The 57,671-nt window shown below is 65.0% G+C and carries 51 protein-coding genes, 1 tRNA gene and 1 pseudogene (2 of these 53 running past the window's edge); 36 read left to right on the forward strand and 17 right to left on the reverse strand.

Annotated elements, in window-relative coordinates; genetic code table 11:
* The 3 genes from QMA10_RS00720 to QMA10_RS00730 form a co-directional block, all read left to right on the forward strand.
* A protein-coding gene (locus QMA10_RS00720) for an ABC-F family ATP-binding cassette domain-containing protein (protein WP_290165158.1) crosses the window boundary here: on the forward strand, nt 1-322 show its end. The gene continues 1,277 nt to the left of window position 1, outside the view; 322 of the gene's 1,599 nt are visible here — the last part of the coding sequence; its start codon lies off the left edge, out of view; the stop codon is at nt 320-322.
* Nucleotides 323-886: 564 nt separating this feature from the next.
* Entirely contained in the window at nt 887-2,056 is a 1,170-nt protein-coding gene (locus QMA10_RS00725) for an ATP-binding protein (RefSeq protein WP_290165160.1), read from the forward strand.
* Nucleotides 2,057-2,066: 10 nt separating this feature from the next.
* Nucleotides 2,067-3,827 carry a hypothetical protein gene (locus QMA10_RS00730; RefSeq protein ID WP_290165162.1) on the forward strand — a complete coding sequence of 587 codons (1,761 nt, stop codon included), beginning with the start codon at nt 2,067-2,069 and terminating at the stop codon, nt 3,825-3,827.
* A 3-nt stretch (nt 3,828-3,830) separates the two neighbouring features.
* On the opposite strand, the gene QMA10_RS00735 is transcribed toward QMA10_RS00730, so the two are convergent.
* Genes QMA10_RS00735 through QMA10_RS00745 form a run of 3 tightly spaced genes read right to left on the reverse strand, consistent with a single transcriptional unit; the run spans nt 3,831 to nt 5,425 of the window.
* Entirely contained in the window at nt 3,831-4,703 is an 873-nt protein-coding gene (locus QMA10_RS00735) for an SURF1 family protein (protein WP_290165164.1), read from the reverse strand.
* Nucleotides 4,704-5,006, reverse strand: coding sequence for a hypothetical protein (locus tag QMA10_RS00740; RefSeq protein WP_290165166.1), 303 nt, complete (start codon nt 5,004-5,006; stop codon nt 4,704-4,706).
* A complete protein-coding gene (locus tag QMA10_RS00745; protein WP_290165168.1) occupies nt 5,003-5,425 on the reverse strand; it encodes a DUF3099 domain-containing protein in 423 nt (140 codons plus the stop codon). The genes QMA10_RS00740 and QMA10_RS00745 overlap by 4 nt, the downstream gene beginning before the upstream one ends.
* Before the next feature lie 115 nt (nt 5,426-5,540).
* Between QMA10_RS00745 and QMA10_RS00750 the strand changes: the two genes are divergently transcribed.
* On the forward strand, nt 5,541-6,269 hold the full coding sequence (locus QMA10_RS00750) for a beta-ketoacyl-ACP reductase (RefSeq protein ID WP_290165170.1): 729 nt from the start codon (nt 5,541-5,543) through the stop codon (nt 6,267-6,269).
* A 120-nt stretch (nt 6,270-6,389) separates the two neighbouring features.
* Nucleotides 6,390-7,157 (forward strand): SDR family oxidoreductase, encoded by a 768-nt coding sequence (locus QMA10_RS00755; protein ID WP_290165172.1) that lies wholly within the window; start codon nt 6,390-6,392, stop codon nt 7,155-7,157.
* 3 nt (nt 7,158-7,160) lie between these two features.
* On the opposite strand, the gene serB is transcribed toward QMA10_RS00755, so the two are convergent.
* The gene (serB, locus tag QMA10_RS00760) at nt 7,161-8,090 is read right to left on the reverse strand and encodes a phosphoserine phosphatase SerB (protein ID WP_290165174.1); all 930 of its coding nucleotides are present in this window, start codon (nt 8,088-8,090) and stop codon (nt 7,161-7,163) included.
* Nucleotides 8,091-8,175: 85 nt separating this feature from the next.
* Between serB and QMA10_RS00765 the strand changes: the two genes are divergently transcribed.
* The 10 genes from QMA10_RS00765 (at nt 8,176) to QMA10_RS00810 (ending at nt 15,790) form a co-directional block, all read left to right on the forward strand.
* Nucleotides 8,176-8,961: an ABC transporter ATP-binding protein gene (locus tag QMA10_RS00765; RefSeq protein WP_290165176.1), complete on the forward strand. Its 786-nt coding sequence runs from the start codon at nt 8,176-8,178 to the stop codon at nt 8,959-8,961.
* 24 nt (nt 8,962-8,985) lie between these two features.
* Nucleotides 8,986-9,759, forward strand: a complete 774-nt coding sequence (locus tag QMA10_RS00770; protein ID WP_290165178.1) for a sulfite exporter TauE/SafE family protein — start codon at nt 8,986-8,988, stop codon at nt 9,757-9,759.
* The gene (locus tag QMA10_RS00775) at nt 9,760-10,578 is read left to right on the forward strand and encodes an RNA methyltransferase (protein WP_290165180.1); all 819 of its coding nucleotides are present in this window, start codon (nt 9,760-9,762) and stop codon (nt 10,576-10,578) included.
* A 239-nt stretch (nt 10,579-10,817) separates the two neighbouring features.
* Complete coding sequence (locus tag QMA10_RS00780; RefSeq protein ID WP_290165183.1) at nt 10,818-11,243, forward strand: hypothetical protein; 426 nt, start codon at nt 10,818-10,820, stop codon at nt 11,241-11,243.
* Nucleotides 11,244-11,255: 12 nt separating this feature from the next.
* Nucleotides 11,256-11,858: a S24/S26 family peptidase gene (locus QMA10_RS00785; RefSeq protein WP_290165185.1), complete on the forward strand. Its 603-nt coding sequence runs from the start codon at nt 11,256-11,258 to the stop codon at nt 11,856-11,858.
* Complete coding sequence (locus tag QMA10_RS00790) at nt 11,855-12,709, forward strand: hypothetical protein (RefSeq protein ID WP_290165188.1); 855 nt, start codon at nt 11,855-11,857, stop codon at nt 12,707-12,709. The genes QMA10_RS00785 and QMA10_RS00790 overlap by 4 nt, the downstream gene beginning before the upstream one ends.
* 467 nt (nt 12,710-13,176) lie before the next feature.
* Complete coding sequence (locus QMA10_RS00795) at nt 13,177-13,785, forward strand: hypothetical protein (protein ID WP_290165190.1); 609 nt, start codon at nt 13,177-13,179, stop codon at nt 13,783-13,785.
* A 154-nt stretch (nt 13,786-13,939) separates the two neighbouring features.
* Complete coding sequence (locus QMA10_RS00800; protein ID WP_104054223.1) at nt 13,940-14,197, forward strand: type B 50S ribosomal protein L31; 258 nt, start codon at nt 13,940-13,942, stop codon at nt 14,195-14,197.
* 92 nt (nt 14,198-14,289) lie between these two features.
* Nucleotides 14,290-15,369, forward strand: coding sequence for a lipoate--protein ligase family protein (locus QMA10_RS00805; RefSeq protein ID WP_290165193.1), 1,080 nt, complete (start codon nt 14,290-14,292; stop codon nt 15,367-15,369).
* A gap of 85 nt (nt 15,370-15,454) precedes the next feature.
* Nucleotides 15,455-15,790, forward strand: coding sequence for a cupin domain-containing protein (locus QMA10_RS00810; RefSeq protein WP_290165195.1), 336 nt, complete (start codon nt 15,455-15,457; stop codon nt 15,788-15,790).
* A 24-nt stretch (nt 15,791-15,814) separates the two neighbouring features.
* Here QMA10_RS00810 and pepN read toward each other — a convergent pair whose 3' ends face one another.
* From pepN to QMA10_RS00825, 3 genes are all read right to left on the reverse strand, one after another.
* The gene (gene pepN / locus QMA10_RS00815) at nt 15,815-18,421 is read right to left on the reverse strand and encodes an aminopeptidase N (RefSeq protein ID WP_290165197.1); all 2,607 of its coding nucleotides are present in this window, start codon (nt 18,419-18,421) and stop codon (nt 15,815-15,817) included.
* A 12-nt stretch (nt 18,422-18,433) separates the two neighbouring features.
* A complete protein-coding gene (locus tag QMA10_RS00820) occupies nt 18,434-19,765 on the reverse strand; it encodes a hypothetical protein (RefSeq protein WP_290165199.1) in 1,332 nt (443 codons plus the stop codon).
* Between the two features lie 265 nt (nt 19,766-20,030).
* Nucleotides 20,031-21,065, reverse strand: a complete 1,035-nt coding sequence (locus QMA10_RS00825; RefSeq protein WP_290165202.1) for a putative sulfate exporter family transporter — start codon at nt 21,063-21,065, stop codon at nt 20,031-20,033.
* Nucleotides 21,066-21,215: 150 nt separating this feature from the next.
* On the opposite strand from QMA10_RS00825, the gene QMA10_RS00830 reads away from it, so the two are divergent.
* Nucleotides 21,216-23,969 carry a cation-translocating P-type ATPase gene (locus tag QMA10_RS00830; protein WP_290165205.1) on the forward strand — a complete coding sequence of 918 codons (2,754 nt, stop codon included), beginning with the start codon at nt 21,216-21,218 and terminating at the stop codon, nt 23,967-23,969.
* Between the two features lie 7 nt (nt 23,970-23,976).
* Here the strand turns inward: QMA10_RS00830 and QMA10_RS00835 are convergent, their stop codons facing one another.
* Together QMA10_RS00835 and glgC are read right to left on the reverse strand one after the other, a co-directional pair.
* Nucleotides 23,977-25,416: an SDR family oxidoreductase gene (locus QMA10_RS00835; protein ID WP_290165207.1), complete on the reverse strand. Its 1,440-nt coding sequence runs from the start codon at nt 25,414-25,416 to the stop codon at nt 23,977-23,979.
* 190 nt (nt 25,417-25,606) lie between these two features.
* Nucleotides 25,607-26,854, reverse strand: a pseudogene (glgC, locus tag QMA10_RS00840) (glucose-1-phosphate adenylyltransferase); the annotation flags it as partial.
* A gap of 136 nt (nt 26,855-26,990) precedes the next feature.
* Here glgC and glgA point away from each other — a divergent pair.
* On the forward strand, nt 26,991-28,205 hold the full coding sequence (glgA, locus tag QMA10_RS00845) for a glycogen synthase (protein WP_290165209.1): 1,215 nt from the start codon (nt 26,991-26,993) through the stop codon (nt 28,203-28,205).
* Between the two features lie 47 nt (nt 28,206-28,252).
* Here the strand turns inward: glgA and QMA10_RS00850 are convergent, their stop codons facing one another.
* Nucleotides 28,253-30,346, reverse strand: a complete 2,094-nt coding sequence (locus QMA10_RS00850; RefSeq protein ID WP_290165211.1) for an acyl-CoA dehydrogenase — start codon at nt 30,344-30,346, stop codon at nt 28,253-28,255.
* 61 nt (nt 30,347-30,407) lie between these two features.
* A complete protein-coding gene (locus QMA10_RS00855) occupies nt 30,408-31,115 on the reverse strand; it encodes a TetR/AcrR family transcriptional regulator (RefSeq protein WP_290165213.1) in 708 nt (235 codons plus the stop codon).
* A gap of 76 nt (nt 31,116-31,191) precedes the next feature.
* Between QMA10_RS00855 and QMA10_RS00860 the strand changes: the two genes are divergently transcribed.
* From QMA10_RS00860 to mmsB, 7 genes are all read left to right on the forward strand, one after another.
* Entirely contained in the window at nt 31,192-32,529 is a 1,338-nt protein-coding gene (locus tag QMA10_RS00860) for an acetyl-CoA C-acetyltransferase (RefSeq protein ID WP_290165216.1), read from the forward strand.
* A gap of 2 nt (nt 32,530-32,531) precedes the next feature.
* Nucleotides 32,532-33,872 carry a 3-oxoacyl-ACP reductase gene (locus tag QMA10_RS00865; RefSeq protein ID WP_290165218.1) on the forward strand — a complete coding sequence of 447 codons (1,341 nt, stop codon included), beginning with the start codon at nt 32,532-32,534 and terminating at the stop codon, nt 33,870-33,872.
* Nucleotides 33,869-34,795: a MaoC/PaaZ C-terminal domain-containing protein gene (locus QMA10_RS00870; protein WP_290165220.1), complete on the forward strand. Its 927-nt coding sequence runs from the start codon at nt 33,869-33,871 to the stop codon at nt 34,793-34,795. The genes QMA10_RS00865 and QMA10_RS00870 overlap by 4 nt, the downstream gene beginning before the upstream one ends.
* Before the next feature lie 17 nt (nt 34,796-34,812).
* Nucleotides 34,813-36,036 carry an aminotransferase class V-fold PLP-dependent enzyme gene (locus tag QMA10_RS00875; protein ID WP_290165222.1) on the forward strand — a complete coding sequence of 408 codons (1,224 nt, stop codon included), beginning with the start codon at nt 34,813-34,815 and terminating at the stop codon, nt 36,034-36,036.
* Between the two features lie 196 nt (nt 36,037-36,232).
* Nucleotides 36,233-37,336 carry a multiple monosaccharide ABC transporter substrate-binding protein gene (chvE, locus tag QMA10_RS00880; protein WP_290165224.1) on the forward strand — a complete coding sequence of 368 codons (1,104 nt, stop codon included), beginning with the start codon at nt 36,233-36,235 and terminating at the stop codon, nt 37,334-37,336.
* A 72-nt stretch (nt 37,337-37,408) separates the two neighbouring features.
* Nucleotides 37,409-38,971 (forward strand): multiple monosaccharide ABC transporter ATP-binding protein, encoded by a 1,563-nt coding sequence (mmsA, locus tag QMA10_RS00885; protein ID WP_290165226.1) that lies wholly within the window; start codon nt 37,409-37,411, stop codon nt 38,969-38,971.
* Nucleotides 38,968-40,215, forward strand: a complete 1,248-nt coding sequence (gene mmsB, locus QMA10_RS00890; protein ID WP_290165228.1) for a multiple monosaccharide ABC transporter permease — start codon at nt 38,968-38,970, stop codon at nt 40,213-40,215. Before mmsA ends, mmsB begins: the two co-directional genes overlap by 4 nt.
* A 115-nt stretch (nt 40,216-40,330) precedes the next feature.
* On the opposite strand, the gene QMA10_RS00895 is transcribed toward mmsB, so the two are convergent.
* From QMA10_RS00895 to QMA10_RS00910, 4 genes are all read right to left on the reverse strand, one after another.
* Nucleotides 40,331-40,735, reverse strand: coding sequence for a universal stress protein (locus tag QMA10_RS00895; RefSeq protein ID WP_290165230.1), 405 nt, complete (start codon nt 40,733-40,735; stop codon nt 40,331-40,333).
* A 39-nt stretch (nt 40,736-40,774) separates the two neighbouring features.
* Nucleotides 40,775-42,181 (reverse strand): APC family permease, encoded by a 1,407-nt coding sequence (locus QMA10_RS00900; RefSeq protein ID WP_290165232.1) that lies wholly within the window; start codon nt 42,179-42,181, stop codon nt 40,775-40,777.
* A 169-nt stretch (nt 42,182-42,350) separates the two neighbouring features.
* Complete coding sequence (locus QMA10_RS00905; RefSeq protein WP_290165234.1) at nt 42,351-43,658, reverse strand: hemolysin family protein; 1,308 nt, start codon at nt 43,656-43,658, stop codon at nt 42,351-42,353.
* A 160-nt stretch (nt 43,659-43,818) separates the two neighbouring features.
* Nucleotides 43,819-43,901 (reverse strand) — tRNA-Leu (locus tag QMA10_RS00910).
* 146 nt (nt 43,902-44,047) lie between these two features.
* Here QMA10_RS00910 and QMA10_RS00915 point away from each other — a divergent pair.
* Both QMA10_RS00915 and QMA10_RS00920 read left to right on the forward strand, forming a co-directional pair.
* On the forward strand, nt 44,048-45,382 hold the full coding sequence (locus tag QMA10_RS00915) for a M20/M25/M40 family metallo-hydrolase (RefSeq protein ID WP_290165236.1): 1,335 nt from the start codon (nt 44,048-44,050) through the stop codon (nt 45,380-45,382).
* 25 nt (nt 45,383-45,407) lie between these two features.
* Entirely contained in the window at nt 45,408-46,565 is a 1,158-nt protein-coding gene (locus tag QMA10_RS00920) for an acyl-CoA dehydrogenase family protein (RefSeq protein WP_290165238.1), read from the forward strand.
* 11 nt (nt 46,566-46,576) lie between these two features.
* Here QMA10_RS00920 and QMA10_RS00925 read toward each other — a convergent pair whose 3' ends face one another.
* Nucleotides 46,577-46,810 (reverse strand): DUF5703 family protein, encoded by a 234-nt coding sequence (locus QMA10_RS00925; protein ID WP_290165239.1) that lies wholly within the window; start codon nt 46,808-46,810, stop codon nt 46,577-46,579.
* A gap of 41 nt (nt 46,811-46,851) precedes the next feature.
* Here QMA10_RS00925 and QMA10_RS00930 point away from each other — a divergent pair, with 41 nt between their 5' ends.
* From QMA10_RS00930 to mshC, 3 genes are read left to right on the forward strand one after another with little or no spacing between them, the layout of a single operon-like run.
* Nucleotides 46,852-47,154 carry a hypothetical protein gene (locus QMA10_RS00930; protein WP_290165241.1) on the forward strand — a complete coding sequence of 101 codons (303 nt, stop codon included), beginning with the start codon at nt 46,852-46,854 and terminating at the stop codon, nt 47,152-47,154.
* A 43-nt stretch (nt 47,155-47,197) separates the two neighbouring features.
* Entirely contained in the window at nt 47,198-48,022 is an 825-nt protein-coding gene (locus tag QMA10_RS00935; RefSeq protein ID WP_290165243.1) for an undecaprenyl-diphosphate phosphatase, read from the forward strand.
* Nucleotides 48,023-48,045: 23 nt separating this feature from the next.
* Nucleotides 48,046-49,332 carry a cysteine--1-D-myo-inosityl 2-amino-2-deoxy-alpha-D-glucopyranoside ligase gene (gene mshC, locus QMA10_RS00940; protein WP_290165245.1) on the forward strand — a complete coding sequence of 429 codons (1,287 nt, stop codon included), beginning with the start codon at nt 48,046-48,048 and terminating at the stop codon, nt 49,330-49,332.
* 18 nt (nt 49,333-49,350) lie between these two features.
* Here mshC and QMA10_RS00945 read toward each other — a convergent pair whose 3' ends face one another.
* Nucleotides 49,351-50,202 (reverse strand): PAC2 family protein, encoded by an 852-nt coding sequence (locus QMA10_RS00945; protein WP_290165311.1) that lies wholly within the window; start codon nt 50,200-50,202, stop codon nt 49,351-49,353.
* Between the two features lie 129 nt (nt 50,203-50,331).
* On the opposite strand from QMA10_RS00945, the gene QMA10_RS00950 reads away from it, so the two are divergent.
* From QMA10_RS00950 to prcB, 7 genes are all read left to right on the forward strand, one after another.
* On the forward strand, nt 50,332-51,060 hold the full coding sequence (locus tag QMA10_RS00950; RefSeq protein WP_290165247.1) for an HAD family phosphatase: 729 nt from the start codon (nt 50,332-50,334) through the stop codon (nt 51,058-51,060).
* Entirely contained in the window at nt 51,057-52,235 is a 1,179-nt protein-coding gene (locus QMA10_RS00955; RefSeq protein ID WP_290165249.1) for a site-2 protease family protein, read from the forward strand. Before QMA10_RS00950 ends, QMA10_RS00955 begins: the two co-directional genes overlap by 4 nt.
* A gap of 54 nt (nt 52,236-52,289) precedes the next feature.
* Nucleotides 52,290-53,357, forward strand: a complete 1,068-nt coding sequence (locus QMA10_RS00960) for a tRNA (adenine-N1)-methyltransferase (RefSeq protein ID WP_290165252.1) — start codon at nt 52,290-52,292, stop codon at nt 53,355-53,357.
* Nucleotides 53,358-53,581: 224 nt separating this feature from the next.
* Nucleotides 53,582-55,246 carry a proteasome ATPase gene (arc, locus tag QMA10_RS00965; RefSeq protein WP_290165313.1) on the forward strand — a complete coding sequence of 555 codons (1,665 nt, stop codon included), beginning with the start codon at nt 53,582-53,584 and terminating at the stop codon, nt 55,244-55,246.
* On the forward strand, nt 55,243-56,853 hold the full coding sequence (dop, locus tag QMA10_RS00970; RefSeq protein ID WP_290165254.1) for a depupylase/deamidase Dop: 1,611 nt from the start codon (nt 55,243-55,245) through the stop codon (nt 56,851-56,853). Before arc ends, dop begins: the two co-directional genes overlap by 4 nt.
* Before the next feature lie 72 nt (nt 56,854-56,925).
* Nucleotides 56,926-57,129 (forward strand): ubiquitin-like protein Pup, encoded by a 204-nt coding sequence (locus tag QMA10_RS00975; protein ID WP_290165256.1) that lies wholly within the window; start codon nt 56,926-56,928, stop codon nt 57,127-57,129.
* A 3-nt stretch (nt 57,130-57,132) separates the two neighbouring features.
* On the forward strand, nt 57,133-57,671 hold the 5' portion of the coding sequence (prcB, locus tag QMA10_RS00980; RefSeq protein ID WP_290165258.1) for a proteasome subunit beta. It continues 286 nt past the right edge of the window; 539 of the gene's 825 nt are visible here — the first part of the coding sequence; its start codon is at nt 57,133-57,135; the stop codon falls past the right edge of the window.

Consider the following 57,671-nt stretch of genomic DNA (forward strand, 5'->3'; position numbering starts at 1 on the left):
GGGTTCCTTCATGTTCAGCGGCGATGACGTGGACAAGAAGGCCGGTGTGCTTTCCGGTGGTGAGAAGACCCGCCTGGCGCTGGCCACCATTGTTGCTTCGTCAGCCAATGTCCTGCTGCTCGATGAGCCCACCAACAACCTGGACCCCGCCTCGCGCGCGGAAATCCTCGGCGCCCTGAGCAGCTACTCCGGCGCTGTGGTGATGGTGAGCCACGATGAGGGAGCAGTGGCGGCACTGAACCCGGAGCGCGTTGTCCTGCTGCCCGACGGCGACGAGGACCACTGGAACGAAGATTACCTGGATCTGGTAACGCTGGCGTAGGGCAGTGGCTTCTCCGGCTCACCCGGAGGAGGCCCTGACATCCAGCAGAGACCCCCGAGCGTTCGGCGCTTGGGGGTCTCTGTCATTTTGGCAGGATAAGAGGGGAGCCCGTCCTGGTCTCAAGGTTTGTCCTCTGTGTCTATCCATTATTATCAAGCTATATAAGGTTTTCCGGATATATCATCTCAACCACTCCGGGCTCATCACCGCCGGTCCTTCCCGGACACTTCCCAAACCGACCTGTCTCTGACGCAGGGGAGGGGCGGCGCTAAACGGGCAATTTCCCCCCGGGGCGAGAGGTGGCTCCTCTCATGGTGAGGGAAGCTCAGCGGGGGAGTGCGGACGGGTTGGCCGGGTTCTGCCGCGGAGCCCGGGCCAGGCATCCACCTGGCTGGCTGATCCCGGTGAATGCAGAAGTGTCAACCTGCTTCCATGCGGCCTCCGCGCCGGATGGCCAGAGATTGAAAATCCTCGTCCTTGGCGGCGGCGCCTCCCCTGAACAATTCTTATCCATTTTTATCAAGAAATATAAAAGAATCTGGATATTGCGCTACGATGGGTGGCATGCACAGTGCCTCGAATCCGTACTCACCTGGAGCTGGACGCCGCCCTTACCATCTGGCTGGCAGAACATCCTTGATCAACGATTTTGACCTCCTGATTTCGCGTGCTGCCGCCGGGCGCACGGACCGGGGGATAGTGCTGCACGGGTTGCACGGGGTCGGTAAGACTGTGCTGCTCACTGAATTCCGCAAACGGGCTGAGGACGCCGGATTCCTCGCCATTTCACTCGAGGGAAGGGACGCTGAAGGCGGCCCCAAGGCCGTCCGCGCCAAACTTGCCAGGGGACTGCTGCAGGCGGGGCGCAAAGCAAACTCCCGCAGCGATACACCGGCCCTGGCAGCTGCCCTGGGAACCATCGCGTCATTCGCTGCCGGCCTGCAGGTCAGCGGGATCGACGTGGGAGTGGGTGCGCGGCACGGGCGGGGTGACTCGGGAGCTTTTGCCGTGGACCTGGAAGAAACGGTGGAGGACACTGCCGTTGCCCTGGCCGAACGGAAATCGGCGCTGATCCTGGTGGTGGATGAAATGCAGAGCCTGGATGCGGGGCTGCTGGCGGCACTGCTCGGTGCCCAGCACCAGGCCAACCAGCGGGACTGGCCTTTCTATCTGGTGGCAGCCGGATTGCCTAACCTGCCGTCCGTCCTGAACCAGTCGCAGCGGTATGCCGAGGGATTGTTCACCTATCGCAGGGTCGGTGCCCTGGACCGTGAAGACTCCGCAACTGCCCTCACTGCGCCGGCAGCGGAACATGGCGTCTCCTACGATCCGGAGGCGCTGGACCTGCTGCTCAATGCGGCCGGCGGATATCCGTATTTCCTGCAGGAGTACGGATCTGCCGCGTGGGAGTCAGCCCCGCGCCGGCGGATCAGCCCTGATGACGCCAGGGTGGCAGTGGAAATCGGCCGGGCACAGCTGGACCAGGGCTTTTTCCCCATGCGCTGGCGCAGGTCCACCAAGGCCGAGCGTGAGTTCCTGCGGCTCATGGCGGTGGACGGGGAAGGCGGCTCGGGGACGGCAACCCTGGCAGCCCGTGCCGGAAAGAAAATGACGTCCATGACGATGACCCGGGGATCACTCATCCGCAAGGGCATCATCTACGCACCCTCGCTGGGCCAGGTCGCTTTCACCGTGCCGGGGATGGCGGACTACGTGCGCCGGGTCACCGGCTAGACTGGGGGTTTTGGGCCGGACCACGGTTTTGCCCACGCTCGGCACCAAAGGACGGCACGCTATTTCTTCTTCATCCATGGTTCCCTTCGGCCGCTCGCTGGCTGCAGGTGTTTTGTCCCTGGGTCTCATCCTGAGCGGCTGTGCCGGACAACCGGCACCCACTGAAGGAACTGGAACAAGTACCCCGGAAGCGCCTGCGGTCAGCCTGCAGCAGCCGGGGGCTCTCCGCGGAGTATTTGACGGGGGAGCGGGCCCGGCTTCGCTGGCGGCCAGCAGTGCGTTCTATGCTTCCAGCCCTGCTGCGGTGGTACTGGGGCCGGGTGCCCCTGCAGCCGCGGGGCAGGCGTCGGCCGCGGCAGTGGGACTGGGTGTTCCGCTGCTGGTGGTCGAGCCGGGAAATGAGCAGCAGGTTGCCGGTGAACTTGAGCGGCTGGGGGCTGAAGCCGTGGTCCTCTACGGCGCACCGGCTGCCGGCTGGGCCGCCGTCGCAGGGGACCGGGTACAGGTTCCCGGCCCCGCAGACGCTGATGGCTTCCAGTCGCTGCTGAGCCTCGATGCTGTCCCGGCCGAAGCAGCGCCGCTGGTGGCCGCCGTTGCCGCCATGGAACGTGACGCGGAGCTCTCGGTGCCTGGTCTGGAGGCCGCAGCGCCGAAAGAAACCGCTGCTTCTGCTGCAGCTTCCGCGGACCAGCAGGACAATGCTCCTGTTCAACAGCTGCCGGAGTACAAGCCGGCCGGGGCCGGGACGGACGCCATGGTGCTGGCAACGGAGGACCCGGCGTCGGCCGCGGCAGTCGCCACGGCCCGTGCCGCGGGGGCCGAGGTGCGCATGGTGGAGACCGCGGATCCCCGTGCGGACCCGGCCGTCATCGAGGATTTGCGCAGCCGCCGCGACGGCGGAATCTACGCTGCGGGCAATGCCTTCGGCGGCGGGGAGAACTTTGCCGCACACACCGACGTCGCCCTCAATGCACCGGAGTTGCCCGGCGGCGGGCAGACCGTCTTCCCGGGGCGGCGCATGGTGGCGCTTTACGGGCACCCCAGCGGGGGAAGCCTCGGAGTCCTGGGCGAGCAGGGGATGGGCGAGACCATCACCCGGGCCGGGGAGACAGCTGCGCAGTACCAGCCGTACAGCTCCGAGCCGGTGGTGCCTGCACTGGAGATCATTACCACCGTAGCCAGTTCCGGGCCCGGTGCAGACGGAGACTACTCCGAGGAGACAGCGGCGGAGGACCTGCTGCCCTGGATCGAAGCCGCCGGCGAGGCGGGCATCTACGTTGTCCTGGACCTCCAGCCCGGCTACAGCACCTTCCTGAACCAGGCCCTGAGGTACGAGGAGCTGCTGAAGTACCCGCATGTGGGACTGGCGCTGGATGCGGAATGGAGGCTGGCTCCGGGACAGCGGCATCTGGAACAGATCGGGTCCGTGGACGCGGCGGAAATCAACGAAGTATCTGCATGGCTTGCTGATCTCACCCAGGAAAATGTCCTGCCGCAGAAGCTGTTCATGCTGCACCAGTTCAACCTGTCAATGATCCGCAACCGGGATCAGCTCAACGTCAGCCACAGTGAGCTGGCAGTCAGCCTCCACGCTGACGGGCACGGAACACCGGGCCAGAAACTGGACACTTGGAATGCCCTGCGGGACGGGCTGCAGCCGGAAATCTGGCCGGGCTGGAAGAACTTCTACGACGAAGACACTCCCACCCTGACTCCGGAGCAGACGTTCACGCAGATCGAGCCCATGCCCTGGTTTATTTCCTACCAGTAGGACCTAGTAGCCCTGCGCGTCCAGCAGGGCGTCTTCCTCATCTTCCTGGGTACTGCCGCGCTTCTTCCGCGGACGGCGGGGGCGGCTCGGAGCGGGGTGCGCGGCAATCATTTCGTCGTCGTCCTCTTCCCACTCATCGTCATCGCCGTACTTCAGGTTCAGCGCTTCCTGGCGGGCAGCGTAGCCGAGCCCGACAAACAGCATGACGCCGAACGCGAACCACTGCATGGCGTAGGAAAGGTGCGGGCCCTCATCCACTGACGGCTTGGGGGCAGCTTCCGGAACGATGCCGGGGCGCGGGTCCTCGCCGGCCATCAGCCCGTAGGCTCCCTGCTCCAGCGCGTAGCCCACCTCATCCTGGTACTGGCTCAGATTGATGGACGCCAGCTGGCCCTCGGGCGCGCCGCGGCTCACGTCCGGTTCGGCAGGCTTGATGCGCGCGACGACGGTCACTTCACCGCCGGGAGCGGCGGGCACGGCATCCGGTTTACCGGCTTCGTCATTGCCGATCGGCAGCCATCCACGGTTGATCACCACTGCGGTGCCGTCGGAGAGTTTGAGCGGGACCACTACTTCATAGCCGGCGCGTCCGCTCAGCGGCCGGTTCCGGACAATGCGCTGGTTCGCGGTGTCGTAAACCCCCGTCATGGAAACCGGCAGCCATTCCCTGGCGGGGTCATAGTCCTCAAAGAGGGGAGCGGCTTCCTCGAAAGGCACCGGGGCGGCGTCGTAGTTGTTGACGACGTTGCCGATGTCATCCCGGATGGCATCACGGCGGTCCAGCTGCCACATGCCCAGGGCGGAGCACGCAACGGAGAGCAGAGCGGTCAGGGCGAACCAGCCCAGCCAGCGGCCGGAGAGGAGGAAGCGGTACATCTAGGCGGTCCCGCTTCCGTTGTCCGTGGGAGCAGGCGCGCCGCTTAGGGGCAGCGTCTGCTTCCAGAGATCGCGGGTCTGCAGATAATCCTCGAGCCACCCGCGGTGTTCATCACAGGCCAGCCAGATCTTCCGGCGTTCCGGAGTATGGATCCGCGGATTGTTCCACAGCAGCTGCCACTGCGCGTCTGCACGGCACCCCTTCCGGGAGCAGACGGCGGCAGCGCCGGCGCCTGGATCCGACGGTGCGGATTCGGGCCGGACAGCCCCGGTGGTCCGGGCCAGTTGGTCGAGAAGATTCATGCTGAAGGTGGTGCCTTATCGTCGTGAGGGCCAGCAGGGGGCTCGTCGTCAGCGAGCTCACCGTGCAGTACTGCGGTTTCGGGGGAGTCATGAGGGTCGGGCTCACCGGGCTGACGGGCGCGGGGTGCTTCGATCGCGGGGGCGGGGAGCTCATCAATCATGGACTCCGAGGCGGTCATGTTCCGCGTATCGGATCCTCCGTTGGCGATGATCACGGCGAAATACGGAAGGACGACGGCGCCGGCCACCACCACCCACAGCAGCCATCCGTGCACCACGAACAGCAGGAACAGGCAGACCAGGCGGATGCCCATGGACACCGAATACTTGATCATGCGTTCGCGCATCTCATCAGTGTGCGCCGTGCGTGCGTCCGTGATCCGGGGGACCTGACCGCCGCGGCTGGATTCCTTGTTCATCACTCTCCCAAACAGATTTCCCCATTGTCGCACCGGTTGCTGTGATGTTGAAGTCGGAACCAGCCCGGCTAGGATCGATTCCTGTCACCCCCACACTCTCAGCGGAGGAATATCTGTGCAGAACAACACCCAGCCGTCCACCGGCCGCAGCGTCCTGGTTACCGGCGGAAACCGCGGAATCGGGCTGGCCATAGCCCAGGCATTCGTTGCCAACGGCGATCAGGTTGCAATCACCTACCGCAGCGGAGACGTGCCGGAAGGCATGCTCGGCGTCAAAGCGGATGTGACCGACATGGCATCGGTGGACGCCGCCTTCACCGAGGTTGAGGCAGCCCACGGCCCCGTGGAAGTACTGGTGGCCAACGCCGGTATCACCCGCGATACCCTGCTGCTGCGCATGAGCGAGGATGACTTCACCGACGTCGTGGACACCAACCTCACCGGAGCCTTCCGGGTCATCAAGCGGGCATCCAAGGGCATGATCAAGCTGCGCCGCGGGCGGGTTGTCCTGATCTCCTCAGTGGTGGGCCTGTACGGCTCGCCCGGCCAGATCAACTACGCGGCCTCCAAGTCCGGCCTGATCGGTATTGCCCGGTCACTCACCCGCGAGCTGGGGTCACGGAACATCACCGCCAACGTGGTGGCTCCGGGCTTCATCAACACGGACATGACCAAGGCCCTGCCCGAGGACACACAGAAGAACTACCTCTCCTCCATTCCGGCCAACCGGTTCGCCGAACCGGAAGAGGTTGCCTCCGTGGTGCGCTGGATTGCGGGACCCGAGGCCTCCTACATTTCCGGCGCCGTCATCCCTGTTGACGGCGGCCTGGGAATGGGTCACTAAGTTCCGGAAGGGAATCCTTGGAGGTTTCCACCACTTCGCGGATCACTCCCGGCTGGCAGGATGGGAGAAGTTGCGCATCATTTTGTTCAGTTTCGACAAAACTCTCACAAAGGAGAACCCATGGGCCTGCTGGACGGCAAAGCCGCCATCGTCACCGGATCCTCACGCGGCATCGGAGCGGAGGTGGCCAAGTACCTGGCCGCCGAAGGTGCCGGCGTGGTGGTCAACTACCGCCAGAAGGCTCCCCGGGCCAACAAGGTTGTCACCGGCATTGAAAACGACGGCGGCCGCGCCGTCGCAGTGGGTGCCGACCTGACCTCCTCCGAGGGCCCGGCCGCCCTGGTTGCCGCCGCCGCGGAGAACTTCGGCGGCCTGGACGTACTGGTGCTGAACGCCTCCGGCGGCATGGAAACCGGCGTCGAGGAGGACTATGCGCTGAAGCTCAACCGCGACGCGCAGGTGAATATGCTCAAGGCGGCCCTGGAGGTCATGCCCGCGGGATCCCGGGTGGTTTTCGTCACCAGCCACCAGGCGCACTTCATCAATTCGGTGCCCACCATGCCCGAATACGAGCCCGTGGCCCGCAGCAAGCGCGCCGGCGAGGATGCCCTGCGGGACATGCTGCCGCAGCTTGAGCAGAAGGGCATCACCCTGGTGGTGGTTTCCGGGGACATGATCGAGGGAACTGTCACGGCCACGCTCCTGGACCGGGCCAACCCCGGGGCCATCGAGGCGCGCCGGACGGAAGCCGGAAAGCTGTACTCGGTCCAGGAATTCGGCGCTGAAGTGGCCCGGATGGCCATTGCGGACGTCTCCCACGGACACACCGAATACGTGGGCGGAGCGGACTACCTCGGCGCTGCGGGCGAGGTGCCCGCGCAGGGCTAGTTCCTACAGCTTCACAAAGTGCTGCACCACGTCCAGATTGGGCAGGTTCAGCACGGCATCCGCGGCGGCCTGCACTGCCGGTTTGGCGTTGAACGCCACCCCCAGTGCGGCCGCCGCCAGCATGTCCAGGTCATTGGCGCCGTCGCCCACCGCAATGGTGTGGCGCTGTTCGATGCCCTGGGCTGCTGCCCAGCCGCGCAGGGACTCGGCCTTGACCGCACGGTCCACCACGGGGCCTTCCACGGTGCCGGTCAGCACGCCGTCCTGTACGCCCAGGAGATTGGCCCTGGCATAGGTGAGCTGCAGGCGCTCCGCCAGCGGATCCAGGACCTGGCTGAAGCCGCCTGACACCACGGCCACCGCGTGCCCGGCAGTCAGGAATTCCTTGACCAGCAATTCCGCGCCGTCGGACAACTCAATGCGGGCACCCACTGCCGGGATGACGGACTCCGGCAGTCCGGCCAGCGCCCTGACACGCTGATGCAGGCTTTGGGCAAAGTCCAGTTCGCCGCGCATCGCCGCTTCAGTGACGGCGGCAACCTCGGCTTCGCGGCCTGCGTGGGCGGCCAGCAGTTCAATGACTTCCTGCTTGATCAGGGTGGAATCCACATCCATGACCAGCAGTTTGCGTGCCGGCTCCAGCAGGGAGGAGGGCACGACGGCGCTGGCGGCACCGCGGGCATCCCCGCCAAGTGCCGCCGCGGCTGCGGTGACCGCCATCCGCAGCGTTTCGATGCCGCCGTCGTACTCCACCAGCAGCTTGGTGACGGCGTAACCGTCCCCCGCGGCGTTCTCAAGTTCCAGGATGCGGGCGCCGGCAACGCCGGCGGCCTGCTGGATCGCCGAGAGGTAGGCGCCGCTCAGCTCCCGCCCGTAGCTGACGACACCATAGAGCGGTGCTGCGTTGTTTTCGGAGGAGTCTTGGGCGGGCATTGCGTATCCGTTTCTGCTGACTGGGCGGGAAGTGCGGGGCACGCGTTTAGCCATCGGCCCTTTCTTTAGCCTAATGTCTAGTGCTATGAGTGATGTTCTTGAATTTGCTGCCGTAAGTGTCGTTCGCGGCGGCAAGACCCTGTTGGATGCAGTTGACTGGCAGGTCAAGGAGGGGGAGCGCTGGGTCATCATGGGCCCCAACGGCGCCGGGAAAACCACTCTGCTGCAGATCGCCGGCGGGCGCATGCACCCCACCCGCGGAGTCGCCGGAATCCTTGAGGAAGTCCTCGGAACCGTTGATGTCTTTGAGCTCCGTCCCCGGATCGGCCTGGCCTCAGCTGCCCTGGCGAACCAGATTCCGGAACACGAAACCGTGCTCAACGTGGTGCTGACCGCTTCCTACGGCATGACCGGCCGGTGGCGGGAAAAGTACGAAAAGCTGGACGAACGCCGCGCATTCCGCCTCCTCCATGACTGGGGGATGTCCACCTTCATGAACCGTAACTTTGCCTCCCTGAGCGAGGGTGAGCGCAAGCGCGTGCAGATTGCCCGCGCCCTGATGACTGATCCCGAGCTCCTGCTGCTGGACGAGCCGGCCGCCGGCCTGGACCTCGCCGGCCGGGAGGACCTCGTGGCGCGCCTGTCCGAACTGGCCGCGGATGAAGAGGCGCCGGCCATGGTGCTCGTCACGCACCACCTGGAAGAGGTGCCCCCGGGCTTCACCCACGCGTTGCTCCTGCGCGACGGCGGCGTGGTGGCCTCGGGTCCCATCGAAGAAGTCTTCACCGAGGAAAACCTCAGCACCGCCTTTGATGTGCCGCTGAACGTACAGCACGACGGCGGCCGCTGGTCCGCCACTGCACGCCGCTGACCGTCGCACAGCACGCACTTTTTCGTGGACATTTTTCATGACGCCCTGGTCTTCGTTGCCGGTTTGTGGGCGGGCACGATCAACGCCGTGGTCGGGTCGGGAACACTCGTCACTTTTCCGGTGCTGGTGGCCCTGGGGTATGCCCCGGTGGCTGCCACCATTTCCAACGCAATGGGACTCATCGCCGGGAACATTGCAGGGTCCTGGGGCTACCGCCGGGAACTGGCAGGGCTAAAGCAGACCCTCCTGAAGCTGCTGCCCGCGTCGGTGCTGGGCGGCATCACGGGGGCTGCGCTGCTGCTGCACCTGCCGGAGAGCGTCTTCGGCACCGTGGCCCCCTACCTGATCGTGGTGGCGCTGCTGTTTGTCGTCTTCCAGCCCAAACTGCAGTCCTGGGTCCGCCGGCGTGCGGATGCATCACCGGCCGCCCAACAACCCAGGCGCCAGGGCGTCATCCTGATCATCCTGATCTATTTGGCAGGCGTGTACGGCGGCTACTTCGTGGCGGCACAGGGGATCCTGCTGGTGGGCATTCTCGGTATCTTCCTGCACGGCAGCATTCAGAACGCCAACGCCATGAAGAACATCCTGGTCCTTGGCGTCAATATTGTTGCCGCCGTCTCCTACCTGCTGTTTGCCTTCGACCGGATTGTCTGGCCCGTGGTGGGACTCATCGCCGTGGCGTCCCTGATCGGCGGGTTCCTCGGCGCGGCCGTTGGCCGCCGGCTCTCCCCGGTGGTGCTGCGCACCGTCATTGTGCTGCTGGGCCTGCTCGCCCTGTGGAATATGGTGTTCTAAGTGAGCCTCCAATATCTTTCATCCGCCGCCGACCCGCGCGTTGCCGACTACACCGGCCTGACAGACACTGCCCTGAGGCGCCGCCGGGAACCTGAGGAAGGCATGTACATTGCCGAGTCCTCCAAGGTCCTGCGCCGTGCCCTGGACGCCGGACACCAACCGCGTTCCTTTTTCCTCGCCGAGAAATGGATTCCCGACCTCTCGGATTTGCTGGACCGCTACCCCGAGGTGCCCGCCTATGTGGGAACGGCGGACGTCCTGGAGGAAATCACCGGTTTCCACCTGCACCGCGGCGCGCTGGCGGCCATGGAACGTCCGGCACCGCTGGAGCTTGAGCCCCTGCTGGCATCTGCACGCCGCGTAGCGGTCCTCGAAGACATTGTGGACCACACCAACATTGGCGCGATCTTCCGGTCCGCCGCCGCGCTGGGCGTGGATGCCGTGCTGGTCAGTCCCCGCTGCGCGGACCCGCTGTACCGGCGGGCCATCCGGGTCAGCATGGGCACCGTCTTTCAGGTGCCGTGGGTCCGCCTGACGCAGTGGCCGGGCCAGCTGGAAGTCCTGCGGAACGCCGGGTTCGTCACCGCTGCGCTGGCGCTGGCCGAGGACTCCCTGACCCTGGACGAGCTCAGTTCGCGCCGCGATGAGCGCCTCGCCCTGGTGCTGGGAACCGAGGGGGACGGCCTCGCCGCCGGAACCATCTCCGCCGTGGACCTCACGGTTCGCATCCCGATGAGCGCAGGCGTGGATTCCCTGAATGTCGCCGCCGCCAGCGCTGTGGCCTTCTGGGAGTGCCGGCCGCAGCCGTCGCGGCCCTAGGGGGCAATGACCCCGGGATGCGTGAGAGAAAGCACGCGAAAATCCCTTGCAGGCGCAGTGCCCGGTCTTTTATCTATATATTACGGAGCATCGCACCGATGGGTAATACCCCCACGATGCGGCGCCAGGCCGGGGACCCGGAATCTGACCGGTCCGTTGGCAGCCGCGGTGCGGCGCAGCCACAAATGTGTTTCGTGTATTGAGCGTTCCACTGGAGCGCCTCGATGATGGAGGACAATGTGACTTCTGCCAACACCAACACCAACACCAACAAGGTCCGCAAGGCCGCAGCTCTCGGTCTCGCCGTCCTCGGTATCGGCGGTTTGACCCTGGCTTCCGCAGCCCAGCTGAACATGGGCACCGGGAGCCTGGGCGCAGGGACAACAGTAGTCGCCAGCTGCCAGCCTGAGGGCCAGCCGATTGGCGTTGATTTCGAGAGCAGCTTTGTAGCCACCGACGGGGAATACAAGGCGACCAGCCTCAACCTGACGTCCATTGCCGAAGCCTGCAACGGCTTGGACTACAAGGTGACCGTCACTGACAGCAGCGGGAACGCCCTCGACCAGGAAGCAACCGGAAAAGTCGCCGGCACTTCTCTGAATGTACCGCTGCGGGATGTTTCGGCCGAAGACGTCAGCAACGTTGCGGTAGTTATCAACTCCTAGCGGAGGGTGACCGTGCCTATCCACCGTCACCGGCCCTTCGCCGGCGTGCCCCGGGCACGCCGGCCCCGGCCGTTCTTCCGGAGCCTGATTGTGCTTGCCCTCCTCGCAGGACTGGGGTACCTCTTCTGGCCCTCGTCATTGGGCGGATGCAGCACCCTAACGATCGTTTCCGGTCATTCCATGGACCCCACCTACGCCACAGGTGACTTGGTGTGGTCGCGTTGCGGCGATCCCGCCGTCGGCGATGTCGTGGTCTACACGCCGTCGGATGCCGACGGCGCCAGGGTGATCCACCGGATCATCGGCGGCAACGGCACGGACGGCTGGATCCTGCAGGGCGACAACAACGACTTCCTGGATCCGTGGCACCCGGACAATTCGGAAATTCTGGGCATTGCCACCGTGCACATCCCCGGGCTGGGCAGCATCCTGTACAGCCTGGGGAACACGTGGGTTTGGGCTTCGCTGCTCATCATCGCCGCGGCAATCTTCCTCTGGCCCGAGTCGGCGCCCAGCGGGGCCGATTCTTCGAAAGAACCTGACCCATTAGGGGATACCTTGCCCCCGGAGTCCCCGCAGGCGGTCGACGATGAAATGAAAGGAGCACTGCTGTGAACGGATACCGCCCGGCTGCAGCGAAGTCCCGGTTCGGACCGCTGTTGTTAGCGGTAGTCCTTGCCGTGCTGGCAATGCTCCCTGCTTTGACGGCGGCCCCGGGTGCAGCTGCCCGGCTTCCCCTGGAGCCGGCGAACTTCACGAGCGTCTCTGTTGCGGACAGGTGCACTGAATCCGTGCAGGCAACCCACGAGACAGCCGCCACCGGAAAAGTCACCACGGTTACGCTGTCAGGTTTGGGAGCGGCATGCGACGGACGGGAACTTGAGCTGACCCTGTACGGAGCGCGCGGCGAGGCCCTGACCAGCGGAAGGGCGCCGGTGGCGACAGGGAACGGTGAATCAATGGGCGTAACCGTTCCGGCCTACACTCCGGCTGAGGTTGCAGGGATAGCCGTCACGGTCGGAAGCTGGGGTGTTCCGGCAACGTGGTCCTATACCTTCCCCGCGGAAAAGCCGTTGGCGGAGTGCACGGTCCTCAACGATCCGACAGGGGCCAAGACCTGCGAGGTAAAGGACATCCGCGTCGATGCGTGGGGCTACCCGGACATCGACAGCTACAACCTCTATGCCACGGTGGAGAGCCCTTCCGGGGACCAGGATGTGGAGTGGGAACTCGAGATCAACCTTGCAGACCCCGAATTCAAGGTCCTCGCCAATCTTGCGGACAGCAATAATGACGTGACGTTGTCCCCGGGATGGACCTGTTCATCAATGCCGATGCTCAAGCTGCGGGGACGGGATGAAGTGAACAGCCGGTACATTGGCGGCGGTAAGACCGTGACGGTGTGGGTGCAGGGCAAGTCCGTATCGGACCAGGCCGGAGGCGGTAACCTCTTCAACTGCTCCTGATGCCGGCCGGGCGTACCGAAACTCAGGCCTGCAGGCAACTGGCCTCCGGAATTCAGCAACCGGCGGAGTTCCCTTACCCTCGGCTGGGTTTAGTGCAACACTTGCGGCGTCACTGCTACTACTCCGTATATCGTTTTGGGGCCGCCATGCGAACACGCCACAGCCGGATTCCGCCGAGCCGGCCTTTGTCCGGTGCGGATTGTCGGACCGGTTACCGGCCTGCCCGGAATGCCGTCCGGGCCGCTGCCGCGGCATTGGCCTGCGCGGTGATGCTGTCCATGGCTGCATGCGGGCCCACGGCGGAGCAGCTAAACGCACGGGAAAGCGTTACCAGTCCCGCCTCCATTCCACAGGCACCCGAACCACGTACGGTTGTGCCCACGCCTGATGCGCCGGCCGCACCAAGCCCGGAACCGCCGCCAGCACCGGAACCCATGAAAGTGGGTGTCAGCGGGAGTCAGGCAGGCATGTCACAGCCGGTTCAGGATGCCTGCCAGTTCCTGCTTCGGCGGGATGAGGCACGGATGCCGGCCGCGGAAGCAGGGGATTGTGTGCGGGCGGCCATGACCGCCGGCGGAGGCGGAACGCAAACCCTCACGACGTCGTCGAGCTGGATACCGCAGGGGACACACACCATTGAGTTCACGACGGCACCGGACTTCTCACTCACTCTTGAGAGTACGGACACCAATTTGCGCGTGACGTCAGGAGCTGGCGGAGCAAGCGTGGATACCGGGAACGGCAGGGTGGGCGCCAGGGAAAGCGGAACGCCCGAGGAAGCCTATGCGGCAGTGCTGGCCCACGCTGCCGAGCTCACCGTGAATCCGGACCGCGTTGCCCAAATGCTGGACGGCACAGATTCCGTCGAGGTGGACTATGAAGCGGTCCTGGACGGTGCGGTCCGCACCAAAATCAGCGGCTACCGTTCGGTGGACGCGGCGGCGGATGACATGATGCCCGCTGCGGTAACGCTGTGGCTTGACGACTGGTACCGCCCGGTCCGGTTTGAACTCATGGGCCAGGCCAGGGGCATCGCGTCAAGCATCACGGCGGTCAACAGCGCCTGGGCGTCCTAACCGCGGCCCGTCCGCCGGCTTAACCCGCGGCCCCGGATGCGGTATGCTGAATTGCTGATCCCTGTGCATGCACTTTGCTGTGCGGTGCGGGGGCATTCCAAGCTTTCAACCACCAGTGCCTGGCAAAATCCAGGCACCAAAAGAAGGTAATACATTGAAGTCTGATATCCACCCCAAGTACGGCCCGGTTGTTTTCCGCGATCTCGCGTCCGACACCTCGTTCCTGACCAACTCCACGGCTACGTCCGCCAAGACGATCGAGTGGGAAGACGGCAACACCTACCCCCTCATCGAGGTGGAAATCTCCTCCGCGTCGCACCCGTTCTACACGGGCAAGCAGCGCATCATGGACTCCGCCGGCCGTGTCGAGCGCTTCAACGCCCGCTTCAAGGGCTTCGGCGGCAAGAAGTAATTCGTTCGTAAAGAACAGCACAGGTTCTAGACTAAGAAGACCCGCCCGGCGTTTCCGGGCGGGTCTTTTTACATGCGGAGAAGGAAACGGAAATGAGCAGCAGAGAACAGGACAGCGGCCGACTGCACGGAGAGTTCAAGGTGGTTGGCGGGAAACTCGTGGTGGTGGACCTGGAAGTCCGCGACGGAAAGCTTGCAGACGTCTCGCTCAGCGGAGACTTCTTCCTGGAACCGGACGATGCACTGGCGGATATCAACGCCGCGCTGGAGGGACTCCCGGCTGACGCAACCGGCGCGGACATTGCCGCAGCAGTCCGGGCGAACCTGCCGTCCGACGCCGTCCTGTTCGGCTTCTCTCCGGAGGCCATTGCCACCACCGTCCGCCGGGCCCTGGCCAAGGCCACGGGGTGGAATGACCACCAGTGGGAAATCATCGGCCCCACGCCGCTGCCCACCGCCATGCACGTAGCCATGGACGAGGTGCTGGCCGAAGAGGTTGGCTCCGGCAAGCGGAATCCCACGCTGCGGTTCTGGGAGTGGGAGGCGCCGTCAGTGGTGATCGGCAGCTTCCAATCGCTGCGCAACGAAGTGGATCCGCAGGGTGCGCAGAAGCACGGTGTGACGGTGGTGCGCCGTATTTCCGGCGGTGGAGCCATGTTCATGGAACACGGCAACGCCATCACCTATTCGATCTACGTTCCGCAGTCCCTGGTGGACGGGCTCAGCTTTGCCGAGTCCTATCCCTTCCTGGACGCCTGGGTGATGGAATCGCTGGAGAAACTTGGCATCAAGGCCTGGTACCAGCCGCTCAATGACATCGCCACTGATCAGGGCAAAATAGGCGGGGCCGCCCAGAAGCGCTTCAGCAGCGGCGGCATGCTGCACCACGTCACGATGTCCTATGACATTGACGCCGACAAGATGCTTGAAGTCCTGCGGATCGGCAAGGAAAAACTTTCCGACAAGGGCACCACCAGCGCCAAGAAGCGTGTTGATCCGCTGCGCCGCCAAACCGGGCTGACCCGGGAAGAAATCATCAGGACGATGATGGAGACCTTCAGTACGCGCTACGGTGCGGTGCCGGCCGGCATCACGGATGAGGAGATGGCCCTGGCGGAAAAGAAGGTGGCGGAAAAGTTCGGCACCGAGGAATGGCTCAACCGCGTTCCCTGACCGTCCCGGCATCATTGTGCCGGCAGATACCCCGGCACGGTGATGCTGCTGTTCCCCGTGCCGTCCCTGCCCTAGACTGCCGAGCATGGAAAAAAAGTCCCTCACCGCATTGGCGCGGAACCAGCTGCAGATCGCCGGCGAAGCATCCAGCGGGCGCAGCGCCCAGACGGTTTACGGCGGTTCCGAACACGTGCTCCGGCAAACCGTCATCGCCCTGAGCGCCGGATTCATCCTGGACGAGCATGACAATCCCGGTGAGGCGACCATCCATGTGCTCAAAGGACGTGTCCGGCTGCTGGCGGAAGGCCACTCCTGGGAAGGATCCGCCGGGGACCTGCTGATAGTGCCCCAGGCACGGCACTCCCTGGAGGCCGTGGAGGACTCAGCGGTGCTGCTGACCGTGGCCAAACTGGACCGCTGAGCCCCCTGCCGCCTGACGGGCCGGCTAGCGGCCGGCCGCCTGGGCGCGGAGCGCCCGCAGCAGCTGGTCCTGCTGCTCGATAATGATCCGCCGCAGGGCTGCCGGTGCCTGCGGGTTGGCTTCGAGCCAGTCCATGCTTGCCACCAGGACAGGGTGGTCGGCGGGAACCATGTGCTCCGGCAAATCCTGCGCCCCGGGGAAGAGCCCGGTCACTACCCGGCTGGCCTGCCCGATGCTGCGTGAGCTCCAGACGAGTGTGAGCGAAGCGAAGTAATCCGCGGAGAAGGCCGAGAGCATGTCGATGCTGCCGATCGTGAATCCCTCAATGGTGGCCGAGAGCAGCTGGTTGGAGAGGTCGTCAGAGTGCACGGCGTCCTGCCAGGCAGCGGCTTTCACCGCAGGCTCGGGGAAGGCTGCCGCCGCAGTGGTGTAGCCAACCCGGCCCGAGGCCGTGGTGTCGCGCTCCAGTTCCGCTTCCAGCTCGGCACGGGCGGCATTTCCGCCGGCGGCCAGCGCCTGCCACAGCAGCCAGCGCAGGTCCGAGTCAACGGTGAGCCCGGGTACGGTGACTGTTCCCTGCAGGAGACCGCGCAGCAGCTCCGTGCGGGAGGTGCTGTGCCGGCCCAGCATGGCGGCACTGCGGGCCCAGACCAGCTGGCGGTCACTGCCGGGCTCGGCCTCGTGAAGCTGGTCAACCACCAGTGAGTAGAGAATTTCCCGCAGATCGCTGCGGTCCTCGGCCGGTGCATACCGCTCCACGGCGAACCGGGAGTTGTCCAGGAGGACCTGCAGCACGCCGGAGCCCGTCTCCGCCGGGGCAGCGTGCACAATCAGCCGCAGATAGTCGCGGGCACTGATAATCCCGTCCCGGACGCCGTTCCACAGTGCGGAGAAGCACACGGCGCGGGCCAGCGGGTCAGGGATGCGGCCCAGGTCCTGCATCAGGACGTGCAGCGAATCGGAGTCGAACCGGACCTTGGCGTAGGTCAGGTCATCGTCATTGAGCAGCAGCAGGGCAGGACGTGCCTTGCCCTCCAGCTCGGGAACCGCCGTGCGGGGACCGTCAACGTCAATTTCCACGCTGCCGGTGCGGACCAGGGCACCCGCAGCATCCGGGTTGTAGAGGCCGATCCGCAGGCGGTGCGGCCGGGGAACCTGTTCCCCGCTGACGGGGTCGGGTGCGTTCTGGACGATCGTGAGCGAAGTGATGACGCCGTCGTCGTCCGTTTCCAGCTCCGGGGTCAGCAGCGGAACACCCGCCGTCTGGAGCCACAGCCGCGACCAGACACCCATGTCCCGGCCCGAAGCCTCGCTCAGGGCAGTGAGCAGGTCTGAAAGAGTGGTGTTGCCGTAGGCATGGTTCCGGAAGTAGCCGCGTGCTGCTTCGATAAACGCATCGAAGCCCACGTAGGCCACCAGCTGCTTGAGCACGGAGGCGCCCTTGGCGTACGTGATGCCGTCGAAGTTCTGCTTGGCAGCTTCCAGATCGGTAATGTCCGCCACGATTGGATGCGTGGTGGGCAGCTGGTCCTGAGTGTACGCCCAGGCCTTGCGGCGGTTGGCGAAGCTGACCCACGAGTTGGTGAATCCGGTGGCCCGGTCCACGGCCAGCGCGCCCATGTAGTCGGCGAAGGATTCCTTCAGCCACAGGTCATCCCACCATTTCATGGTCACGAGGTCACCGAACCACATGTGCGCCATCTCGTGCAGGATCGTGTTGGCCCGCGCCTCGTACTGCGCTTCGGTGGCTTTGGACCGGAAGACGTAGGACTCCGTGAAGGTCACCAGGCCCGGGTTTTCCATGGCACCGAGGTTGTACTCGGGCACAAAGGCCTGGTCATATTTGCCGAACGGGTAGGGGTAGTCAAACAGTTCGTGGAAGTAGGCCAGGCCCTGTTTGGTGATCTCGAAGATGTTCTGCGGGTCAAAATGTTCGGCCAGCGAGGACCGGCAGTAAGCGCCCAGGGGAATGTCCAGCACGGAACCGTCCGGCAGGGTGGCGGACCAGGCGTCTTCGGCTTTGAAGTACGGGCCGGCCAGAACCGTGGTGATGTACGTGGAAATGCGCTGAGTGGGGGCAAAGTCCCAGCGTCCCAGGCCGCCGTCGAGCTCCGTGCGGCGGGTTTCGACACCGTTGGAGGCAACTTCCCAGGCCAGCGGCGCGGTGACGTGGAACGTAAAGCCGGCCTTGAGGTCCGGCTGCTCGAAGTTGGCGAATACCCGCCGGGCGTCGGCCGGCTCGTACTGCGTGTAGAGGTAGGTGCGGCCGTCAGCCGGATCAGTGAACCGGTGCATTCCTTCGCCGCTGCGGCTGTACAGGGCAGTGCCCTCCACCGTGACCGTATTTTCGGACTCCAGCCCCGGAAGGTGGACGCGTGAGCCCGCAACCGCCGTGTCGAGGGGAAGTTCCCGGCCGTTCAGGACCACCGAGCGGACACCTCCGTGGATGAAGTCCAGGAAGGTTGAGGCACCCGGCTCGGTACAGCGGAAGGTGATGGTGCTGCGGGAACGGAAGCCCGCACTTTCCGGATCTTCCGCACTGCTCAGGTCTAGATCGACATCGTAGGCGTCAACGGATATGAGGGCGGAGCGGGCGGCGGCTTCATCACGGCGCAGATTTTGGTTCGACACACGTTCATTCAATCACCTCCCGTGGTTTGCCGCGGTCCGCCCCGGCGGAGCCGCGCCTAGTCCGCCCGGGGTCCGGCCGACTGACAGCCGGTCCACCACAGAGGAAAAGGACAGTGAGGCCAGCAGGATGAAGTACGGGATGTACAGGTACAGAAAGCGGGCCCGGCCTTCGGACAGGAGCAGGAACACGAGCAGGCCTAACAGCGCAATGCGCAGGGCAGAGACTTCCGGCCGCATCAGTGTCGGGGCGCGGAGGAACAGGGGCACCGACACGAGCCCCAGAACAGCGAACCACGTTCCCTGCCACAGCGTGAAGAGCCGCGGAAATCCTGGATTCCCGTAACCGAAGATGTCCTGGATGCTCTGGTCAGCAGGGGCATCGGACACAAAATCGTCCCCGTCCAGGACTCCTTCGCCCGAGGCAAAGAACGAGCCGTCCCCGGTGATCCACAACAGTTTGTTGTTGAGGGAAGAAGCGGATCCGCCCGGGCCCATGGCCGCGACGCGCTCAGCATAAACGTTCAGTCCCTGCTGGAACTTCTCGCGCGGATCGTCCGCGGCTGCGGTGCTGCGGACGTCGGCGTCGTTGTAGCTCCCGTACAGCGGGCCGTATTTCCCGGGCACCGCCTGCGCACCCACCTTCAGGAAGTGGGTGGGCGGAAGGGCATTCGGGTTGGCTTCAACATTGAACCCCACAGCCGTTCCCTGCTGCTCGGCCGCAGTGATGAGCCGGTGCCCGGCAAAGAAGCTCCCGGCTACCACCATAGCGCCAAGGAGGAGAACCGGGGCCCCGCGGCCCCGTCCGCGCAGTGCCGGGGAACAGGCCGCAGTGATGCCGGCAGCCAGCAGACAGATCAGCACTGTCGGTTTGATTCCGTACCCTATGGCGCCCGCCGTCCCGGCAAGGAACCACAGCGGTATCCGTGCCGCCAGGCCGGCGGCACGCTGCGCGGCCAGCAGCAGGCACAGGATCAGGACGGGAAACACCAGTCCCGCGGAATCCGGGTAGAAAACTCCCAGCCACGGTGAGAGCAGCACGAAGATGGTGGACGGCAGCAGCGTGAAGGCGGCAAGGGTTCGCCCGCCGAGCATGCGTGCCGCCGCATAGGTCAGGGCGATGCCCGCGAAGAGCACGACGGCGTTCAAAAAGGCGGTTGCCGTTTCCAGGTTGGTGATGCCAAGGGAGGTGACGAAACTGAACCAGGCCGCCAGCAGCAGGGTCAGCAGGATGTTGTTGGGATTCAGGGAAAAATAGCCGTAGTCGATGGTCTCCCGGGTCCCCAGAGCCAAACCGGCAGCTGACGTGAAAACGGCGTGGGCATCCCAATCGGCGGGCAGCCGCACGGCGCGGAAACAGAAGGTTGCCCGCCAGGCTCCACAGGATTATTGCGCAGAACGCCAGCCCGGCTGCTGCCGGGAGCAGGCTGTAGCTCCGCCTTTTCGTGCTGCCGGCTGCCGGGACACCCTTCACGGAGACACCCTTCATGGATACCCCCTGGGCCAACCTCATCATGAGCCGCTGCGCACCTGGTGAAGGCAGCAGATTGATCGCTGGCAACAGTAGGGGGCGCGGCGGTGGGCGGCAAGGACCCGGCGCTTCCCGGCAGGGCTACGGGGACAGGATGACGGCGAGGCCCAGTCCCAGTGCACCGATGAGGAACCAGGAGGCGAGCGCCGCTGAGAGTGCCCTGGCCCCGGAGACAAACAGTGCCCGGAACCGTACCGCCGCACCCAGTGCAAACAGTGCAGCCGCGAACAGGATTTCCTGGGCCAGGGCAGCGGCCGCCAGGATGCCTTCCGGAACCATCCCCGTGGTCCGCAGGACAATCAGCGCCAGGAACCCGGCCACAAACAGGGGTACCAGCGGAGGGCGCTTCCCGGGTGCTCCGTCCGCTCCCTGGGTAGCCGGGCGCTTAATGATCCCCGCCGCAGCAGTCACCGGCGCCAGCAGGACCACCCGGGCCAGCTTGACGACGACGGCGGCCGCGAGCGCCGCCGTACCGGCGGTCTGAGCCGTGGCCACCACCTGTCCGACGTCGTGGACCGAAGCGCCCGCCCAGATGCCGAAGGTCTCGGCGGGCAGGCTCATCAGCGTTCCCAGCAGCGGGAGAACCCCGATGGCCAGTGTCCCGCACAGCGTGACCAGTGCTATCGGCACTACGGTGTCCTCCTGCTTCACCCTTCTGGCAGCGGCCACTGCTCCGACAGCGGATACCCCGCAGATGGAGAAGCCCGAGGCGATCAGCAGGGGCTCCGCGCCCGGGAGGCGGAAAGCCCGGCAGATCGCGTACGTGCCCGCAAAGGCCACGCCAACCAGTGCCGCGATCAGGAGCAGGGCAGCCCAGCCAAGGCCGGCAATATCCACCAGCGACACTTTGAGTCCCAGCAGTACGATCCCTAAGCGCATAAACTTCCGCGCGGCCAGGGACAGCCCCGGTTTGAGCGGGCCGGCCACAGCCGAAGATATTCCCGGCACGTTGGCGGCCACCAGCCCGAGCACCACTGCTGCGGTCAGGACCGGCAGTCCGGGAAGGACCAGGTGTGCCAGATAGGCCGGGACAACGGCGGCGGCGGCAAGCAGGACTCCGGGCAGCACAGATGTCCGGGCAGCGGGGGAAGCTGCAGGGGAGGGAGAGGCGTTCACGGTTCCACCCTGCCGCAGAAGAGGGTTCCGGCAAAACGGTGTCTGCCGGCGGCGGTGTTTGGCCGGCCCCGGGCCGCCTGGACCCGGTGGGGGATTCGGACCTGTGTGGCCTTTGTTACAGTGAAAAGATCCCCTAGTTTTCGAGGCACGATGGCTGATCTGCAGCAAACACCGGAGTATCCCTGGACCCGGACCCCCGAACAGGCGGCGGCGGAGCTGGACGTCTCGCCGGCCGAAGGGCTCAGCACCGGGGAGGTCCGGAGCCGGCTTCTCCGTTACGGCCGCAACGAGCTCGCGGCGGGCCGGAAAGTTCCCGCCTGGCAGAAGATCCTGCACCTGCTGGCGGACCGGCTGATCCTGGTGCTGATCGCCGCCGCCGTCATCAGCGCCGTCGTGTCCCGTGAGTGGGAGACACCGGTGGTTATCCTGGTGGTGATCGCCCTGAACACCACACTGAACTACGTCCAGGAGCAGCGCGCGGAAAACAGCCTGGAGGCACTGCGCAGCACAGCGGTCTCCGTTGCCACCGTCCGCCGGGACGGAATTGCGGTGGACGTTCCGCGCACCGAACTGGTCCCCGGCGACGTGGTGCTCCTGGAGGCGGGAGACACGGTCCCCGCCGACGGACGCCTTCTGAACGCGGTTCGCCTGCAGGTGGCGGAAGCGGCGCTGACCGGCGAGTCCCAGCCCGTCAACAAGTCCGCGGCGGTCCTGTCCGATCCCGAGCTGCCGGTGGCGGACCGTACCAACATGCTGTACATGGACACCGACGTCAGCCGGGGGCGGGCTGAGCTGCTGGTGACCGGGACGGGAATGAACACCCAGATCGGGCGGATCGCGCATCTGCTCGGTTCCACGGCGGAAGAGAAAACCACTCTGCAGCGCAGCATTGACCAGCTGGCCCGGCTGCTGACCTACGTGGCGCTGATCGTGGTGGCGGTGGTGTTCATCCTTGGCCTGCTGCGCGGGGACAGCTGGGAGGACCTGTTCCTGACGGCGGTCTCACTGGCGGTGGCCACCATTCCTGAGGGACTGACCGCCGTTGTTGCCTTCACCCTGGCGATGGGAGCCTCCCGCCTGGCGGCCCGCGGAGCCATCATCAAACAGCTGTCAGCCGTGGAAACCCTGGGCAGCACCTCCCAGATATGCACCGACAAGACAGGCACCCTGACCCTGAACGAGATGACGGTGCGGTCCCTGTATACCGCCTCCGGCCGCATGTTCCGGGTCTCCGGTTCCGGATATTCCACGGAAGGGGCGGTGCTCAGCGCGGACGGGCGCCCGGCGCCGGCACTGTCTGTCGCCTTCCTTGGTTTCGCACTGTGCAATGACGCCTCAGTGCGCGACGGCGTCCTCACCGGTGACCCCACCGAGGGGGCGCTGGTGGTCCTTGCCGAGAAGGGAGGCATCGATGCCGAAGGTGCACGTGCGTCACATCCCCGCATTGCGGAGGTTCCCTTTGATTCGGACTACAAGTTCATGGCCACCTTCAACCGGCGGCCGGCGGATGAGGAAGCCGGACACGGCCCGGGTCCGGACCACGAGGTTTTCTGCTACGTCAAGGGGGCGCCCGGGGTGCTCCTGGAACGCTCCCGGTTCGTGGCCACTGCCGATGGCAGACGTCAGCTCCTGCCCGAAGACCGCCGCCGCATCAGCGATGAAGTGACAGCGCTGGCGGAACGGGGCCTGCGCACCATGGCTGTTGCCGGCCGGCCGGTGAACGAACCTCTGCCCGAGGACCCCGACGAGCTTCGGGACTCCGTGGCGGACCTGACCCTTTACGCCGTGGCGGGCATCATGGACCCGCCCCGCAGCGAGGCGGCGGAAGCCATAGCCCGGGCCCACGAAGCGGGGATCAGCGTGCACATGATCACCGGGGACCACCTGGTCACCGCCTCGGCCATTGCCCGGGACCTGGGGATCAGCGGCGAAGCTGTCTCCGGTGCGGAGCTGGACCGTCTCGACGATGCGCAGCTGCAGCGGCGCGCACCCGGTTACGGGGTGCTGGCGCGGGTGTCGCCCGAGCACAAGATCCGGATGGTCTCCGCGCTGCAGGCCGACGGCGCGGTGGTTGCCATGACCGGCGACGGCGTCAATGACGCTCCGGCCCTGAAGCGGGCGGATATCGGTATTGCCATGGGCATTACGGGCACGGATGTGTCCAAAGGTGCGGCAAAAATGATCCTGACCGACGACAACTTTGCCACGATTGTTGCCGCGGTCCAGGAAGGCCGGGGGATCTACGACAACATCATCAAGTTTGTCCGGTTTCAGCTCACCACGGCCTGGGGGTTCGTGCTCATCTTCCTGGCCGCGGCTGCTTTTTCGCTGGCCGGCGGAGCACCCTTCACAGCCCTGCAGATCCTCTGGGTCAATATCATCATGGACGGCCCGCCGGCACTGGCTCTCGGCGTGGATCCGGCGGACCGGGGCCTGATGAAGCGCCCGCCCAGGCCCGCGCGGGAACCGCTGCTGACCGGACGGCGGATCCTGCAGATCCTGACAATGGGACTGGTGATGGCCGCGGGCACCTGCACCGTCTTGTACCTGGCTCCGCAGATGTACCCGGAAAGCGCGGGAGATCCGCTCTTCGCCACCACGCTGGCCTTCACCACGTTTGTCTTCTACCAGGTGTTCAACCTGCTCAATGTCCGGTCCGCGAACGGGAGCGTGTTTGCCTGGCAGACTTTCACGAACCGGGCCGTCTGGGTGTCGCTGGCCGGCGTCGTCGTCCTGCAGATCCTGGTGGTCCAGCTTGGGGTCCTGCAGGGACTCTTTGACACCACGGACCTGACCTCGGGCCAGTGGTTCCTGGCCATCGGCGTGGGTTCCACCGTGCTGTGGGTCTCGGAGATCCGCAAAGCCGTATCCCGCTTCCGGGAACGGGACACGGCTGCGGCGTAGTTCCGGCTTACCAGGGTGAAGGCTTGTAGTCCTTCAGGAAGACCCCGTACTGGTCCTCGCCGGCCTCACCCATGACAATCGGGTCATAAACGCGGGCGGCGCCGTCCACCAGGTCCAGGGGAGCGTGGAAGCCTTCCTCGGCCAGACGCACCTTCGTGGGGTGGGGACGCTCGTCGGTGATCCAGCCGGTGTCCACGGCGGTCATCAGGATGCCGTCGGTTTCCAGCATCTCCCCGGCACTGGTTCGGGTCAGCATATTCAGCGAGGCCTTGGCCATGTTGGTGTGCGGATGTCCCGGGCCCTTGTACCGGCGGCTGAACTGGCCCTCCATGGCGGAGACGTTCACGATGTACTTGCGCCGTGCCGGCGAAGCTGCCATGGCCGGGCGCAGCCGGTTGACCAGCAGGAACGGGGCGGTGACGTTGCAGAGCTGAACTTCCAGCATTTCCAGCGGCTCCACCTGATCCACCACCTGGGTCCAGGAGTTGATCGGCGCGGTGTCCGGGACCAGGCCGCCGGCATCAATAGCCGTTCCGGCGTTCAGTTTCTCCAGCGAGGAGGAGCCTGCGGTCAACGCCAGTGAAGTAACGGCGTCGCCGGCCAGCACCGGATGCTCGGCAATCGAACCCGCCAGCGCGGTGGGGTGGGCGTTGTAGGTGTTGCCGAAGGTGACCAGCTCCGGCATGACCGCGGCCTCCGGCAGCGCTTCAAGCTCGGCATCCATCAGGGGCTGGTAGGCGTTGGAGGACCGGCGCACCGTCTGGGCGGCGTTGTTGATCAGGATGTCCAGGGGGCCGGCCTCGGCCACGGATTCGGCCAGCGAGATGACCTGCGCCGGATCACGCAGGTCAATGCCTACGATCTTCAGGCGGTGCAGCCAGTCCGCCGAGTCTTCCATGGCGGCGAAGCGGCGCGCAGCGTCCTTCGGGAAACGGGTGGTGATGGTGGTGTGCGCACCGTCGCGCAGCAGCCGCAGGGCGATGTACATGCCGATCTTGGCCCGGCCCCCGGTCAGGAGGGCGCGTTTGCCGGTCAGATCGGTGGTGGCATCACGCTTGGCGTGGCTGAAGGCGGCGCACTCCGGGCAGAGCTGGTGGTAGAAGGCGTCCACCACGGTGTAGGGCTGCTTGCAGATGTAGCAGTTGCGGGGCTTGAGCAGCGTACCGGCGGATGGCCCGTGGGCCGAGGTCTTCAGCTGGGCGCCGCGGGTTTCGTCATCAATGCGGTCGGATGCTCCGGTGGCCGTCAGAGCGACGACGGCGCGGTCCGCCTCGGCGACGGCGGAACGCTTTTCATTCTTCCGGTGCTTCTTGACGGACTTGAACATCTTGGCGGTGGCGCGTCGGACGGCAACGTAGTCCGGGTCTTCCTCATCCAGGACATGGATGGAGGACAGGACCCGCAGGGTGGCGGCGAGGTCTTCGGGGCTCAGGTCGGGGGTGCTCATGTAAATCGTTTCTGCTGTGAATCGGCGCCGGCGGTGGACACGGCGAAGGCATTCGTGATGCCATCCGACCTTACAACGAAACGCCGCGGCACCCCGTATCGGGGGTGCCGCCGCGGTTGAAGATCACAACGGGCGGATCCGCCCGTGTTCCGGTATCCGAATGGCCCTAGGCCGGTGCTGCCTCGGGTTCAGGTTCGGGGAGGGTGACCTTTTGCCCCTTGCTGAGCACTGTCAGCCCGGACTCGGTGATGGTGAAGCCGCGCGCCAGGTCAAGCTCACGGTCAACGCCGATGGTGGCTCCGGGCGGAACCTGCACGTTCTTGTCGATGATGGCACGGCGGATAACTGCGCCCTCACCCACCCGCACGTTGTCCATCAGCACCGAGTCGGACACCACGGCGTTGGAGGCCACATATACATCCTGGGCCAGCACCGATCCGGTGACGGTGCCGCCGGAGATGACGGTGCCGTCGGAAACGATCGAGTCAAGGGCGGTGCCGGCCTGGTCGGAGGCGCTGCGCACAAACTTGGCCGGCGGGGAAATGCTCTGCCGGGTGTAGATGGGCCACTGGAGGTTGTACAGGTTGAACGCCGGCAGGGGAGAAATCAGGTCCATGTTGGCGTCGTAGTAGGAATCGAGTGTACCCACGTCCCGCCAGTACTGGTGATCGCTGCCCGTGGCCCCGGGGATGATGTTGTGTGAGAAGTCGTAGACCGCGGCATCGTCGCGTTCCACGAAGTAGGGGATGATGTCCCCGCCCATGTCGTGCTTGGTGATCAGGCGTTCGGCGTCCACCTTCAGGGCTTCCACCAGTGCATCCGTGTTGAAGACGTAGTTGCCCATTGAGGCCAGGAACATGTCCGGATCATCCGGAAGTCCGGGAGTGGTGGCGGGCTTTTCGACGAAGGCTCCGATCATGCCCGGACGTTCGGGGTCGGTCTCGATGACGCCGAACTGGTCCGCCAGGTGCAGCGGCTGCCGGACGGCGGCAACGCTGACCGAGGCACCGGATTGGATGTGGGCTTCCACCATTTGGGAGAAGTCCATCCGGTACACGTGATCCGCACCGATCACCACCACAATGTCCGGCTGCGCGTCGTCGATCAGGTTCATCGACTGATAGATCGCGTTGGCGCTTCCCAGGAACCAGCTCTTGCCTACGCGCTGCTGAGCAGGCACCGAGGCCACGTAGTTCCGCAGCTGGGTGGAGAGCCGCCAGGTCTCCGAAATGTGCCGGTCCAGGCTGTGGGATTTGTACTGGGTCAGGACCACGATCTGCAGGTAGCCCGAATTCACCAGATTGGACAGTGCGAAGTCGATGAGCCGGTACCGTCCGGCAAACGGAACTGCGGGTTTTGCCCGGTCCGCGGTGAGGGGCATAAGGCGTTTGCCTTCCCCGCCGGCAAGGACAACGGCCAGGACCTTCTTTGGCGCCATTTTGTTATTCCCCTGTTTTCGTTACTTGTTATCTCATGCAGCTTGTGACGAATTACTGCGGCGTTTGGGTCCGCGGTTATAAGTGTGCTGTTCTTCAGACTAGATCACTGCCGCGCCCGTGCACTACGTTGGTTTAGTGCGAGTAGATATTGTGTCCAAGGAATTCCCGCCCGAAATCTATGGCGGGGCAGGTGTCCACGTTGCTGAACTGAGCCGTGTGCTGGCTGAGTACGTTGACCTTCACGTCCACTGCTTCGGAGTTCCGAGGGCGGCCGATTACCACGGTGCATCCGTGAGGGCCTATGGTGTTCCGGCAGAACTGGATGCCTCCAACCCGGCGGTTCAGACGCTGGGCACCGACCTGGAAATCCTCCAGGGACTGGAGGGTGCGGACCTGGTCCACTCCCATACCTGGTACGCCAATATGGCCGGACACCTGGGTTCCCTCCTGTACGGCATTCCCCACGTGCTCAGCGCCCACAGCCTGGAGCCGCTGCGTCCCTGGAAAGCCGAGCAGCTGGGCGGCGGCTACGCACTGTCCTCCTGGGTCGAGAAGACAGCGTACGACGCCGCAGCCGCCATCATTGCCGTGTCCGAAGGCATGCGGCAGGACATTCTGCGCAGCTATCCCGAGGTGGACCCGGCCAAGGTGCGCGTGGTGCATAACGGGATCGACGTCGAACTCTGGCATCCCGACGCTGATCCTGCCGGAATTGCGGCGCTCGGCATTGACCCGGAGCGGCCGAGTGTGGCCTTCGTTGGGCGCAACACGCGCCAGAAGGGGCTCCCGTATCTCCTGCGGGCCGCCGCTCTGCTGCCGCCCGAGGTCCAGCTCATACTCTGCCTGGGCGCTGCCGACACCCCCGAACTCGCGGCGGAAACCGCCGCGCTGATTGAGGAACTGCGGGCCAGGCGCAGCGGCATTGTCGTCATTGAACGGATGCTCCCGCGCGATGAACTGATCAAAGTCCTCAGCTCGGCCACCGTGTTTGCGTGCCCGTCCATTTACGAACCGCTCGGCATCGTTAACCTGGAGGCCATGGCGTGCGGCACGGCCGTCGTCGCCAGCGCCACGGGTGGCATCCCGGAAGTCGTGGACCACGGGGTGACGGGGCTGCTGGTACCCATTGACCAGGTCACCGACGGCACCGGAATTCCGCTGGATCCCGAAGCCTTTGTCCGTGATTTTGCCGCCGCGCTCACCGAAGTGGTGACGGACCCGGACCGGGCACAGGCGATGGGGGAGGCCGGACGGCGCCGCGCCACGGAGCACTTCTCCTGGGGGTCCATCGCCAAGTCCACGCTGGAGGTCTACCGCTCGGTGCTGCCGGCAGCTGCCTCCCGGGTTTAAACACGGAAGGCCCGAACCGCCCTGCGGTTCGGGCCCCCGCGCAGGGCTTAGCGCCTGGCCTTGGCGGCCTGCTTTTTGCGCTGGATCAGGATCTTCTCATCCACCGGGGCAGCGCCGCTGGCACGCAGCAGCCGCTGGTACTCCATGGCTTCATCCTGGCGGGCCTTCTCCGCGCCGGAGGCGATCTTGGACCGCAGGTGCTCCGGACCGTAGCCGAAGGAATCGACCAGATCCAGGGCATGCGGGCGGATCTTGGCCAGCAGCCGGTTGATGTACGGACCCAGGGTGCGGGCGCGCTGGGCGGAAAGACGCCCGTTCATCAGGTACCAGCCCAGGTTCTTCTCGATCAGGCACAGGCCGAACAGGTCACGGACCCAGGTCATGACCTGGCGGGTTCCGGCGTCTTCAATCCGCTCCAGACCGCGGGTGAAGGCCTCCCACTGGAGCAGTTCCGCGTGGGCGCGGGCCGCTTCGATCAGCGCATGCTGGTTGGCATTGAACACCTCGGCGCCCTTGTCCTTGGGCAGTCCGCGGGCGGCCTTCAGGGCGCCGGCCACCTCAGCCACCATGGTGCCCACGCGGTCAGTCAGCAGATCGCGCTGGGTCTTGGGATCGCGGAGGGCAACGGCCGATTTCTTTTCGGATCCGGTATCGGCGAACGCCTGGACAATCTGGCGCAGCCCGGTGCGGTGCATCGTGCGGTCAGTGGCCTGCCCGACGGCGTAGCGGGCCAGGACGCCGAAGTCGGCGCCGGCAAATTCCTTGGCATAGTCGGCCAGGAGGCGCTTGGCCACCAGCTGGAGCAGCACGGTGTTGTCGCCTTCGAAGGTGGCGTAGATGTCCAGGTCCGCACGCAGTGCGGTGAAGCGGTTTTCGGACAGGAAGCCGGCGCCGCCGGTGGCCTCACGGCACTCCTGCAGCGTGTCCAGGGCGTGCCAGGTGGACAGGGACTTCAGCGCGGCAGCGAGGGTCTCCAGATCCTGGCGGTCCTCGTCGGTATCGTGCGCACCGGAGAAGACGTCGTCGAACTTCTGCAGCAGTTCGTCGTGGGCGAAGGAAGCGGCGAAGGTGCTGGCCAGGCGCGGCAGCAGGCGCCGCTGGTGCTGCTGGTAGTCCATCAGCACCTCTTCCCTGATGTCCGAAGCGGCATTGAACTGGCGGCGTTCCGTGCCGTACTGGATGGCGGTCTTGAGGGCCATCTTGCTGGCGGCCACTGCGGCGCCGTCCAGGGACACCCGCCCCTGGACCAGGGTGCCGATCATGGTGAAGAAGCGGCGCCCGGGGCTTTCGATGGAAGACGTATAGGTGCCGTCCGCTGCCACGTCGCCGTACTTGTTGAGCAGGTTGGTGCGCGGGATGCGGACGTTGGCGAAGTGCAGCCGGCCGTTGTCGATGCCGTTCAGGCCGCCCTTGACGCCGTCGTCCTCCCCGCCCACGCCCGGCAGGAAGCCGTTGTCATCACGCAGTTCAACGTAGAACGCGTGGACACCGTGGTCCACGCCCTTTGTGATGAGGTGGGCAAAAACGACGGCGGCCTTGCCGTTCACGGCGCCGTTGCCGATGTAGTCCTTCCACGCGGCACGGAAGGGAGTGTTGATAATGAATTCTTCTTTTTCCACGTCATATTCGGCCGTGGTGGCGATGCTGGCCACATCGGAACCGTGGCCGGTCTCGGTCATGGCGAAGCAGCCCGGGATTTCCAGGCTCATGATGCCCGGCAGCCACTTTTCGTGGTGTTCCCGGTTGCCCAAGTGCAGGACGGCCGAGCCGAAGAGGCCCCACTGAACACCCGCTTTGATCTGCAGGGAAGGATCGGCCACCACGAGTTCTGCGAAACCGGCGACGTTGCCGCCGTGGTTGTCCTCGCCGCCCACGTACTCCGGGAAGGCGCGGTGCACGGCTTTGGAATCGACCAGCACCTTCAGCTGGGTCATGACCCGTTCGCGGTGTTCCGTGTGGGTCAGGCCTGCGGGAGTGTGAAGTTCTTCGCGGCCGGCGAGCTCACGGGCCTGGAGCCGGATGTCGGCCCACTTGCCCAGCAGGGCGCGGCTCAGCGCGTCCACGTCGACGACGGCGCTGTCATCGTCGCGTACTGAACTCGCGGGGATCGGGCGTGCGGACTTGGAGACTGTCTGCGTCATTGCGTGTCCTTCTTGTGGTTGTGGTGCCGTGGGAAGCGGTGCCGGGGGAGTTTGGGATAAATCACGGGGGACCCTGTTCGTAGCCGATGCCGTCAAAGAGCCAGGCCGTCAACTGCTCGGTCATCTGGGCCTCGGTGGGCTTGTCCGGTCCGGGGCCGGTGGCAAGCCAGCGTTCACCGGCGGCGCGGACCATGCCCAGCGCCGCCGTCGGCCAGAACCCGGCAGCAATTCCGAGCTCGGGTGCGGACGACCTTCCGGGAGAGGCCCCGGGGGAGCGGCTGTCCAGATAGGCGCGCAAAGCACGTTCCATCATGGCCGTAATGGCTTCGAAGAAGGAGGTGAGGCTGTCGGAGAACCCCGGACCGGCGCTGCCCGAACCCTCAGCGGCACTGCCCGTGACAAAGGCGTACACATGGGGAGAAGTCTGGGCCATCTGGAGGTAGGCGGAAACCATTGCCTGCAATCCGGCCCGGGGCGAATCAGCAGTGCGCCCGGCCGCGAGGATCTTGTCCTGCATCTGGGAAAGGACTACTTCACCCATGGCCTGCTGCAGGCCCGCCTTGTCCCCGAAGTACCGGTAGTAGACGGACTTGGAGGTTCCGGACGCGGCGGCTATCTCCTCCATGGAGGCGCCGGAGCCCAGGGTATGAACGGCACGCCGGGCGGCTTTGATCAGCTCACGGCGGCGTTCGGCCCGGTGCGCCTCCCAGCGCAGCGACCGGCCGTCCGACGGTGCGGGGGAAGGGGGATCCTGTAGTGCGGTGTTCACGATACTCAGCGTATCAGGTACGCTGGGTTGCAGTAACTCCCCTCACACTTAGCAGCACTTTCCTAGGAGACACACCATGGCTGTCCAGCCCAAGGCCGAACCCGCCGCAACCGGCGGGAACACCTCAGCTCCCGGCGTTCGCAAGGCCGTCGTTATAGGCGGAAACCGGATCCCCTTTGCCCGCTCCGGAGGGAAGTACACGTACAGCTCAAACCAGGACATGCTCACGGCCGCCCTCGACGGACTGGTTGCACGCTTTGGCCTGCAGGGCGAGCGGATCGGAGAAGTTGCCGCCGGTGCCGTCCTGAAGCACTCACGCGACTTCAACCTGACCCGCGAGGCCGTCCTGGGTTCGGCGCTGTCGCCGGAAACCCCCGCATATGACGTCCAGCAGGCCTGCGCCACCGGGCTTGAGACAGTGGTCAGCCTGGCCAACAAAATCAAACTGGGACAGCTGGATTCCGCCATTGCCGGCGGCGTCGACTCCGCATCGGACGCTCCCATTGCCGTCAGCGAGGGCCTGAGGCGGGCGCTGCTGGACCTCTCCCGCGCCCGCACCACCAAGCAGAAGCTGGCCGCAGTCGCGAAAATCCGTCCCAGGGACCTTTCCCCGAACGCACCCACCACCGGCGAGCCGCGCACCGGCCTGTCCATGGGTGAGCACCAGGCGCTGACCACCGCCCAGTGGAAGATCACCCGCGAAGCGCAGGATGAGCTCGCCTATAACAGCCACCGCAACATGGCCGCAGCCTATGACCGCGGTTTCTTCGATGACCTGCTCACCCCGTACCGCGGCCTGTCCCGGGACGCGAACCTGCGCCCGGACACCAGCATGGAGAAGCTTGCCAAGCTGAAGCCGGCCTTCGGCAAGTCCCTGGGCGATGAAGCCACCATGACCGCCGGCAACTCAACCCCGCTGACCGACGGCGCCTCCGTGGTGCTGCTGGGCTCCGAGGACTACGCCCGCGACCATGACCTGCCCATGCTGGCCAACATTGTTGACGCCGAAGCCGGAGCCGTGGACTTTGTGCACGGCAAGGACGGACTGCTCATGGCCCCGGCCTTTGCCGTGCCGCGCCTGCTGGCCCGCCACAACCTGAGCTTCGACGACTTTGATTTCTTTGAGATCCATGAAGCCTTTGCCGGCACCGTGCTCTCCACTCTTGCAGCGTGGGAAGACGACGAGTTCTGCCGCACCCGCCTGGGTCTGGAGGGGCCGCTCGGCAGCATCGACCGCAGCAAGCTCAACGTCAACGGTTCCTCCCTGGCCGCCGGGCACCCGTTCGCCGCTACCGGCGGACGCATCGTTGCCTCCCTGGCGAAGATGCTGCATGAGAAGGGATCCGGCCGCGGCCTGATTTCCATCTGCGCGGCCGGCGGACAGGGCCTCGTTGCAATCCTGGAGGCGCGCTAACCATGACTGATACCTACCTCAAGCTGGTCAATAGCGGCATCACCCGGGACCTGTCCAAGAAGCTCGGGCTGCCCCGCCCCGCCATTCTGCGCCGCTTCGACCCGGCCAAGCCGCTGGTTCCGGGGCCGGTGCTGGTGCTGGGCAAGGGCGAAACCGCGGACGACCTGGCCCAGCTGCTGCTCTCCTGGGACCAGGACGTCCGCCGGCATGCCACACCGAAAGAAAAACTCGGCGCCATCCTGATTGTGCTCGACGACGCCGCCGCCCCGACGGACCTCGGCGAACCGGTGCTGGCCGCGGGTTCCGCCCTGCGCGACCTGGCGCCGGGCGGCCGCGTGGTTACGGTTTCGCGCCCTGCAGGCGAGGCCCTGGACCCCGCTGCGGCTGCAGCCCGCCAGGGTGTTGACGGCACCCTGCGTTCCATCGCCCACGAGCTGCGCGGCGGAGCCACCGCCAACGGCATTGTGCTGGCCAACGGAGTGCAGGCCACGGCGCCGTCCGTAGCGGCCGCCCTCCGGTTCCTGCTCTCGGGCAAGAGCGCGTACGTGAGCGGACAGTTCATCACCGTAGGATCCGACGCCGGGACGCTGCCCGCGGACTGGAACGCACCGCTGGCCGGGAAGGTTGCCGTCGTGACCGGGGCCGCCCGCGGCATTGGTGCGGCGATCGCCAGGGTCCTGCACCGCGACGGCGCCAAGGTCATTGTGGTGGACGTGCCGGCGGCCGGCGAACAGCTGGCCGGGGTCGCCAATGAAATCGGCGGCACGGCCCTGCAGGTGGACATCACCCGCGAGGACGCAGCCGACCGGATCCTGGCCCACGCCGCCGAGCGGTACGGCCGCCTGGACATCGTCATCCACAACGCCGGTATTACCCGCGACAAGCTGCTGGCGAACATGGATGAAGCCCGGTGGGGTTCGGTCATCGCCGTCAACATTGCCTCCCAGCTGCGCATGAATGAGACCCTGCTGGCCTCGGACAGCTTCAGCCCGGAAGGACGGATAGTTTCGCTGGCCTCCACCAGCGGCATTGCCGGCAACCGCGGCCAGACCAACTACGCCGCATCCAAGGGCGGCGTGATCGGCATGGTCCGGGCCACGGCACCGCTGATGGCGCCGCGCGGCGGATCCATCAACGCCGTCGCACCGGGCTTCATCGAGACCGACATGACCGCAGCCATTCCGGCCCTGACCCGGCAGGTTGCCCGCCGGCTGAGCAGCCTGCAGCAGGGCGGCCTGCCCGTGGACGTGGCCGAAACCATCGCTTTCCTTGCCTCCGATTCGGCGGCGGGAGTCAACGGCCAGGTGGTCCGGGTGTGCGGACAGAATATGGTGGGCGCATGAGCACCACCACGCTGAATGAGATTCCCGCCCTCGGGAAGCTGTATGCCGGCGCCGTGGGCAGTGCGGCAAAGTCACGCCTGTCATCGGCCAAGGGGCCCAGTGTCCTGCCGGCTGACCGGCACGAGGTGCGCGGCGCCGTCGTCGACCTGGCCAAACTGACGGATTTTCAGCGGCTGGTCCTGCACAGCGCCACCGATTACCTGCCCACCGGCTACGTGCACACGTTTGCCTTCCCGGTGGCCATGAGCCTGATGGCGCGGGAAGACTTTCCGCTGCCGCTGCTGGGCATGGTCCACCTGCGGAACCAGGTGCAGCATTTCCGCCCTATCCATTACACCGAGCCATTGACTGTCACGGCCTGGGCCGAAAACCTGGCCGGGCACCGGTCCGGGACCCAGGTGGAGCTGGTTGCCGAAGTCAGCGCGGCCGAATCCGGTGACGTGGTATGGAGCGGACGGTCCACTTATCTGGCCAAGGGGGTATTTCTGCCCCGGTTTGACCGGCAGGAAGCCCGGGCCGACCGCCCGGACTTCGTGCCGCCGCAGCCCACTGCCATGTGGCGCCTCGGGGCGGACGCCGGGCGTAACTATGCCGGGGTGTCGGGCGACTTCAACCCCATTCACCTGAGCCGCCTGTCGGCGAAGGCCCTGGGGATGAAGCGGTCCCTGGCCCACGGGATGTACCTGGCCTCCCGCGTGGTGGCGGATACCGTGCAGAACCGGGAAGAGCCCTACGAATGGAACATCGACTTTGAGTCCCCGGTGTTCCTGCCGGCAACCGTCTCCCTCTCCATCCAGGATGCGGAGGAGGACGGCCGGTACGCGGGTTCCACCTTCGTCGGCTGGAACAACCGCTCCCGCCGCCGCCACTTCCATGGATCCGTCCAGCCGCTTTCGGCTGCCGGCGCAGTTCGCAGCGCATAGTTTGCTAGGGTGCGCTCATGACTGAACCGGATCTGCTGCTCATTGCCGCCAAGGAATTCGACGCAGCGGACCCGCTGGCCGGCTTCCGGGACCACTTCCTGGACGCCGCCGGAGTCAGTTCCTACCTGGACGGCAACTCCCTGGGCCGGCCGCTTCGTGCCACTGCCGAACACCTGCAGGACTTTGTCCGGGAGCAGTGGGGCGGACGGCTGATCCGCGGCTGGGATGAACAGTGGCTGGACCTGCCCGCACGGATAGGCGACGAACTCGGGGCTACGGCTCTCGGAGCAGCTGCCGGGCAGTGCATTGTGGCCGATTCGACCACCGTTCTGCTCTACAAACTGGGCCGGGCCGCGGTTGCCGCCCGGCCCGGGCGCACCGAAATTGTCCTGGACGCCGACAACTTTCCCACCGACCGGTACGTCATGGAGGGCATTGCGCGCGAGTGCGGGCTCACTCTTCGCTGGGTTCCCGCGGATTACGACGGCGGTGTCACGGCTGAGGCGGTGGCCGCAGCCGTGGGGCCAAAAACGGCGCTGGCCGTGTTCAGCCACGTGGCCTACCGCTCCGGCTTTCTGGCCGACGCCGGTGCCATCACGGCAGTGGTCCAGGCTGCCGGGGGACTGGTGCTCTGGGACCTGTGCCACTCAGCAGGTGCCGTGCCGGCGCAGCTGGATGCCTGGAACGTGGATTACGCCGTGGGGTGCAGCTACAAATACCTCAACGGGGGGCCCGGCGCGCCTGCATGGGCGTACGTGGCGTCGCGGCATCAGGCGGACTTTCAGCAGCCCATCCAGGGCTGGCTCGGCAGCGCGGACCCGTTCGGCATGGCCCAGGGCTATCAACCAGCCGCCGGGATCCGCAGGCTCGTCTCCGGCACTCCACCGGTACTGGGCATGCTGCCGATGCGGGACATGATTGCGCTCATTGGCGAAGCAGGCATCGACGCCGTCCGCGCCAAGTCGGTGGCCCTGACGGAGTACGCACTCACGGCAGTGGACACTTTGCTGGCCCCGCACGGCGTCATTGTTGCCTCTCCCCGGGAAGCGGCGCGGCGCGGAAGCCATATCACCATTGACCATCCCGCGTTCAAAGCTGTCACGGCAGCCCTGTGGGAACAGGGGATCATCCCGGATTACCGCAATCCGTCCGGCATCAGGCTGGGATTGTCCCCGCTGTCCACCTCGTTCGAGGAGACCTTCACCGGCATTTCCGCCGTGCTGGCTGAACTGCGCCGCTAGACCCGAACCGACGCCAAATTGACAACCGGCCCCTTTCGGGCGCCATAATGTTAGCGCTCACAAATGTGATCCACTTCTCATTCTGTTTCGGGAAGGCCGAAGCCAAGCCACTTCGACAGACCGGCAGATTCCCCCGTTAGACAGAGACGTCCATCGAAAGGGCTCCTTCGTGAAAATCCGTAAACTCCTCCTTAGCGTGACGGCCGGAATCCTGGCCGTTTCCGTGGCCGGCTGCGGCTCCGGAACCGGCCGCGGCGGCGCTGACTCCGGCGACGCCGAATCAGGTGACAATGCCGGTGCGCTGGTGGGCATCGCGATGCCCACCAAGACCTCCGAGCGCTGGATTAAGGACGGCGACTCCATTCAGGCTTCGCTTGAAGACCTGGGCTATGAAACCACCCTGGAATATGCCGACGACGACATCCCCACCCAGGTCCAGCAGGTCTCCAACATGATCACCAAGGGCGCCAAGGTCCTGGTCATCGCGGCCATCGACGGCACCGCCCTGAGCGACCAGCTGGACAACGCCGCAGCCGCCGGCATCAAGGTCATCGCCTATGACCGCCTGATCACCGGCAACGAGAACGTGGATTACTACACCACCTTCGACAACTACACCGTGGGCGTACAGCAGGCCACGTCGCTGCTCACCGGCCTGGGCATTCTCGACGCCGACGGCAAGGACACCGGTGCCGCCGAGCCCAGGAACATTGAGCTTTTCGCCGGCAGCCCCGATGACAACAACGCCAACTTCTTCTACGACGGCGCCATGGACACCCTGCAGCCCTACATCGACAAGGGCACACTGGTGGTCAAAAGCGGCCAGACCGGGTTCACCCAGATCGCCACGCTGCGCTGGGACCCCGCCACGGCACAGAAGCGCATGCAGAACCTGATTGCCAGCACGTACTCCGGCGGCGAAAAGGTGGACGGCGTCCTTTCCCCGTACGACGGCATTTCACTGGGCATCATTTCCGCCCTGACCGGATCCGGCTACGCCTCCGATGCCCTGCCCGTCATCACCGGCCAGGATGCCGAAGCAGCCTCGGTGAAGTCGATCATGGGCAGCCAGCAGTACTCCACGATCTTCAAGGACACCCGCAAGCTCGGTGAACAGGCCGTCGGCATGGTCGATGACGTGCTCAAGGGTGAAGACCCCGAGGTCAATGACACTGAAACTTACGACAACCAGGTCAAGATTGTTCCGACCTTCCTGCTGGACCCGGTAGTGGTCACCAAGGACAACTACCAGGAAGTCCTCGTCGACAGCGGCTACTACGAAGCCTCAGACCTGCAGTAATCCCGACCACCGCGGATGCCGTGGGCGGAGCAGAGGCTTCCGCCCACGGCATCCGCCGGCAAGGACACGAACGTGAACGAAAACATTCTTTCCATGCGGGGAATCACCAAGACCTTCCCCGGGGTCAAGGCACTGCAGGAGGTCTCCCTGGATGTGCGTCAAGGACAGGTGCATGCCATCTGCGGTGAAAACGGGGCCGGCAAGTCCACCCTCATGAAGGTGCTCTCCGGGGTTTATCCGGCAGGAAGCTACGAGGGGGAAATCCTGCTGGAAGGCAACCTGCAGGAATACCGGGACATCAAGGATTCCGAAGCGGCCGGCGTGGTCATCATCCACCAGGAGCTGGCCCTCAGCCCGTTCCTGTCGATTGCGGAAAACATCTACCTGGGCAACGAGCAGTCCAAGGGCGGTTTCATCGACTGGCACCGCACCAACCTGGAGGCCGCCAAGCTCCTGGAGCGGGTGGGGCTGTCCGAGAATCCCGCCACCCGGATCCTGGACATCGGCGTGGGCAAGCAGCAGCTGGTGGAAATTGCCAAAGCCCTGTCCAAGCGCGTGAAGCTCCTGATCCTGGACGAGCCAACCGCTGCGCTGAACGACGAAGACTCCGAACATCTCCTGGGCTTGATCAAGGGCCTGCGCGAAGACGGAATCACCTGCATCATCATCAGCCACAAGCTCAACGAGATTAAGGCCATCGCCGACGCCGTAACCATCATCCGTGACGGCCGCACCATCGAAACCCTGGATATGCGCGAGGATGACGTGTCCGAGGAACGCATCATCCGGGGCATGGTGGGGCGGGACCTGGACAGCAGATATCCGGAGCACGTCCCGGCCATCGGCGAAGAGGTGCTCCGCATCGAGGACTGGACGGTCCACCATCCGCTGGACCGCAGCCGCCGGGTGGTCTCCGAGGCAAACATTTACGTACGGGCCGGCGAAATTGTCGGCATTGCCGGCTTGATGGGCGCAGGCCGCACGGAACTTGCCATGAGCGTTTTCGGGCAGAGCTACGGGCACAACATCAGCGGCCGCGTGTACAAGAACGGCCGCGAAATCACCATGAAGAACGTCGGCCAGGCCATCCGGCACGGACTGGCGTACGCCACCGAGGACCGCAAACGGTACGGCCTGAACCTCATCGAGGACATCAAGCGCAACATCTCGATGTCCGGACTGAACAAACTGGCGAGCCGCGGCTGGGTGGACCCGTACCGGGAACATCTGACGGCGGACAAATACCGCACCAGCATGAACATCAAGGCCCCCTCGGTGACCGCGCTGACGGGCAAGCTCTCGGGCGGGAACCAGCAGAAAGTGGTCCTGTCCAAGTGGATCCACACCGATCCGGACGTCCTGATCCTCGATGAGCCCACCCGCGGCATCGATGTGGGGGCAAAGTACGAGATTTACACCATCATCAACGAGCTGGCAGACCAGGGAAAAGCGGTCATCGTCATTTCCTCGGAGCTGCCGGAACTGCTGGGTATCTGCGACCGCATCTATACCCTCGCCGAAGGCCGGATCACTGCTGATGTCCCGCGCGAAAAGGCCAGCGCGGAATACCTCATGCAGTACATGACCCGCGACGCCAGGGTTCCTGCCGCTGCGACAGACAAGGAAAGCGAATGAGCACTCTTACCGACCAGGGATCGTCCACCGGCGTTCCGGCCCCGAAGGGGAAGCCGCAGGGAATTGTCGGTTCAGCCCTGAACTACCTGACCGGGCAGCTTCGCCAGGTCGGCCTGTTCATCGCGCTGATCGCCATCATCATCTTTTTCCAGATCGCCACCAACGGGATCACGCTGGCACCGATCAACGTTTCCAACCTCATCATCCAGAACAGTTACATCCTGATTCTGGCCGTGGGCATGGTGCTGGTCATCATTGCCGGGCACATTGACCTGTCCGTCGGATCGGTGGTCGCCTTCACCGGTGCCGCCGCCGGCGTCATGATCACCCAGTGGGGACTTCCCTGGTGGATGGCCGCCGTCCTGTGCCTGGTCCTTGGCGCCGCCGTCGGAGCCTGGCAGGGCTTCTGGATTGCGTACTTCGGCATTCCGGCCTTCATTGTGACCCTGGCCGGCATGCTGACCTTCCGCGGGCTGACGCAGATTGTCCTGCAGAACAAGCAGATCTCGCCGTTCCCGGACCAGTTCCGGGATCTGGGCAGCGGATTCCTTCCCGATCTCGGGGGCGGAACGAGCTTCCTGGAGCCGCTGACCGTCATCATCGGCGTGCTGTCCGCCGCAGCCCTGGTTGGCTCGGGCATCCGCCAGCGGATGATCCGCCGGCGCCACCAGCTCGTGGATGAGCCGCTGCTTTGGTTCGCCGCCAAGCTTGGCCTGACCGCGGCCATGGTCCTCTTCATCACCTACCTGCTGGCCAGCTACCGGGGCACGCCCATCGTGCTGGTGATCCTGGGCCTGCTCACCGTCGGCTACTCCGCTGTCATGAACCGCAGCGTCTGGGGCCGCCACATCTATGCCATGGGCGGGAACCTGCACGCCGCAGAGCTCTCCGGCATCAACACCAAGCGGACCACGTTCACCGTCTTCATCAACATGGGCGTACTGGCTGCACTGGCCGGCCTCGTCTTCACCGCCCAGCTAAACCTCGCCAGCCCCAAGGCCGGTGAAGGCTTCGAACTGGATGCGATTGCTGCAGTCTTCATCGGCGGGGCCGCAGTCACCGGCGGCATCGGCCGGGTCACCGGAGCCATCATCGGCGGCCTGATTATCGGCATCCTGAACAACGGCATGTCCATCATGGGGGTTGGCACCGAATACCAGCAGCTCATCAAGGGCCTGGTGCTCCTGGCAGCCGTCGCCTTCGATGTCTTCAACAAGCGCCGCGGATCGGCCTCCATCACCTAAACAGAAAACCGGTCCCGGAGCACGTCCGGCGATACGGCTGTGGCCGGCACCCGATAACCTCGGATGCCGGCCACAGCCGTATCCCGCCGGGGAAGCGGCAGGCAGAGAGATGATCCTAGTGGTGTGCCTTGACCGCCAGGACCGGGCAGTCGGACTGCAGCAGCACCCGCTGGGCGGTGCTGCCCAGCAGCATCTTGCCCACGGGGGTGCGGCGGCGCAGGCCCAGGACAATCAGTTCCACCTGCGGATCCTCAGCCGCTTTGAGAATCTCCTCGGCCGGGTCATAGTCACCCACAGGGTGCACCAGACGGAAGTCCGCACCGGCGGCGCGCAGTTCTTTTTCAAGCTGTTCAACGGCGGCCTGGTTGGCTTCCTCCTGCTCCTGATGGTGGATCCCGTGCCGCGGGGAACCCACGTTCACGATCACCAGCGTGGCGGACTGAGCCGCGGCTTCACGGCGTGCAGCCTCCAGGGCTGCAGCGCCCTCCGGGGTGGGAAGAAAACCGACAACGATACTCATGATGCTCCTGACGTAGGGAAGGAAGACGGGGGTAAGTACCTAGCCGCGGATCTCTTCAGCATCCGTGAACCGGGTCTTCTTGGCACGCACTGCCCGGTTCCAGAACCACGTCAGCACCCACAGCGCCAGGCCAAGGAGCAGCAGCAGTCCCGCGATCTGGTACTCGATCGGATCCTGCGCCCAGGGGCCCAGAAGGAAGGCGCAGGTGAAAACACCCACGTACGGAAGGAAGCCGGGGGAGCGGAAGTGCTTGCCTTCGTGCGGAGTGCGCCGCAGCACCAGGCAGGCAATATTCACCACGGTGAAGACCGCCAGAAGCAGCAGGGCGGTGGTGCCGCCCAGCGCTGTAACGGTTTCCTTGCCCATGAAGTTGGTGACCAGGATGATCAGTCCCAGCGCGATGGCGGTGGTGAACAGGATCGAGGCCCACGGGGTCCGGCGGCCGGGGAGGACCTTGGAGAGGGAACGGGGCAGGACATCCTGCTTGGCCATGCCGTACAGCAGGCGGCTGGCCATCAGCATGTTGATCAGTGCAGTGTTGGCCACCGCAAAGATCGACAGGAACGGATAGATGACGTCCACCGGCAGGTTGGGTGCTCCGGCACGCACAACCTCCAACAGCGGCGTTGCGCTGGCGGACAGTTGGCCTACGGGGACAATGGCGACGGCGGCAATGGACACCAGGAGGTAGACCACCAGGGTGATGCCCAGGCCGGTCAGCATGACCTTCGGGAAAATCTTTGCCGGGTCGCGGGTTTCCTCGGCCATGTTGACGCTGTCTTCAAAGCCGACCATGGAAAAGAATGCCAGCGAGGTGGCTGCGGTGAGGGCAAGGAACACACTCTTGCTGCCTTCGGTTTCGAAGACCATGACGCGTGAGAAGTCGACGTTGCCCTGCCCCATGGCCCAGAAGCCAATCAGGATCACGATCATCAGGCCGGTGAGTTCAATGATGGTCAGAACCACATTGAACTTAATGCTCTCTCCGACACCGCGCAGGTTGATCAGGGCGAGCACCAGCATGAAGATGACGGCTACCCACGTGACGCCGGTCTGGCCCCATTCGAGGTTGAAACCGACAATGAAGTTCTCGGCCAGGAACTTGGCGGCGGTGGACGCCGATGTGATGCCGGAGCTCAGGACCGCAAAGGTCACGAGGAAGGTCACGAAATGAATGCCAAAGGCTTTGTGCGCATAAAGTGCGGCACCTGCGGCCTGCGGGAATTTGGTGACGAGCTCAAGATAGGAGAGAGCGGTAATCGTGGCGACAAAGAAGGCCACCAGGATGGGTGCCCAGGCTGCACCCCCAATCTCGCCGGCCACCTGGCCGGTCAGGGCGTAAACACCGGTTCCAAGGATGTCGCCGACGATGAACAGCAGAAGGAGCTTGGTTCCCATCACCCGCTTGAGTTCGGGCGCTCCCGATTCGTTTTTTGTTTCGGCCATGACGGCTTTCCTGCTTTCTGGGTATCTGCATCTGCGGTCCGGGCCCTAGGCGGAATGGGGCTAACTGCCCGTGCCCCGTATTCTCTGCGCTTCGGAGCGGCATAGCAATGTTACGGGAAATGACCGGGGCGCGCGTACCGAAGAAGCTGAACGCCGGCCGTCGGGAAAGTCAGCCGGCTTCCTTGGATTCGGGAATGACGCGTACTGCCGAAATTCGCCGTCGGGAAAGGCTGAGCACCTCCAGCCCGCATCCTGGTGCCCCCACCACGTCTCCGGGCCTTGCAATCCGGCCCAGCCTTTCCATAATGTAGCCGCCCACCGTTTCGTATTGTCCTTCCGGAAGCGCGAACCCGGTCAGCCGCTCGAACTCCTGCAGGATCAAGCCTCCGTCAACCACCAGATCGCCGCGGATCCTGCGGTGCCGGTCCTCGGGGTCCCGCAGGGTGTCGTACTCGTCGTAGATTTCCCCGACAAGTTCCTCCACCAGGTCCTCCAGGGTCACTATGCCGTCCGTCCCGCCGTATTCGTCTACAACTACGGCAATGTGGCTGCCGTCCCGCCGCATCCTCGACAGGGAGGGAACCACTGAAGCTGTGCCCGGCAGGAAAAGGATGGGGCGGACAATGTCCCCGACCGTGCGCGCCTGCGTCCGGGCGCCGTCGTCGTCCTTCCGCAGCAGGTCCCGCACATGGATGAAGCCGACGACGTCGTCAGGGGAGCTCCGGATGACCGGATACCGGGAGTAGGGCAGGGAATGGACGGTCTCGCGGGCCTGCTCCACCGTCAGGTCGGCGGAGAGGAACCGAACCTCCGGACGGGGGCGCATGACTTCCTGGAGGGAGCGGTCCCCGGCGCCGAACACATCGGACAGGATCCGGCGGCTGTCCTCGGCAAGAACCGGGCTCGCAGCCACCATGTCCCACAGCTCCTGGGAGGTGACCGGCGGCGTCTTGACTCTGGGATCACCTCCGAGAACGCGCACCACGGCGTCCGTCGATGCTGAGAGCGCCTTGATGGCGGGCCTCATGATGACAGCGAAGACATTGAGCGGCGGGGCGAGGATCCGGGCGAAACGCTCGGCATTCTGCATGGCCAGGCGCTTGGGCACCAGTTCACCCAGGACCAGGGACAGGTAGGCCACGGCCAGGGTCAGCAGGATGAAGGCGGTGGCATCCGCGGCGGCAGGGGCCAAACCCAGCCCCTGCAGTGCCGGTGCCAGCGCGGGGGCGAGGGCCGAAGCGCCGTAGGCGGCGGAAAAAAACCCCGACAGCGTCACGCCGATCTGGATGGACGCCAGGAAGAGGTTGGGGTTGCGGGCAAGATCAGCGATTTTCCTGCCGCCGGCACCGGAGGCCTCAATGCGGCCGATTTGGCTCTCCCGCAGTGAGACCAGCGCCATTTCCGTTCCTGCGAAGATTCCTCCCAGCAGGACGAAGAACACGACGAGCAGCAGGTTGAAGAGCGTTGCGCCTTCCATAGACCCGAGGGTACCGGCGCTCCGCCGCTGCTGACAGGGAAGGACAGCTGGAGAGCCCGCATGCAGGAGAAGATGTGTTTAACGTCACGAATAATGAACGCGGAGATTCGATTAAGCAACAAAAAACCCCGGAATCCAGTGGATTCCGGGGTTTTGATTGTGCGCGGAGGGGGACTTGAACCCCCACCCTCGTTAGAGGACTAGCACCTCAAGCTAGCGCGTCTGCCATTCCGCCACCCGCGCTTGGGTGTTTGCCGCAAGCTCTTTAGTCGTTCAAAAGCTGCGGAAGCAACGGGAAAAACTCTAACACGGTTTTGGCTGCAACCGTAAATCGGCGCTGGTCAGGCCTTCGATGGCTAGGCTGGCAGCAACTAGGTCGAAGGAGAAACATGTCTGATTCCACTGCCTCTGAGTCCCCGGTGTCCGGAAAAACCGCCGAAGATGAAGTCACGCGGATCTGCCGGGAGCTCATCCGTTTTGACACCTCAAACTTCGGGGACGGATCCGGACCGGGGGAGCGGGCCGCGGCCGAGTACACCGCCGGGCTGATCGAGGAGGCCGGACTGCACGCGGATCTCTTCGAGGCAGCCCCCGGCCGGGCTTCGGTGGTTACCCGCATGGAAGGCGCCGACCCGAGCCTGCCGGCCCTTGTGGTGCACGGCCATCTTGACGTAGTGCCCGCCCAAAAGCAGGACTGGTCGGTGGACCCGTTCAGCGGCGAGGAGCGGGACGGCCTGATCTGGGGGCGCGGCGCCGTGGATATGAAGGACATGGACGCCATGATCCTGTCCGTGATGCGGCAGATGGCGCGGACCGGAACCAAGCCGAAGCGGGATCTCATCTTCGCGTTCTTCGCCGATGAGGAAGCAGGCGGCCGGTACGGGGCAACCTGGGCAGTGGAAAACCGCCGGGAACTCTTCGACGGTGCCACCGAAGCCATTTCGGAAGTGGGCGGCTTTTCCGCCACCATCGGCGGCAAGCGCACGTACCTGCTGCAGACCGCAGAGAAAGGGATTTCCTGGCTGCGGCTCGCAGCCCACGGCCGCGCGGGCCACGGTTCCCAGATCAGCACAGACAACGCCGTAACCCGGCTGGCCCGCGCCGTCGCCGCCGTCGGCGAATACGTGTGGCCCATTGAACTCACCGACACGACACGGGCCTTCCTGGAGGGCGTGACGGAACTGACCGGCGTCGAGTTCGATCCGGACAACCCGGAACGGCTGCTGGCTGAACTGGGAACCGTGGCCCGTTTCGTGGGTGCCACGCTGCAGAACACCGCCAACCCCACGGTGCTGAAAGCCGGCTACAAGCACAACGTCATCCCGGGCAGTGCGGAGGCGCTGATTGACGTCCGGACCCTGCCCGGTCAGGAAGAGCAGGTACTGGCCATCATCAAGGACCTCGCCGGGCCCGGGATCGAGGTCAGCTACGAGCACAGGGACGTCTCCCTTGAGGTGCCGTTCAAGGGCAACCTGGTGGACTCCATGGTCAGTGCCCTGCAGGCAGAGGATCCGGGTGCTCCTGTGCTCCCCTACACGCTCTCCGGCGGCACCGACAACAAGTCCCTGAGCCGGCTGGGCATCACCGGTTACGGCTTTGCGCCGCTGAGGCTTCCCGAGGAGCTGGACTTCACCGGCATGTTCCACGGCGTGGACGAGCGGGTCCCGGTGGACTCCCTGAAATTCGGCACCCGCGTGCTGTCCCGCCTGCTCACCGGTTACTAATCAGCCCCCAAGAAAGAACCAGCGCATGAATGTCGAAAACATCCTGACCCCCGACCTCCTGGAGCGCCTGCGCGGACGTGCGGCCGGTTATGACCGTGACAACGCGTTCTTCACCGAAGACCTTGAAGACCTGCGCGCCGCCGGCTACCTGTCCCTCTTCACGCCGGCGGCGGCGGGCGGCGCGGGATTCACGATTGGGCAGGTTGTCCGATGCCAGCGGCTGCTGGCCACCGCAGCCCCCGCCACGGCTCTGGCCGTCAATATGCATTTGGTCTGGTGCGGCGTGGCCCACCTCCTGGCCCTGCGCGGGGACGATTCCCTGGCCTTCATCCTCGAGGATGCCGCCCGGGGTGAGCTGTACGCCTTTGGGGTTTCCGAGGCGGGAAATCCTGCCGTCCTGTTTGATTCCAAGACGGCGGCCGTTCCGCAGGGGGACGGCTCCTATGCGTTCACGGGCACCAAAATCTTCACCAGCCTCTCACCCGCGTGGACCCGGCTGGGGATTTTCGGACGTGACGACTCGGAGCCGGAAGAACCCAGACTCATTTTCGGGTTCGCCCCGCGCGGCACTGAAGGCATCACCGTCAAGGACGACTGGAACACCATGGGCATGCGGGCCAGCCAGTCCTGCACCACAGTCCTGGATCACGCGGTCCTCCCCAAAGGGCAGCTGGTCCGCAGCACTCCGGTGGGGCCGCACTCGGACGCCTTCGTCTTTGGCATCTTCGCCCTTTTCGAAACCCTGCTGTCAGCGGTCTACACCGGCATTGGAGACCGCGCCGTCGAACTGGCCGTACAAGCGGCACAGCAGCGGACGACGGCGGGAGGCGGCAGCGGCGCGCATGATCCGCACACCCGCTGGAAAGTTGCGGATGCGGCGATTCGAATGGACGGGATCCACCCGCAGCTGGAAGTGATGGCCCGCGATCTGGAAGAGGGTGCCGACCACGGAAGCCTGTGGTTTCCGAAACTGTCCTCGCTGAAGTACCGGGCCACCGAAACGGCGCGTTCAGTGGTGGAAACGGCTGTCCGTGTGTCCGGGGGCCGGAGCTACTCGCGGGGTGCGGAACTGGAGCGCCTCTACCGTGACGTTCTTGCCGGCATGTTCCACCCCTCCAGCGAGGATTCCGTCCATGCGTCGGTGGCCGGCGCCTGGCTGGGGCCGCTGCCGGACCAGGGGTAGACGGCCCGGGATCAGGCCGTGCGGCGGACCCGCATAATCCGCCGGCGCAGCCAGAAACGGCGGGCTCCGCCGCGGTAGATGCAGCTGCGCTGGAGCTCCCACTTGCCGTACTCGGCGTGTTCGGTGATGATCCGGCGTGCCTCGGAGAGGGAATCTCCGGGGTTCACCGACACCACGAGGTACTCATAGTCCCGGATATTTTCGTCTGGCCGGCGGACACCGGGCCGAAGAATTTGTTCTCGCATTTCCCTCCAATTTTGCTCACTTTACCGCTAACGTCTAGGTCATGAGCATAGATCCGCACGTCGCGCTCCAATCCCTCGTGGCCGCCCTGGACGAACACCTGACAGCGGCCTCACAGCGCCGCGGAGACAAGGACCCGGTGGTGGAGGCGGCCTATCTGGCCATCGCGGATGCCTTTGAACTCTACGAGGAAGTCCTCTATGACGCCTACGGCGAGGTCACGCCGCTGGAAATCTACGAAGATGACGACGATGATTTCGACGCCGACCTGGACGGTGACGGGGACTTCGGCGCTGATCCCCGGCACACGGGGGAACGCTCATCAGGGGCACAGCCGGGAGGCTAGCTGGGTTCGGGCACCCACTGATGGTGCCCTAGAGTAATTCCTTGTGAATTGGTTTGAAGCACTCTTCCTCGGTCTCATTCAGGGTCTTACTGAATTTCTTCCCATCTCCTCCAGCGCCCATCTGCGCATTGTGGGGGAACTGCTGCCCGGCGCGCAGGACCCGGGGGCGGCCTTTACGGCTATCACGCAGCTCGGCACGGAGACGGCCGTGGCGGTTTACTTCTGGAAGGACATTGTCCGGATCGTCAAGTCCTGGTTCGGTTCGCTGACCGGACGTGTTCCGCGAAGTGATCCGGACGCCCGCATGGGCTGGCTGATCATTATCGGAACCCTGCCCATCGTGATCCTGGGGCTCCTGTTCCAGGACCAGATCGAGAGCACCTTCCGCAGTTTGTGGATTGTTGCCACCATGCTGATTGTCTTCGGCATCATCCTGGCGGTGGCGGACGCCGTGGGGAAGCAGCAGCGCCGCCTGGACCAGCTCACCTACAAGCACGGCATCCTTTACGGCCTCGCGCAGGCCATGGCACTGATCCCCGGCGTGAGCCGCTCCGGCGGAACCATCACCGCGGGGCTGTTCATGGGATACACCCGCGAGGCCGCCGCCCGGTATGCGTTCCTGCTGGCTATTCCGGCCGTGTTCGGCAGCGGACTTTTCCAGCTGGTCAAGTCGCTGGACGAGCCGATGGTCTACGGCGGATGGGAGACCGCCGGAGCCACCCTGGTTGCGTTCATTGTGGGATTCATCATCATTGGATGGTTCCTGCGCTACGTTTCCAGCCGCAGCTACAGCCTCTTTGTCTGGTACCGCATCCTTCTCGGCGTTGTGATCTACGTTCTGCTTGCCCTGGGTGTGCTGACCGCCTAGGAAGGGAAAGTAGAGTTGAGCCTGTGATTGCCTGGAAAAATACCCCCCTGCCCGTCCTGCCCGGAAAATCGCCGGACCTGGTCCTCCACGACACCGCCCTGAACAGCACCGTTCCGGTGCGCACCGAGGGTGAGGCCAGCCTCTACGTCTGCGGCATCACCCCCTATGACGCCACCCACATGGGACACGCTTCAACCTACGTAGCGTTTGACCTGTTGAACCGGCAGTGGCGGGACGCAGGCAATACAGTCCGCTATGTGCAGAACGTCACCGATGTTGATGATCCGCTGCTCGAGCGTGCCACCGCCAAGGGTCTGGACTGGAGGGAACTGGCTCTCGAACAGACCCAGCTTTTCCGCGATGACATGGAAGCCCTGAACGTCCTGGCCCCGGACCACTACATCGGCGCCGTGGAAGCCGTTGACTGGATTGTGCCGGCAGTGGAGGACCTGCTCCGCCGCGGCCTCGCCTACCGTGTGCCCGGGGACGGCACCGAGCCCGACGGCGACGTGTACTTCTCCGTCGATGCGGCTTCGGAGCTTGGCCCGGAAGATCCAGCTGCCTGGCATCTCGGCAGTGTTTCCGGGCTGAACCCTGAGCAAATGCTCCCGATCTTCGCCGAACGCGGCGGTGACCCTCTGCGCGCGGGCAAGCGCAACGCGCTGGATCCGCTGCTCTGGCGTGTGAAGCGGACCGGCGAACCCTTCTGGGACGGGGCAACACTGGGGGAGGGACGCCCCGGCTGGCACATTGAGTGTTCAGTCATTGCCCAGCGCTTCCTGCCGGCTCCGTTCACCGTTCAGGCGGGAGGCTCGGATCTGGTCTTTCCGCACCATGAGATGAGCGCCGGCCACGCCTATGCCTGCAGCGGAAGCCCCCTCGCCCGCCATTATGCGCATGCCGGCATGGTGGGGCTGGACGGCGAGAAGATGAGCAAGTCACTCGGCAACCTGGTACTGGTTTCCCGGCTGCGGAGTCAGGGAACGGACCCGGCCGCCATCCGCGCGGTTCTGCTCAGCCACCACTACCGCACCGACTGGTTCTGGACGGACGGGCAGCTGGCCGGTGCCGAGCAGCGCCTTTCCCGCTGGCGCAGCGCCCTGCCCCGCACCAGCCGCACCCAGGCCGAGCAGATGCTCGCCGAGGTGCGCACGGCAATGGCCCGGGATCTGGATGCCCCTTCCGCTTTGGCCGCAGTCGATGCGTGGGCCGTTAGGGTCGCCGGGAATTCCCCTGAGGACACCTCGGCGGCTGAGGGTGCCGAACTGGCTGCGTCCACGCTGGACGCCCTGCTGGGGATTCGGCTCTAGGCGCCCGGCGGCGGGTTCCTAGTCGCGCCGGCGGCGTTTGAGGTAGCGCTCAAACTCGCGGGCAATGGACTCGCCGCTGGCCTCCGGAAGCTCCGCTGTGTCCTTTGCCTCTTCCAGCTGGCGCACATAGGCGGCAATTTCAGGATCCTCGGTGGCCAGTTCGTCGACGCCCCGCTCCCAGGCATCGGCTTCATCCGTGAGCAGCGCCGTGTCCAGGGGAGCCTGGAGCAGCTCCTCAATGCGGTGCAGCAGGGACAGCTGCGCCTTGGGTGAAGGGGAGTGCCCCACATAATGGGGCACTGCCGCCCACAGGGAGACAGCAGGTATATCGGCCAGTCCGGCCATTTCCGCCAGCACGCCCACGATCCCGATGGGTCCCTCATAGTGGGAGGACTCCACCTTGAGCTCCTCCTGCAGGTCGCTGTCTTCGCAGGTCACCGTTACGGGAATCGGGCGGGTGTGCGGAACATCGGCCAGCAGTGCGCCCGCAAGAAGAATGCAGTCAACGTCCAGTTCCTTGGCCAGCGCAATCAGCTCGGCGGTGTAGGCCCGCCACTTGTAGGACGGCTCAACACCGGAAACAAAGATCACGTCCAGGTTGCTGTTGGGAACCTCGGCCTTGGAAATGCGGGTGCTTGGCCATTTGATCCGTTTCCCGCCGGTGGACAGCCGCTCAATCACCGGCCGGGTGAACTGGAAATCGTAGTACTCATCAGCGTTCAGGCTGGCGATCTTCTCGCTTTGCCAAAACATGCTGAGGAACTTCACGGCGTCGCTGGCGGCCTCGCCGGCATCGTTCCAGCCTTCAAAGGCAGCCAGCATGACAGTGGTGCGCTCTTGGGAGCCGCCGTAAAAGTCCTGGAGGCCTATGGGCGGGGTTTCGTCGGTATTGCTCACAGACTCACCATATGTCCGGCACGCTGTGTTGTCAGGACCGCAGACATCCCTTCGCCGAGAGCAAAGTAAACCCGTCAGCCCCGGCCCCTTAGACTGGGATGCATGTCTTCTTCTGTTCCCCATGACCTGCAGATTGATCCCCGGTACGCCCCGCTCCAAGCGGTGCTGTGGGATATGGACGGCACGATCGTGGACACGGAACCGTATTGGATCCAGGCGGAAAAGGATCTCGTGGCAGAGTACGGCGGCTCATGGACGGATTCTGACGCCGAATCCATGGTCGGCCAGGCCTTGACCTACGGCGCCGGGCTGCTGCAGAACGCCGGAGTTCCGCTGACGGTGCGTGAAATCATCGACCGTCTGATTTCCCAGGTGACGGAGAACGTCAGCAACCGGATTCCCTGGCGTCCCGGTGCCCGCGAACTGCTGGCCGAACTTCGCGAGAACGGAGTCCCGTGCGTCCTGGTGACCATGTCGGAGCCCGTCCTGGCCAATGCGATTTGCCGTCAGCTGCCGGCCGGGACCTTCGAGTTCCTGGTTACCGGTGACATGGTCCAGCGGGGAAAGCCCCATCCGGAGCCCTACGAGCTGGCCTTCGACCGGCTTCGCGGGCTGGTCCCGGATCTGGTGAAGGACCGTGTGGTGGCGATTGAGGACTCCCTTCCGGGAGTCACCTCCGCCACCGCAGCGGGACTGGTAACGCTTGGTGTTCCCCATTTCCTTCCCCTGCCTCCGGCCGGGGACCGGCATGAATGGGAAACCCTGGCCGGCCGGTCAGCTGCGGATCTGGCATCGCTGGTGACCTCGACCCCGGCAGGGGCAACGCGTTGAGCACTACCCCCGGAGCCGAGACGCCGGCGCCCGCGCGCAACGGGATACCGCTGGGGCGGATCGCCGGTGTACCCATCTATCTGGCCTACTCCTGGTTCATTATCGCCGCCTTCATCGTGGTGTTCTTCGGCCCCCTGGTCCGGCGCAGCTTTCCGTATCTTGGGGCCGGCGCCTACGGCGTTGCTTTGGGATACGCCCTGCTGCTCCTGGTTTCCGTTCTCATTCACGAACTGGCCCATGCCCTCCTTGCCCGGAAATACCGCTGGCCAACCGCAAAGATCGTCCTGACACTGTGGGGCGGGCATACCCAGTTCGGAAGCGTGCAGACAACGCCCGGCCGGTCCCTGCTGGTGGCCCTGGCCGGACCCGCCGCCAACTTCGTGCTGGCCGGTGCCGGCTGGCTTCTCCTGTTTGCGGTGCCGCTGAATCCCGTGGCGGCGCTGCTGGCCCAGATCTTCGTGTGGGCAAACCTGCTGGTGGCCGTCTTCAATATCCTGCCCGGTCTTCCCCTGGACGGCGGCCGGATCGTGGAGTCTGCGGTGTGGAAAGCCACCGGGTCCCAGGACCGGGGTACCGTAGCCGCCGGCTACGCCGGACGCATCATCGCAGTCCTGCTGGCTGCCGCCGTCGTCGTTCCGCCCTACCTGCGCGGAGAAGCCCCTGACCTGCAGCTGATCCTGCTCACCGCCCTGATTTCTTCCTTCCTGTGGATGGGTGCCGGAGCGAGCATCCAAAACGCGCGCGTACGGCTGCGGCTGCCCGGGGTCAGCGCAGGCGCGCTGATGAGCCCTGCTGTTTCCCTTCCCACCGGCTCGACTGTGGCCGGCGCCAGGACGCTGCTGGCAGCGAACCCGCAGGCGGCGCTGGTGATCACCGCCGTTACCGGCCAGCCCTGGGCAGTCGCCGACCGCGGAGCACTCGCGCTGGTCCCGGACAACCTGGCGGCGGCCACTCCGGTGGACGCCGCAGCCCGCCCCCTGGCTCCGGGAGCCTATGTTCCCGTGGTCGCCGCCGGTTCAGAACTGGTGGAATACCTCGCTAAACTTCATGGCAGTGAATACGCCGTCATAGATCATGACGGCTCCGTCATCGGGCTACTGACCCAGGCTGCTGTCCTGGACGCCATGACGGCCAGGCCGGGGCGGCGGCAGCGTCCGCCGGCCTCCCCGCGGTAGATTTCCGCCCCTTCTTTCCACACCAGCAACACCCGATCCAAAGGAACGTTACCCATGAACTCGGAAACTCCGGGCCAGACTGCCGCAACAGCGCCCCATGGCGCCGACAACCGCCGGGGGCCGCTGCGTCCGGGGGAGCGCGTCCAGCTCACGGACGAAAAGGGCCGGCACAGCACCATCACCCTGACTGTTGGCGGTGCATTCCATACCCACCGCGGATTCCTGCCGCATGACAGCATTATCGGCAATTCCGAAGGCACCATCGTCACCAACACCACGGGGCAGCAGTACCAGGTGCTGCGCCCCCTGCTGTCCGACTTTGTCCTCTCGATGCCCCGCGGCGCCGCAGTGGTTTATCCCAAGGACGCCGGCCAGATTGTCACCATGGCGGACATCTTTCCCGGTGCCCGCGTGGTGGAGGCCGGCGTGGGCTCCGGAGCCCTGAGCATTTCACTGCTGCGTGCCGTGGGAGATCACGGTTCGCTGCATTCCTTTGAACGCCGCGAAGAGTTCGCGGACATTGCCCGGGGGAACGTGGAAACCTTCTTCGGCGGACCGCACCCCGCCTGGAACATCACCCTGGGTGACTTCCAGGAAGAGGTTGTCCGTACGGAGGAACCCGGCAGCGTGGACCGGGTGGTCCTTGACATGCTGGCTCCGTGGGAATGCACCGACGCCGTAGCCACCGTCCTGGCGCCCGGAGGCGTCTGGATCTCCTACGTCGCCACCGTCACGCAGCTGTCCCGCACCGCCGAGGCAATCCGTGCCGACGGCAGGTTCACCGAGCCCGACGGCTGGGAATCCATGGTTCGCGGCTGGCACCTGGAAGGCCTGGCCGTTCGTCCGGACCACCGCATGGTGGCGCACACCGGTTTCCTCCTGACCGCCCGCCGCCTGGCGGAAGGCGCCACCGGCCTGGTACCCAAGCGGCGCGCTTCCAAGACCAACTTCAGCGAAGAGGACATGAACGCCTGGACTCCGGCAGCCGTAGGGGAACGCGAAGTCTCGGCGCACAAGCTGCGCCGTGCCGCCCGTGACGCCAGCTCGAAGGTGCAGCGCGGTGCCCTGGAGAACGCTGAAAAGTACAACGCGGATCAGGACGTTACGCCGGAAACGCCCTAGCCGCAATCGGGTTGGCGGATAACTGCCGGCCCGGCAAAACAAGAGGTGCCAACCCGTGTTTTGCCTTCGTTGCTGGGTTATCGTCAAGGCTAGAGTCCCTGCGCAACGTGAAGGTGGTCGCAAACATGGCTGGAGCAGATAGCAACGTTGAATCCGGGGCTGAAGACCCGCGCGGATACCTTCGCGGAACAACCGGCCCCGGAGCCGACGCCCAGCAGACAGCCGTGCTGCGGGAGAAGCTGCGGAACGTGGACCGGCAGCTGGCAGCCCTCACCCACAACAACTCCCGCCTGGTGGCGATGCTGGAGACGGCAAAAGCGGAGATCATCCGGCTGAAGGATGCCCTCGAGAACGAGGGAGCCACGCCCTTCAGCTTCGCGACCGTCCTGTCCGTAAACCACCGGGCACCGGCGAGCAGGGGCAAAACAACAACTGCGGCGGTGCAGGACAGTCTGGACATCATTCAGTCCGGACGCAAGCTTCGCGTTTCGGTCAGCCCGCTGCTGGACATGGCACAGATTGTTCCCGGGCAGGAAGTGCTCCTGAACGAATCACTGGTGGCCGTTGCATCGCTCGGATTCGAGCGCAGCGGCGAGCTGTTCACAGTGAAGGAACTGCTGGGCAGTGACCGCTGCCTGGTCGTTGGCCGGGCCGACGACGAACGGGTGGTGCGCCTCAACGGTCCGCTGATGGCCGAAAGGGTTCGGGTGGGAGACGCTCTCACCGTCGATACCCGGATCGGCTACGCCCTGGAGAAGATCCCCCGCAGCGAGGTGGAGAACCTTGTACTGGAAGAAGTTCCGGACATCTCCTACTCGGACATCGGTGGCCTGGGGCCGCAGATTGAACAGATCCGCGACGCCGTCGAGCTGCCGTTCCTGCACCCGGACCTGTACCGGGAGCACGGGCTCAAGGCGCCGAAGGGCATCCTGCTGTACGGCCCTCCCGGCTGCGGCAAAACCCTGATTGCCAAGGCGGTGGCCCACTCCCTGGCCGCCCGGGTGATGGAGCAGACCGGATCCCTGGGAACCCGAAGTTATTTCCTGAACATCAAGGGTCCGGAGCTGCTGGACAAGTACGTGGGGGAGACCGAGCGGCACATCCGGCTCATTTTCGCCCGCGCCCGTGAAAAGGCCTCCGGCGGAAGCCCCGTGGTGGTGTTCTTCGATGAGATGGACTCACTCTTCCGGACCCGCGGCACCGGAATCTCCTCCGACGTCGAAACCACCATCGTTCCCCAGCTGCTCTCGGAGATCGACGGCGTGGAGAAGCTGGAGAACGTCATTGTCATCGGCGCCTCCAACCGGGAGGACATGATCGATCCTGCCATCCTGCGCCCGGGACGGCTGGACGTGAAGATCAAGATTCTGCGGCCTGATGCTGAGGGCGCTGCGGAGATTTTCGCCAAGTACCTGACGCCCGATCTGCCCCTGCACCGGGACGACCTCGCCGAAAACGGGTACGACCCGGAGATGACGGTCCGGGAAATGATTCGCCGGACCGTGGAAAAGATGTACGCGGAGGACAAGTCCAACGAATACCTGGAAGTCACCTATGCCAACGGTGACACCGAGATGCTCTACTTCAAGGACTTCAACTCCGGCGCCGTCATCCAAAACGTTGTGGACCGGGCCAAGAAGTATGCCATCAAGGACCTGCTGACACTGCACCAGCGGGGCCTGCGGATTGACCATCTGATGCGGGCAGTGGTGGATGAATTCCGCGAGCACGAGGACATGCCCAACACCACCAATCCGGACGACTGGGCACGTATTTCCGGCAAGAAAGGCGAGCGCATCACTTACATCCGCACCATCATCCAGGGTAAAGCCGGCCAGGAACCCGGACGCACCATCGAAACAGCAGCCAACCCCGGGCAGTATCTGTGAGCGTGCGCCGTGTCACGGGCACCGAAACCGAGTACGGTGTGCTGGCGCCCGGAATGCCCGCGGCCAACGCCACCGTCCTGTCCAGCCAGATCGTCAACGCGTATGCAGCGTCGCGCCGGAGCGGAGCGGGAAACTTCGGCGGCACCCGGTGGGATTACACGGATGAGGCGCCGCTGAATGACGCCAGGGGGTTCGCGGTGCCCCGGACGGCGGCGGATCCCACGCAGCTGACCGATGTTCCGCCGGTCCTGGACGCTGAACAGATTGCCCTGGAGGGCGGCGGGCCGGCCGCCCTCTACGGTGAACAGACCACTGACAATCCGGTGCTGATGAACATGGTTCTGGCCAACGGTGCACGTCTCTACGTTGACCACGCGCATCCGGAGTACTCCTCTCCGGAAGTCACCACCCCGCGGGATGCCGTCCTTTGGGACAAAGCCGGGGACGCCGTCGTGCTGGCTGCGGTGCGCTACATTGCGGCCGCTCCCGGGTTCTCGCCCGTGAACCTGTACAAGAACAACACTGACAGCAAGGGGGCCTCCTACGGCTCCCACGAGAACTACTTGGTTCCGCGCAGTGTTCCGTTCACCGACCTGGTCCGCGGCCTGGTGCCCTTCTTTGTCAGCCGGCAGGTCATCGTCGGGTCCGGCCGGGTGGGGATAGGGACCAGCAACCAGCGCCAGGGCTACCAGCTGAGCCAGCGGGCGGATTTCTTCGAGGCCGAAGTGGGCCTGGAAACCACCATCCGGCGTCCCATTGTGAACACCCGGGATGAACCTCATGCCGTCGCGGAAAAGTACCGGCGGCTGCACGTCATTATCGGAGACGCCAACCTCAGCGAGGTATCCACCCTCCTGAAAGTGGGAACCACCTCCATTGTCCTGTCCATGATCGAGGCAGGCAGCGCGCCGCTGGTGGAGCTGCGGGACCCGGTGGGGGCGCTGCAGGCCATTAGTCATGATCCAACCCTGCAGCGGCTGGTGGAACTCAAAGACGGGCGGAAGGTCTCCGGCCTTGATCTCCAGGAGATCTACTTGGAGGCCGCTGCCCGGCACTGCCGCAGCACAGGGACGGACCCGGACACGGAGGACGTCCTGACCCGCTGGACATCCCTGGTGGGAACACTCAAGCGGGATCCCATGGAGGCCGCTGCTTCCGTGGACTGGGTGGCGAAACTTAAACTGCTCCAGGCATACCGCACCCGGGACTCCCTCGCCTGGTCCGATGCCCGGCTGCATCTGGTGGATTTGCAGTACTCGGACATCCGTCCGGAAAAGGGGCTCTACTACCGGCTCGCCGCCCGCGGCCACATGGAGCGCATCGTGACGGATGCCGAGATTGCGCGGGCCGTCAATGAGCCGCCGGATGACACCCGGGCCTATTTCCGCGGCAACTGCGTCAGCCGCTTCCCTGAGCAGGTGGTCGGGGCAAGCTGGGATTCGATCATCTTTGAGCTCCCCTCACGCCGCCGCCTGCAGCGCATCCCCACGCGTGAACCCCTCAAGGGAACCCGCGCCCTTACGGGTGAATTATTCGAAGCTTCAGTGGATGCGGAGGACTTTGTCACTCGACTCCTGTCCGGCCCGGAACATAGCGTGGCACCATAGGCACTAGCAGTTGGGGTTCCGATGGTCAGGACCCGTCACAGGGCCGGACTCCGGCCAAGGAAGGCAGGCATCATGGCAGCCCAGGACCGCAGGAACACCGAAGGACGCACCGGGGAAGAGGAAGTGGAAGAGACGCCTCTCCCCGAGGCCGGCCCTGAAGCGGGCGCGTCAGCGCAGACCGAAGGCGTGGACGACCTTCTGGATGAAATTGACGGCGTGTTGGAAAACAACGCCGAGGAATTTGTTCGGGGTTTCATCCAGAAGGGCGGACAGTAGCGGATGACCCATCAGGACCCCGCGTCAGCGGTCAACGGGGCGGCTCCGCCGTCCTTCAGCGATCATCTTGCCCGACACCACCCCGAGCTTCTGCCGTCAGCGCGGCGGCTGGGGCCGGCTTCTGCCACAGCCGCGTCCGCGGCGGCGCCGCAGGCCACCACCATAGTGGCCCTCACCTATGCCGGCGGGGTGCTGATGGCCGGTGACCGGCGGGCAACCATGGGGAACATGATTGCCAGCCGCCACATCAAGAAGGTCTTCCCGGCTGATAACTACTCAGTGGTCGGCATTGCCGGAACAGCCGGACTGGCCATCGACATGATCCGCCTGTTCCAGGTTGAGCTGGAGCACTACGACAAAATCGAAGGGACGCCCATGAGCCTGGACGGCAAGTCCAACCGGCTCGCGGCCATGGTGCGCTCCAACCTCCCGCTGGCACTCCAGGGGCTTGCGGTGGTGCCGCTGTTTGCCGGCTATGACACCGAACGCCACCTCGGCCGGCTCTTCTCCTACGACGTCACGGGCGGACGCTACGAGGAGTA

The sequence above is a fragment of the Arthrobacter sp. APC 3897 genome, assembly GCF_030407495.1.
Taxonomy (GTDB): domain Bacteria; phylum Actinomycetota; class Actinomycetes; order Actinomycetales; family Micrococcaceae; genus Arthrobacter_B.

Bases quoted from the DNA above. Each gene is read 5' to 3' on its own strand.
- QMA10_RS00725 (WP_290165160.1), top strand. From the start codon at position 887: ATGCACAGTGCCTCGAATCCGTACTCACCTGGAGCTGGACGCCGCCCT.
- QMA10_RS00915 (WP_290165236.1), top strand. From the start codon at position 44,048: ATGTCTGATTCCACTGCCTCTGAGTCCCCGGTGTCCGGAAAAACCGCC.
- QMA10_RS00905 (WP_290165234.1), bottom strand. From the start codon at position 43,658: ATGGAAGGCGCAACGCTCTTCAACCTGCTGCTCGTCGTGTTCTTCGTC.
- QMA10_RS00865 (WP_290165218.1), top strand. From the start codon at position 32,532: ATGACTGATACCTACCTCAAGCTGGTCAATAGCGGCATCACCCGGGAC.
- QMA10_RS00930 (WP_290165241.1), top strand. From the start codon at position 46,852: ATGAGCATAGATCCGCACGTCGCGCTCCAATCCCTCGTGGCCGCCCTG.
- QMA10_RS00950 (WP_290165247.1), top strand. From the start codon at position 50,332: ATGTCTTCTTCTGTTCCCCATGACCTGCAGATTGATCCCCGGTACGCC.
- QMA10_RS00765 (WP_290165176.1), top strand. From the start codon at position 8,176: ATGAGTGATGTTCTTGAATTTGCTGCCGTAAGTGTCGTTCGCGGCGGC.
- QMA10_RS00735 (WP_290165164.1), bottom strand. From the start codon at position 4,703: ATGTACCGCTTCCTCCTCTCCGGCCGCTGGCTGGGCTGGTTCGCCCTG.
- QMA10_RS00805 (WP_290165193.1), top strand. From the start codon at position 14,290: ATGAGCAGCAGAGAACAGGACAGCGGCCGACTGCACGGAGAGTTCAAG.
- QMA10_RS00850 (WP_290165211.1), bottom strand. From the start codon at position 30,346: ATGACGCAGACAGTCTCCAAGTCCGCACGCCCGATCCCCGCGAGTTCA.
- QMA10_RS00795 (WP_290165190.1), top strand. From the start codon at position 13,177: ATGTCACAGCCGGTTCAGGATGCCTGCCAGTTCCTGCTTCGGCGGGAT.
- QMA10_RS00755 (WP_290165172.1), top strand. From the start codon at position 6,390: ATGGGCCTGCTGGACGGCAAAGCCGCCATCGTCACCGGATCCTCACGC.
- QMA10_RS00870 (WP_290165220.1), top strand. From the start codon at position 33,869: ATGAGCACCACCACGCTGAATGAGATTCCCGCCCTCGGGAAGCTGTAT.
- serB (WP_290165174.1), bottom strand. From the start codon at position 8,090: ATGCCCGCCCAAGACTCCTCCGAAAACAACGCAGCACCGCTCTATGGT.
- QMA10_RS00960 (WP_290165252.1), top strand. From the start codon at position 52,290: ATGAACTCGGAAACTCCGGGCCAGACTGCCGCAACAGCGCCCCATGGC.
- QMA10_RS00860 (WP_290165216.1), top strand. From the start codon at position 31,192: ATGGCTGTCCAGCCCAAGGCCGAACCCGCCGCAACCGGCGGGAACACC.
- QMA10_RS00925 (WP_290165239.1), bottom strand. From the start codon at position 46,810: ATGCGAGAACAAATTCTTCGGCCCGGTGTCCGCCGGCCAGACGAAAAT.
- QMA10_RS00975 (WP_290165256.1), top strand. From the start codon at position 56,926: ATGGCAGCCCAGGACCGCAGGAACACCGAAGGACGCACCGGGGAAGAG.
- mmsB (WP_290165228.1), top strand. From the start codon at position 38,968: ATGAGCACTCTTACCGACCAGGGATCGTCCACCGGCGTTCCGGCCCCG.
- QMA10_RS00830 (WP_290165205.1), top strand. From the start codon at position 21,216: ATGGCTGATCTGCAGCAAACACCGGAGTATCCCTGGACCCGGACCCCC.
- QMA10_RS00920 (WP_290165238.1), top strand. From the start codon at position 45,408: ATGAATGTCGAAAACATCCTGACCCCCGACCTCCTGGAGCGCCTGCGC.
- QMA10_RS00745 (WP_290165168.1), bottom strand. From the start codon at position 5,425: ATGAACAAGGAATCCAGCCGCGGCGGTCAGGTCCCCCGGATCACGGAC.
- QMA10_RS00835 (WP_290165207.1), bottom strand. From the start codon at position 25,416: ATGAGCACCCCCGACCTGAGCCCCGAAGACCTCGCCGCCACCCTGCGG.
- QMA10_RS00900 (WP_290165232.1), bottom strand. From the start codon at position 42,181: ATGGCCGAAACAAAAAACGAATCGGGAGCGCCCGAACTCAAGCGGGTG.
- QMA10_RS00740 (WP_290165166.1), bottom strand. From the start codon at position 5,006: ATGAATCTTCTCGACCAACTGGCCCGGACCACCGGGGCTGTCCGGCCC.
- QMA10_RS00875 (WP_290165222.1), top strand. From the start codon at position 34,813: ATGACTGAACCGGATCTGCTGCTCATTGCCGCCAAGGAATTCGACGCA.
- QMA10_RS00810 (WP_290165195.1), top strand. From the start codon at position 15,455: ATGGAAAAAAAGTCCCTCACCGCATTGGCGCGGAACCAGCTGCAGATC.
- QMA10_RS00895 (WP_290165230.1), bottom strand. From the start codon at position 40,735: ATGAGTATCGTTGTCGGTTTTCTTCCCACCCCGGAGGGCGCTGCAGCC.